The sequence below is a fragment of the Methylobacterium sp. ME121 genome, from assembly GCF_000974725.1.
Taxonomy (GTDB): Bacteria; Pseudomonadota; Alphaproteobacteria; order Rhizobiales; family Beijerinckiaceae; genus Methylobacterium; species Methylobacterium radiotolerans.
In genome coordinates this window covers 1-49238 of record NZ_BBUX01000041.1, presented here as the reverse complement: position 1 = coordinate 49238, position 49238 = coordinate 1, and the positions used below count along the sequence as shown (strand labels likewise).

The window sequence follows — 49238 nt, the reverse complement described above, 5'->3', positions numbered from 1 at the left end:
GGTCCGCGCCCGGACGCGGCGGAGGCGTGGCGGGCGGTCGCGGCGCCGCTGGCGGCCGCGCTCGGCGACGCCGAGGCCACGCGCCTCGCCGGAGCGCCGCCCGACCGGGACGGCCTCGCCGCTTGGCTCGACGCGGTCGTCGACGCCGCGGAGGCGCGCCGCCAGGGGAATCCGTCCCGGGCCGCCACCGGCGACGCCGTCCTGCGGCGGGCGCTGGAGGCGGTCCTGCGCTACGCCGTGTCCGAGGGCGGGACGGAGGCCGTCGCCCGGCTGGCCGACCGGCGGCGCCCGACCGCGAAGACGCCGCGCGCCTACCAGCGCCTGGCCTGGGCGGAGCCGCTCCACCTCGCCCTGCGGGCCGCGCTCGTGCACGCGCCGGAGTCCGATTACGACGCCGCGGTGGCGTTCCTGAACGCGCGGATCGCCGAGGACCACGACTGGCCGGCGGCCTGCGCCTTCGCGTTCATCCTGGCCGACGACCGGGCCGCCCCGCACCCGCTCCAGCCCGTCGCGGTGATCGAGGCCGCCGCGTCGGCGGGGATCGACGTGACGGCCGACACGGTCTACCTGCCGCTCCTGGCCGACGCCCCGCCGGAAGCGGTCGCGGCCTGGCGCGCCAAGCGCAGCTACCACCTCTACTTCGTCTACTGCGCCCTCGACGCGGCCGAGGCGGCCGCGACCCTCCTGGCGGTGGCCCGCGCCGCCGGGCAGCCGGCCCTGCCGGCCCTCGACTGGCTGCTGCACTACGCCCTCGACGAGGAGCGCCGCACGGTCGCCCTGGCGATCCTGTCGACGGGCGAGGCCGGGGCGCTCCCGGCCCTCTTGCCCCATCTCCACGAGAAGCCCGTCGCGGCGGCCCTCGACGCGGCGCTGGCGGCCGACCCCGCCGCGATCCTGCCCCGCTGCCTCGCGGCCCTCGCGGGCGGCCGGTCCGAGCCCGCCCTGCGCGCCCGTGTGAACCGGGCGCTCGAGGCCCACGGGATCGACCGGGTCCGCGGCTGGCTGGCGGCGTCGGGCGGGCGCGGAGCCGGCATCCTCGATGCCCTGGCCGAGGCCCGCGCGGTGCCCCTCGCGGAGCCCGCCGCCTGGCCGCGGGTGCTGCGCGCGCCGCCCTGGCGGGCCAAGGCCCGGACCCGGGACGACCTCGTCCTCGCCCTCGCGCCGCTGTCGACGCCGTTCGCGCACGCGGTGCCGGAGGTCGCGCCGAGCTACTGGCGCGCGCGGAACGCCGTCACCCTCGACGGCCCGGAGGCTCTGCGGGCCTTCGTGGCGGCCGCGGAACTCGCCCACCCGACGCAGGGCTGGAGCCGGATCCCGCCCCCGCTCTCCGAGCCGCCGCGCGACGACCCGCCGGCCCTGATCGCCTGGGTCGCCGCCCGCGTCGCCCAGATCGACGGGACCTGCCATTACTGGTCGAACTCGCCCTATCACCAGCTCGTCGGCAGCCTGGAGCGTCAGCCCGAGCCCCTGGCGCTCGCCCTGTGGGCGCAGCCCCGCGTCGTGACCGGATGCTTCCACGTCTCGCAATGGCCGGAGATCGTGGGGGCGATGCTGGCGCGGTTCGGCGCGGGGGCGGTGCCGGGCCTCGTCGGGCTGGTCGAGGCCGATCCGGTCGGGCTGCTGCCGGCGGTCGCGGCGGTGGACGATGCCCGCCTCGCCGCGCCCGCCGCCCGCGCCCTCACCAAGCTCAAGAAGGCCCGCGAGCCGGCCCTGGCGTGGCTCCGCCGCCACCGCGAGACCGCCCTCACCCGCCTGCTGCCCGACGCCGTCGGCCGGTCCGGGGCGCTGCGCGACGCCGCCGAGCACGCGCTGCGGGTCCTGTCGCAGGATCGGCCGGACGGCCGCGCCGCCGTCGCGGCCGTGGCGGCGCGCTACGCCGACCAAGCGCCGGAGGTGACCGAGGCGGTCGCGCAGGTGCTCGACCGCGATCCCCTCGCCCGCGTCCCCGCCAAGGTCGGCAGGCCGCCCGCCTGGATCGTGCCGTCCATGCTGACCCGGCCGCGGCTGCGGGACGGGACCGCCCTGCCGGACGCCGCGATCCTGACCCTCTGCGAGATGCTGTCCTTCACCAACCCGGACGCCGTCTACGCCGGCGTGCCGATGGTGCGCGAGGCCTGCACCGAGGCGAGTCTCGCGGCCTTCGCGTGGGACCTGTTCTCCGCCTGGATCGCCGCCGGGACGCCGTCCAAGGACGGCTGGGCCCTGCGCGCGCTGGGCTGGTTCGGCACCGACGCCACGGCCCGCGACCTGACCCGGCTGATCCGCCGCTGGCCCGGCGAGGCCGCCCATGCCCGCGCGGTCACCGGCCTCGACGTGCTGGTCGACATCGGCACCGACGTGGCGCTGATGAACCTCAACGGCATCGCCGAGAAGCTGAAGTTCAAGGGGCTCCAGGAGAAGGCCCGGCAGAAGATCGCCCAGCTCGCGGAGGCCCGCGGCCTCACTCCCGAGGAGCTGGCCGACCGGCTCGCCCCCGACCTCGACCTCGACGCCCGCGGCGGCCTCGACCTCGATTTCGGCCCCCGCGGGTTCCGGGTCGGGTTCGACGAGACCCTGAAGCCCTGGGTGCGCGACGCCGCCGGCCAGAGGCTCAAGGACCTGCCCAAGCCCGCCAAGGCCGACGAGCCCGCCAAGGCCGCGGCGGCGGTGGCCCGCTGGAGCGCCCTGAAGAAGGACGCGCGGGCCGTGGCGAGCCTGCAGGTGGCCCGCCTGGAGGCGATGCTCGCCGGCGCCCGCCGGGTCCAGCCGACGGTGTTCGGCCCCTGCTTCGCCGCCCACCCGCTCGTGCGCCACCTCGCCCAGCGCCTCGTCTGGGCCACCTTCGCGGATGCCGACCCGCGGACCGGCCCGGGCCTGACCTTCCGGGTGGCCGAGGACCTGACCTTCACGGATGCCGACGACGCGCCGCTCGACCTCGACCTGACCGGAGCGGCCCCCGGCCTGATCGGCCTCGCCCATCCCCTGCAGCTCGAAGCCGGGGCGCTGGCCGCCTGGGGGGCGCTGTTCGGCGATTACGAGATCGTCCAGCCCTTCCCGCAGCTCGCCCGCGAGACCTACGCCTTCACGGAGGCCGAGGCGGCCGCCGCCACGACCGACCGTTTCGCCGGGACCGTGGTGGAGGCCAACCGCCTGCGCGGGATGGCCGCAAGGGGCTGGCCCCTCGGGGCGCCCCAGGATGCCGGGGTGGTGTGGTGGATCGAGCGCGCCGTCACCTTCCCCGGGGACGCCGCCGGCCAGGCGTCGCTGACCTTCTCGGAGGGCCTGTTCACCGGCGCAATGGAGTTCGAGGACCGGGAGCAGACCCTCGGCGAACTGACCCTCGGCTCGCCCTGGAGCAGCCGGACGGATCCGGGCCAGCGGACCTTCGGGGAGCTCGCGCCCGTGACGGCGAGCGAGCTCCTGCGCGGGCCGAGCCTCCTCGCCGGGACGCGGCTGCGGTGAGCCTCGACCCGGTCACGCGCTGGCGGCTCATCCTCGGCGAGGCGGCGGACTCGGCCTGTGCGGGGGCCGGCTGCGCCCTCTCGGGGGAGGCGGCCGCCATGGATCAGGCGCTCGACTGGCTCTACGGCCGCGACGCCGAGGGCGCGGCGCGGGGAGAGCGGCGCCAGGGCGGCCGCGAGGGCTCGAGGCTGACGGTGCCGGGCTGGATCAACGCGGTCCACACGCTCTTCCCCCGCGAGACGATCGAGCGGCTGGAGCGCGACGCGATCGAGCTCTACGCCATCGACGACGTGGTCACGAATCCCGAGGTGCTGGCCCGGGTCGAGCCGAACGAGACGCTGCTGAAGGCGGTCCTGCGCACCAAGCACCTGATGGCGCCCGACGTGCTGGTGATGGCCCGCAAGCTCGTCCAGGCGGTGGTGCGGCAGCTGATGGAGCGGCTGGCCCGGGACCTCGCGGTGGCGTTCTCGGGAGTGCTCGACCGGCGGCGGCACACGCGCCTGCCCGGCGCCCGCGACCTCGACCTGAACCGGACGATCCGCGACAACCTGCGCCACTACGATCCCGAGAGCCGGCGGATCACCGTCGAGCGGCTGCACTTCTTCGCCCGGAACCGGCGGCAGATGCGGCCGTGGCAGGTGATCCTGCTCGTCGACCAGAGCGGGTCGATGCTCGATTCGGTGATCCACGCCTCGGTGATGGCCGCCTGCCTGTGGAAGCTTCCCGGCATCCGCACACACCTCGTCGCCTTCGACACCGCGGTGGTGGACCTGACCCGCGACTGCGACGACGCCTGCGAGCTGCTCATGAAGGTGCAGCTCGGCGGCGGCACCGACATCGGCGGCGCCCTGCGCTACGCGGCCGGCCTGATCGCGGCGCCGGAGCGGGCGATCGTGGTGCTGGTCTCCGACTTCTACGAGGGCGCGAGCGAGGCCACGCTGGTCGAGCAGGTGCGGGCGCTCTCCGGCCAGCGGACCCGCGTGCTCGGGCTCGCGGCCCTCGATTCGGAGGCGCGGCCGGCCTACGACCGGGCGATGGCGCAGCGGCTCGTGGCGGCCGGCGCCGAGATCGGCGCGATGACGCCCGGCGAGCTCGCCGGCTGGCTCGCCGCCGCGATCCGGGCCTGAGCGGCGCCGATGGCCCGCCCCGACCTCCGCGCCCTCACGGATGACGGCCTGATCCAGCTCGCCAATGCCGGGCTGGTGAAGCGCGCGCTGCGCGAGGTCGCCGCCGGCGCGGGGCCGGCCCTCGCGGAGGCCGGGGACGGCACCGTCGAGGCGCGCTTCGCCGACGGCACGGTCACGCGGCTCGGCCCCGGCCGGCCCCCCCGACGCGGCCACCTGCACCTGCCCGGCGAGCGGGATGTGCCGGCACCGGGTCGCCCTCGTCGTCGCCTACCGGGCGGCCGTCGCGGACGGGCCGGTCGAGGGGGCCGCCGCGGGGCTCACAGAGGAGACTGCCGAGCGGACTGCCGTCCCGGCCGCGGCGGTGGTCGCCTGGGATCCCGGCACCCTCGACGGCGCCACCGTCGAGGCGGGGCTCGGCGGCGCGGCGGCGGCGGAGCTGCGGCGCCTCCTGGCGGGTGGGATCACGGTCGGGCTGGAGCGAGGCGCCGTGCCCGCCGCGCGGCTCCCGACCGCGACCGTGCGCTTCCTCGTGCCCGACGCCGTCGGCTACGCCCGCTGCGACTGCGCGGCCGGGGGCGGCTGCGCCCACGTCGCCCTGGCGATCCGCGCCTTCCGGGAGGCCGCGGGCGCCCCCGAGATCCGCCTGGGCGGCGCGGTGCCGGCCAGGACCGCCACGGCCGCGACGCCCGCGGAGGACGGACTCGCGGAGGCCGTCGACCGGGTGGTCGCCGGCCTGCTGGAGGCCGGGGTGGTCTCCGGGCCGGAGGCCCACGACGCCGCCCTCGTCCGGCTGCGGCGGGCGGCCGAGAGGCGGGGCGCCACGCAGGTTCTGCTGGCGGAGGCGGAACTCACCGATCAGCTCGCGGCCTATGCCGGGCGCCACGCCGCCTACGACGCGGCCGTCGTCCTGGCGCTCGCCGCGGAACTCCTCGGCCGCGTCCGGGGCGGGGCGGTCGCCCTCGGCCTCGGCCAGCCCTACGAGACCGCCATGGGCAAGACCCGCCTCGTCTCGCTGGGCGCGAGGTTCCTCGCCCGCGGGCGCGGCGCCGCCGCCCGCGTGGCCCTGGCCGACACCGACACCGGCGCGCTCCTGGCGCTGGAGCGCGCGTTCGCGCCGGGCGAGGCCGAGGCGGATATCGCGGCCGGCCTGCCCGGGCGCCTCCTGAGCCCGGGCCTGTCCGTCTCGGGCACCGGCCAGGGCCAGATCCTGACCAGCGTCGCGCGGCGCCGGGCCGACGGGCTCCTCGCCCTCGGCCAGGGCGCGCGGGGCCGCACGGCGCTGCTGCCGCGGGACGCCCTGGTGACCCTGCCGGCCCCCCTGGCGGCGCGGGACGTCCCGTCGATCCTGCGCCGCCTCGCCGACCGGCCGCCCGTCTTCCTGCGCCCGCGCGACCGGCTGGAGGCCTTCCACGTCTTCCCCGTCGAGGCGGTCCTGGGACAGGCCTGGGCGCCGGGCGCCCAGACGTGGCAGGCCGCCGTCGAGCTGCCGGGGGCGGGCGGCACGCTGCATCTCGCCCGCGCCTACGACCCCGCCGCGCCGCACGCGCTGGACGCCCTCGCGGGCGCCTGCTCGGGGCGCTGGGGACCGGTGCGGCAGGTCGCCGGCCCGGTGCGGATCGAGGACGGCGCCCTGGTCTGCGATCCCTGGTCGGTGTCGGCCGACCGGCTCGTCGTGCCCGACCTCGCCGCCCCGGACGGCGCCGGCCACCCGATCCCGCCGGCGCCGGAACTGGGGCCGGCCACGCTCCTCGACGAGGCGGCCGCGCTCCTGGCGAACGCCCTCCATGCCGGGCGGCGGGCCTTCGCGGCCAGCGCCCGCGCCGGCGGCGCCGACTTGGTCGCACGCCTCGCCGCGGCGGGGCATCCGGCCACCGCCGCGCGGCTCTCGGCCTTCCTCGCCGCCCCGGCCGCGGAGCCCGGCCCCTTCGCCCGGGCCGCCCTCTGGGTCGCCGCCATGCGCGACGATCCCGGGCCGGCGGAGGGCTGATCACGGAACCGTGTGGATGCGGTTGCCCCTGCGGCCCCGCTGGGGCAGGTTGCCGCGCCATCGGGCGCCGCGATTCGCCGGTCGGCCCGTCCCGGTCGTTTCGCGAGGAGCCCGGATGCGTGGACCCGTCGACCGTCGCGCGCGCGCGACGCAGCCCTGCCCGACCGCGCGGGCCGGCACGGTGGCATGAGGGTCGTCCGCGCGGCGCGCCTCCATCTGCGGGACGCCACCTCCGACAAGGTCTACGACGTCGATCTGATCGAGAACGAGGCCCTCGGGACGCCCGAGCGCTACTTCGTCAACACGCGCTACGGCCGGCGCGGCGCGACCCTGCGCGAGGGCTCCAAGACGCCCCAGCCCGTGACCGCCGAGGCGGCGGCCCGGGTGTTCGACAGCGTGGTCGTCTCCAAGATCAACGGCGGCTACCGCCGGGTCGACGGCCCGGAGTCCGCCGCACCTGCGGCGACGGCCGACGGGCGCGCGGGCGTGCTGCTGGCGCGGCTCTCCGCCTGCCTGCGCGGGAGCTGGACCGAGCGCGACCGCGACCGCCTGCTCTGGCGGATCGGCGAGTTGCGGCTGGCCGCGGCCGCCCCGGACCTGATCGCCCTGGCGCGGGCGCTCGGCCCGGCGCGGGCGAGCTACGCCCTGGTCTGGGCGCTCGCCCGGGCGGCGGGCGCCGAGGCCGGTCCGGTGCTCGCGGCGATCGCCGCCGACGCGCCCGGAAGCGTGGTCCGCGACCTCGCCCTTTTCGCCCTGGCCGCCCCGCTCACCGGGGCCTGCCGGCCGCCGGAGGCCGAGCCGGACCTGCCCGGCATGGTCGCCCGGCCGGCCGAGGCGGGCGACGTCGACGGCCTGTGCGGGGCGCTGGACGGCCTCGCCCGGCACGATCCGGGCCGGGTCGGGCCGGCCCTCGTGGCGCTCGGCCGGCGGGCGCAGGCGGCGCCCGGCCTGCACGCGACGCTCTGCGCGGCCCTCCTCCGCCTGCCGGCGCGGCCGCCCTACCTGATCGGCCTGCGGCGCCTGTTCAAGCACGCCGAGATGGCCGACGACGCCGCCCTGTTCGGCGCCGCCGCCCAGCGCTTCGAGACCGCGCAGGCGATGTACCGGGCCGGCCGGAGCCACGCCTACGTCCCCGACCTCCGGCGCTACGTCGCGGTGGACGCGGCGCGCCAGGGCCCGGAGGCGCGGCTCGGCCTGTCCACCGCCACCCGCGCCTACATGAAGCGGCGGATCTGGCGCGCCCTGCGCAAGCGCGGCGCCGTCGGGGACCCGGCCTTCGCCCCGTTGGCGGCGGGCTTCCTGCTGGCCCTCGGGCCGGAGGATCTCGACCCCCCGGCGCGCTGGACCGCCTGGGGGCGGCAGCCGGACGGGACCTGGGGCCGGCAGGCGCGGGCGCGGGGGCCGCTCGCCCGCAACTGGACCGCGAGCCAGCTCCTGTACCGCCACGCCCCGGAGGCCCGGCCGCGGGCGGGATCGCTGACCTTCCTGGAGACTGGCGACGTCGATCCCGACCGGCGCGACGAGGCCTTCCCGGACCTCTGGAGCGCCCGCCCGGACCTGGCGCTCCGCCTCGCCGCGGAGGGACGGATCGAGCCGGTGGCGCGGCTGGGCCTGCGGGTGCTGCGCGCGGATCCGGCAGCCTGCGCGGCCCTGACGGCCGCCGCGATCGGGCGCCTCCTGGCGGCGGCGCACGACGCCGTGCGGACCTTCGCCTTCCAGACCGCCCAGGCGCGCCTCGCCGCCGGGATCGCCGACCCCGCCGACCTCGCCGCCCTGGTGGCGGCGCTGCTCACGAGCCCGGATCCGGAGGCGCGGGCGCTGGCCCTGCGGCGCCTCGAGGCGGTGGCGCCGGCCGTCTGGTCGGATCCCGACCTCGCCGCCGCGCTGCTCACGAGCCCCGAGCCGGATGTCCAGGCGGCCCTCCCCGGCCTCGCCCGGGCGCGGGCGCTGTCCCCCGGGCTCGCGGCGCCGCTGGTCGCCCGGCTGGTGGCGTGGCTGCGGGCCATGCCGCCGGAGCCCGGCGCGGCCGCGACGTCCGCGATCCGGGGCCTGCGCGCCGCCCTGCCCCTCCTGTGGCCGGACCGCGACCTGCCGGTCGCGTCCGAGGACGCCGCGGCCCTGATCGCCCACCCGGCTGCCGCGGTGAGATCCGCCGGCCTCGCGCTCCTGGCGCAGTCCGAGGCCGGGGCCGCCGGCCTGCCGCCGGAGAGCTGGGACGCGCTGATCGGCGCGGAATCCGAGGACATCCGGGTCGCCGCCCTGGTCCTGCTGGCGCGCCTCGACGACGCGCGGCTCGGGTCCTGCGCGGACCGGATCGTCGCCTCCGCCAGCGGGCCCGGCAGCGCCGTCCGGCAGGCCGCCCGGCCCCTGGTGGCGCGCCTCGCGACGGCGGATCCGGGTCTCGCCCCACGTCTCGCCCGGGAGCTGATCGGCAGCCTGTTCCGCGCGGCGCCCGACGACGCCTACGCGGCCGACGTCGTGGCGCTGCTGCGCGAGGCTCTGCCGGGGGAGTGCGCCGCCCTCGACGACGGCACCCTGTGGCGCCTGCTGCAGGCGCGGGCCGACGGCGCCCGCCGCCTCGGCGCCGCCCTCCTGCCCGACCGGCGCGCCGAGGCCCTCAGCGTCCGCCAGATCGCCCGGCTCGGCGGCCACCCCTACCGGGCGGTGCGGGACTGGGCGATGGCGGCCTTCGCGGCCGATCCGGCCCGGTTCCAGGCCGCGGCGGCCGAGGCCGTGCTCCTCGTCGAGAGCGACTGGCCCGACACCCTCGCCTTCGCCCGCGGCCTGTTCGCGTCCTGGCCGGAGGCCGCCTGGACGCCGGAGGCGCTCGCCGTCGTCACCGACAGCGTCAAGCCCGAGGTCCTGGCCTTCGCCCGCCATCTCCTGCGCAGCCGGCTCCGGCCCGAGGACGCGGAGGCGCAGGTCCTGCGCCTCCTGGAGCACCCCGCCCCGTCGATGCACCTCCTGCTCACCGAACTCCTGACCGAGCAGGCCGTGGCGAGCGAGGCGGCCTTCGCCCGGCTGATCCCCCTCGCCCGGATCGTGATGCTGCAGGTGCTGCGGGGCCGAGTCGCCAAGGACCGGATGGCCGCCTTTCTCCGGGCCGAGGCCCTGCGCAGCCGCGCCCGCGCCGAGGCGCTGCTGCCGCTCTTCGCCGACCTCACCCTGAGCGGCACGGCCCGGGACCGCAGCGCCGCGATCCTGACCCTGTGCGACGTCGCCGACGCGCATCCCGATCTCGCCGTGCCCCTCGTCCGGTGCCCGCCGGAGCCGCGGGGACCCGTCTCCGTCACGGAAGGGGCTCGATGAACTTCGTCCATCGCTACCTCGGCGAGAGCCGGGCCGTCTCGGACGCGGACGCGACCCGGCTCGGCTTCGTCCCCGACACCTTGCGCGAGCCGACCTACTTCGCCGGGACCGTGGCGCGGCACCTGCCGTTCCGGGAGGCGATCTCGGCCCTGCACCACGTTGTCGTGTCGGACCTGCGCTTCGAGCCGAAGGACCGCACCGCCTACTTCGCGTGGCTCCAGGCCCACGAGCAGGAGCTCCTGGCCGAGGCCCTCGCCGAGAAGGACAGCCTGCGCGCCGAGATCGAGGCGCTGCGCGCCGAGAGCCGGGACATCGCGGCCCGCTCCGACGCCGTGATGCGGCCGTTCTACGACGCGCGGAAGCGGTACTTCGACCACCTCTACCGGGAGAACCTCGACGCCTGGATCGTGCTCGACCCGGTCATCACGGTCCATCCGGACGAGATCTTCTTCGAGGCGTTCAGCCTCGACGAATCGAGCTACGGGCGCCTGTCCTGCGACCACGACACGTTCGCGCGGATCGGCGACATGGCCTGCGGCACGACCAACATCGACTACAGCCACGCCCTCTACGACGAGTTCCAGAAGATCCGCAGCTACCGCGACACGGAGCTGGCGATCGACCCGACCGGCTTCGCGGTCCAGACCTCCGGCGAGGCCGCCTACCGCGAGGACAAGATCGAGCTGCCGGATTCCTGGATGCGGGGCTTCCTGCAGGTGTCGAGCGCCATGGCGCAGCCCGCCCACGTGGTGGATCTGCACCCGGTCGACATGCACGCGATCCTGACCCGCCTCGCCGCGCGCCGGGAGCGCCACGGCCCGCGCTCCCTCCGGTTCCTGCTCGATCCCGACCGGCCGGTCAGCGTGCTGATCGAGCCCTGGAACGAGCGGCTGACTTTCCGGCGCTCGATCTACCGCGGGGGCGAGGCCGCGGAGATCCGCCTGTGGGGGCGGCGGCGCCTCGCGATCCTGGCCCGGACCCTGCCGCTCGCCCGGTCGGTGCGGCTGCACCTCCTCGGCACCGGGCTTCCGAGCTTCGCGGTCGTGGATTTCGGGGGCCTGCGCTTCACCCTCGGCCTGTCGGGCTGGACCGCCAACGACTGGTCCCGGGCCGGGCAGTTCGATCTGCTCGCGCCCCGGGCGGAGGTCGACGCCGGCACCGCCGCCCGGGTCTTCGCGGCGCTCCGGCGCCACCACGCCGCCGGGACCGGGCCGCTCGCCGCCGAGACCGGCCTCGACCGGGCGACCGTGGAGGCGGCCCTCGGCGGCTACGTGCAGGCCGGCCGCGCCATGTTCGACCTCGACAAGCGCGTCTACCGCCTGCGGGAGCTGACCCGGGAGCCGCTGGCGCCGGGCGCCCTGCGCTTCGCCTCCGAGCAGGAGGCCAAGGCCGACCGGTTCCTGGCGGCCGGGCTGGTCACCCTCGGGCCCGTCGAGCCGGCAGGCGGCAGGCGGCGCCTGAGCGGGACCGTGCTGGACGACGGCCGGAGCCTGACGCCCGCGGTGGAGCTCGATCCCGACGACCGCATGGTCGGCGGCACCTGCCAGTGCGGCTTCTACACCCACAACCGGCTGACCCGCGGCCCCTGCGAGCACATGCTGGCCGTGCGGCGCTTCTTCCACGCCCAGGTCGAGGGCAGGCCCGCGCGGTGGCAGGCGTGAGGCGGGCCCGATTGATGCGGCCGCGCGCCTGGCCTATCCTGACCGCGACGAGGGGCGTCGGCCGGGGCGGACCTTGCATTTCGGGCGGCGATTCGCCGTCCCTGCACCCTGCCCGGCAAAGCGTCACTGGCCCGCTCTTCACTGGGCCGGCACTGACCACCGGTGCGCGTTCGCGGTTTGGGTTCGCTGAACCCAAACGCGCACCGGTGGTCGTGCCGGCGTCGAGTGGACCGGGCCAGTCCCGAGACTTGACGAAGGCATCCCGGCCGACGTCCCCCGTCACGCCTCCTGCCTGCGCCGGAGGTTGCCGATGAGCCAGCAGCCCGGCAGCCTGACCCGCCAGCAGCTCTACGACCGGATCCGCGAGAGCTCGAAGGACGAGGTCATCCTCGAGGAGATGATCCGGCTCGGCTTCTGGCCGGACGGGGAAGCGCAGCCCAACCCGCCGGACGACCTGATCCGCCGCCGCGGCGAGATCGCCCGCGCCCTCGCCGACCTCCACCGGCGGGAGGCGGCGTGGCGCGACCCCGAGGCCGCCCTCAAGGAGATGCATCGCCGCCGCAAGACGGCGGCGCTGGAGCGGCGGCGCGAGACGAGGCTGCGCAACGCCCGCGACCGCCACGCCCGGGCGCAGGCGTGGCACGCGCGCCGGGAGGCCGAGATCCTCCATCTCGGGGACGGCGTCTCGGCCGGACTCTCGGCCGGGCTCGCGCACGCGGCTCCGGACGCGGGCACGCCCGCGCGCGGGCCCGCCCCCGGGCTCCCGCCCCTGGCGAGCCCGAAGGCGCTGGCCGAGGCCATGGGGATCGGCCTCGGCGAGCTGCGCTTCCTCGCCTACGACCGGGCGCTCAGCACGGTGAGCCATTACCGGCGCTTCACCATCCCCAAGAAGGCGGGCGGGCTGCGCCGCATCTCGGCGCCGATGCCGCGCCTGAAGCGGGCGCAGTACTGGATCCTCGACGCGCTCCTCGCCCACGCCCCCGTGCACCCGGCGGCCCACGGCTTCGTGCCGGGCCGCTCGATCGTCACCAACGCCGCCGCCCATGTCGGGCGGGACGTCGTGGTCAATCTCGACCTCAAGGACTTCTTCCCGAGCCTCGATTACCGGCGGATCAAGGGGAAGTTCCGGGGCCTGGGCTACGCCGAGCCGGTGGCGACCGTGCTGGCGCTGCTCTGCACCGAGCCGGACGTGGACGCGGTCGAGATCGACGGCGCCCGCCTCTACGCCGCCCGGGGGCCCCGCCGGCTGCCGCAGGGCGCGCCGACGAGCCCCGCGCTCACCAACCTCGTCTGCACCCGGCTCGACGCCCGGCTCTCCGGGCTCGCCGGCAGCCTCGGCTTCACCTACACGCGCTACGCCGACGACCTGACCTTCTCGGCCTCGGGCGAGGCCGCCGGGAAGGTCGGCGCGCTGCTCAAGTACGTCCACGCCATCGTCGCCGGGGAGGGCTTCACCGTCCATCCGGACAAGACCCGGGTGATGCGCCGCGGCCGGCACCAGGAGGTGACCGGGCTGACCGTCAACGAGCGGGTCGGCGTGCCCCGCGAGACCCTGCGCCGCTTCCGCGCCCTCCTGCACGGGCTTGAGCGGCACGGACCGGTCGGGCGCCGCTGGGGCGCGGCCGGCGAGGCGGGCGTGCTCCGCGCCGCCGTCGGCTTCGCGCAGTTCGTCCGGATGGTCACGCCGGAGACCGGCGCGCCGCTGCTGGCGCGGGCCCGCGCCCTCGCGGACCGCCACGCGGACCGCCCCTCGGCCCGTCCGGGGGCCCGGCCGCTGCCGGATTTCCGCGCCCGGTCCGCCCGGGGCGAGGTGCCGCTCGCCCGCTGGTGGGCGCCCGCCCCCCGCCCCGCGCCCGAGCCGGACCCGATCCTGGCCGAGGCCGAGGCGGCCGCCGCGCGGGAGGCGGAGGAGGCCGCGGCCAGGGCTGCGGCCCGCGCGGCCGCGCCGGTGCCGGGCCGCAGCGGCGTCCCGGTCTCCGGGCGCCCGCGTCTCGGCGCGCCGGAACCGACCGCCCGCGCGGAGGTCGCCCCGGACACGGGCGCGGAGCCCGACGACGCCCCGATGAAGCCCTGGAAGGTCGTCCTGGGGATCTTCGTCCTGTTCCAGGCCGCCGCCCTGCTGCACCCGGCGCTCGGGCTGCTCGTCCTCGCGGTCGCCCTGCTGCTCGGCCTCCGACGCCTGCTGCGCCGCTGGCGACGGCGCCGATGAGCCCGGCCCGGAGCCTCCCGGCCGGGCACCTCCGGACCAGCCTCGCCGCGCTCTTCGCCCTGGCCCCGGTCCTCTCGCTCGGACCGGGGGCGTCCCGGGCCGACGAGGCGCCCGCCGCACCCGTCTTCAACAAGGCCGAGGCCGCGGAGATCTCGGCGCCGTTGCGGCAGGACCCGGCACTGCTGCGCAGCTTCGGCACCTGCCCGGCCGACACCTTCGCGCGGGAGCGCCCGTTCTGGCGGTGGGCGTTCGCGCCCCGCCGGCCCACCGAGCGCCGCTGCGCGCGCGAGCCCGCTTCCTGCTACGCGCTCTGCACCTGGTGGTCGAACGCGCCAGCCTGCTTCGACCTCGCCCTCGCCCTGGAGCACCACTCCCTCGACGTCGCCGACATCCTCGACAAGGAGCGGCTCTACGCCCTCGCCTGCGCGGGCGGGTTCCCGGCGGGCTGCACCAACCGGGCGGCCGGGATCCGGAACGGCGGCTACGCGGAGGATCCCTTCCGCGACGCGCCGCGCGCCGACACGGATGCCTGCCTCGCCCGGAGCTTCCGCCTCGATTGCGACCGGCGCGGCGCCTGGGGCTGCGCCATGCTCGGCCAGGCCTATCGCCTCGGCGAGGGCGTCGCCGCCGAGGCGTCCCGGGCCCGGGCGGCGTTCGACATGGTCTGCGCGATCAACCCGGACTTCGCGGCCTGTACCTTCGCCAAGCGGCAGCTGGCTGAGATGGGCGCTCTGTGAGCGCTGGCGACGCCGGACCGGATTCCGACGCCCTGCGGGCCCTCTACGGGCGGGTCGACCCGGTGCCCGAGGGGTCGCCGGCCCCGGGCCACGCGCGCGCCTCCCTGTGCGTGGACGTGGGCGACGGGGACGACGTCGCCGCCGCCGAGCGCTGGATGCTGGCCCATGCCGGCCGGCTCACCCGCGTGCGCAGCACCGGCTGCGGCTGCTGCGTGATCGGCTGGGACATCGAGGGGCCGGCGGCGCTCATCGCCACCCTGCCGGCGGCGCTCGGGGCAACCTCCGACTGGGCCGGCCCGGCCGCGGCCCCGCGGCGCGCGGCGATAGCGCGGGGCCGGCGCCTCTGGGCGCGCTGGTGGGTACGCTGGGTCCGCCGCGGCTGAGACGCGACCGACTTGCGGTCGAGACGGGGAGCCTAGCGCGGTCCCGCGACGGCCTCGGCGCGGTCCAGCACCGGCGGCGCCGGCCTCTGCTCCGGGATCAGCCGGTCCGGCGCCGCCCCGCGCTCGAGGGTGGCGACCGCCAGGGGCGCGCCGCGGCCGCGCAGGGCGTGCGTTCCCAGCGCGCGGGCGCGGACGCCGTCGGGCAGCCGGTCCAGCCGGTCGAGGAGATCCTGCGAGATCAGGATGCCGACGCCCAGCGGGCGGCACAGGGCCTCGATCCGCGCCGTCACGTTCACGGCGTCGCCGAAATACGCGATCTTGTGGCGGTCGACCCCGACCTCGGCCGTGACCACGGGGCCGCCGTGCAGGGCCGCCCGCAGCCGCGGCACCGTGCCGAACCGGGCTTGCCAAACCGCGGCGTCCGCCTCGATCCGGTCGAGCACCTCGAACACGCAGGTCACGCAGCGCGCGTCCTTCAGGCCGCGCTTCATCGGCCACGTGATCATCGCGAGGTCGCCGATGAAGTCGTCCGTGGAACCGGCGTTGCGCCGAACCGGCTCGGCCAAGGTCGCGAACACCGCGCTGAGATAGTCCTGAGCGCGCAGGTCGCCGTGGGTCTCGGCGAAGGCGGTGGAGCCGACGACGTCGAGGAACAGGAAGATCCGCTCCTCCTGCACCGGCTTGTGGTAGCGGCCGATCATGAAGTTCACGAACACCTCGCCGCCGATCAGGTCGCGCATGCGCATGACGAAGACCAGCAGGGCCGACACGGCCAGCGAGTAGGCGAGGAAGCGCGGCGTGATCCGCACCGCCGTGGACAGGCTGTCGCCGGTGAGGTCGAAGGCCCAGACGACCAGCCCGCCGAGGGCGCAGCCGAGCGTGATCAGCACCACGTACAGCAGCTCGGCCGCGAGCATGTAGACCAGCGCCGGCAGGCGGCGCAGCCGCGTCTGCAGCCCCGACAGGGCCAGGCCCGGCACGAAGGCCAGCACCGTCCCGCCCACCGCCAGGGCGTAGACGAGGCCGGCGAGCATCGAGGCCCCGCCGACGAAGAGCAGGTTGTAGAGGAGACCCGCCCCGCCGGAGGCGAGGAGGAGGGTCAGGGCCCAGAGCCAGCGGTACTGTGGGAGCATGGGCTGTCGGCGAGGTCGAGCGTGGCGGCGGGCACGGTTGGACCTACGCGATGGCGGTGGGCGAAGGCGAGAGGGCGGACGCGTGCCGCGACGGGTGGGTCGGGGCCGCAGACTGGCCGGTCAACCGTGACCGATCCGGAACGATTCGCGCCGTCCACAGGACGTCGTCGGCCTGTGTCGCCGCGCGGCCACAGGCGGCGCGCCGCGCGTCCGCTCCGGGGCCTGCCACCCGGCGGATCCCGCGCGACCGCGGGAGGCTGGTGGGCCCGGCAGGACTCGAACCTGCAACCAGACCGTTATGAGCGGCCGGCTCTAACCATTGAGCTACAGGCCCGACAGAGCGGAGACGCCTAGAGAAGCGATACCCGAACCGTCCCGTCTCGTCACCCCGGTTTCCCCCTCATTCCGGTCCATTCCGGTGCGCTGGAACAGGCGCGGGCCATCCCGGCTCCGGCAGCACTCGGGTCGGTAACCGAGTCCCGTCCTCGTGACCGGTCGAGCGTCGCGTGGCGGGCGATGGGACAGCACGGCATCGCCGGTCCGCGGAACGGCTGCCCACCGAGCACGGCGGTGGCGATCCTCCTACGGGCGTTTTCCCTCCTCCAGGTGAGCCCGCCCACAGGAGGATCGGGAGGAGCCGTTCGTGAGAACCGACGGCCGCGGCGACGGCCGCTTCCCGGCGCTCGTCGGCTTCGAGAAGGCGAAAACCGTTACCGGCCTTTCCGAAGCCATCCGAGAGGCGGCGGGGGGAGCCGACCGAGATCTCCAGCCTCGGCGGGTGCTACAACGTCGAAGCCTCGCGGCGTGGGACAAAACCGGTCTGGTCGAGTTGAGAGGTCATGGACGCTCCCGTGCCTGGCGACCTGTGGGCCGTCGTGGAGCCGCTTCTGCCGCCGGAGCCTGAGAAGCTGATGCATGGTCGGCCGCGCGTGGCGAATCGAGCCGGGTCGGCCGGTATCGTCCTGGTCCTGCGCGCGGGACCGCCGTGGAGGCACCTGCCGCGCGCGGGGGTTGGCCGCGGCGGCAAGACGCGCGGGCGGCGACCGGGCGTATGGCAGGCGCCCAGGGTCTGGGCCGCGCTGCACCCGGCGATGCTCGCCTGCGCCCTCGTCTGCCACGCTCAGGCCGAACGGTTTTGTCCCTGTCTCCAGATCTCATGACCAGCGGGTTCGACGTCATCATCGTAGGGGGCGGCGCCGCCGGCATCGGCGCCGCGCGGAGGCTCGCGGACCACGGCGCATCGGCCTTGCTGGTCGAGGCATCCGCGCGTCTCGGGGGCCGCGCGTACACGCAGGATCTCGGGGGCTACCCGCTCGACCTCGGCTGCGAGTGGCTCCACTCGGGCGACCGCAACGCGTGGGTCGGCATCGCCGAGGCATCGGGCTTCCCGGTCGATCGCGGCGACCCGCCATGGGCGAAGGCACACCCGAGCATCGCCGAGGACGAGGACGACCAGGCGGCGGCGCGGAAGGCGTACGGCGAGTGGGAGGAGCGGCTCCGCACGGTTGCGGCGGGCAGCGACCGGGCCAGCGATGCCCTCGCGCCCGGCGGCGCCTGGAACGCCTACGTCCGGGCCATCGCCGGGTTCATGAGCGGCGTGGGGCCCGAGCAGATCTCGGCCACTGATTACCTCGCCTACGACGATGCCTCGACCGGCCGGAACTGGCACCTGCCGCTCGGCTACGGCACGCTCGTCGCCGCCAGTCTGCCGTCCTCGACGACGCTGCGGCTGGGCACCCCCGCCGAGCGGATCGACGTGACGGCGGACGGCGTCGCCGTCGCCACCCGCGCCGGCACCGTCCGCGCCGGGGCGGCCATCCTCACGGTCTCGACCGCAATCCTGGCCGGCGACGCGATCCGCCTTCCCGCCGAGGTCGACCCCTGGCGCGAGGCGGCCGCCGCCCTGCCGCTGGGTCGCAACGAGAAGATCTTTCTGGAGATCGGACGCGACACCGCGTTCGGACCGGGCACCCACGCCTACGGAAACCTGCGTGACCCGAGGTCTGCCGCCTATTCCATCCGACCCAACGGCTGGCCGGTGATCGAGGCGTTCCTCGGGGGCGACGGTGCCCGCCTCGTGGAGGAGGAGGGCCCCTCCGCCGGCTTCGCCCACGTCGCGGCGGAACTGGCCGCCCTGTTCGGCAACGACGTGGCGTCGGCCATCCGGCCGCTGGCGGCGACGTCGTGGAGCCGGATGGCGTCCATCGGCGGCGCGTATAGCTGCGCCGTGCCGGGCCGATCCGAGGCGCGGGCACGGCTGGCCCGGCCCTTCGAGGACCGGCTGTTCTTCGCCGGCGAGGCGACCCACCCCTTCGACTTCACGACCGCCCACGGGGCCCACGACAGCGGGCAGAGGGCCGCCGACGAGGCCCTGGTTGCGCTTCGGGAACGGGCCCGTTCCGGGCGGCGCGTCGCCCCCGCCGCGGGGCCGCGGGCGGCCGGATAGCGAGCTCGGTCGCGGTCGCGCAGCGCCTCGACCAGCACGGCCAGCGCCGGCTCCGGCCCGCGCCGGCTCGGGAAGTGGAGGTGACGGCCGGGGAACGGGCCGCACCAGTCCTCCCGCACCCGGACGAGGGGCCCGGCCTCCCGGTGCGCCCGCTCGCCGTCCTGCAGGTAGGCGATCCCGGACCCGTCCAGGGCGGCCTGGAGGAGCGCAGCGCCTCGGTGTTGAACACCAACGGCCCCTCGACCCGCACCCTCGGTTCGCGCCCGTCCTTCCCGAACTCCCGGGCGTGGAATCTGCCTTGTGTCGGCAGGCGCGGGTTGATGCAGGCGCGGGCGGTGAGGTCCTCCGGGCGCCGCGGCTTGGCTCGCCCGGCGAGACACGAGGGGGCGGCGGCCATGCGCATGTCCGGCCCGATCCGGACCGCGGTCATGTCCTCGGCCACGATGCCGTCCGAGCGCGGATCGGCCGAGAGTGGAACGGTGTTCCGGGTCACCCGCCGCCGGACGGTCCCCTCGGGATGCTCGGCCCCTGGCGGTTCTTCCTCGGGCAGTTCGCGGTGCTCCCCTGCCTGTCACCTGCCTGCGGCCGCTCCTGGAGACGGTCACGCAGGTCGGCGTCACCGCCCTGTGCCTCATCCTGCTCCCCGGGTCGCGCCTCTACGGCCTCCTCATCGCGACACCGGTCGCGACGGCGGTCATCGGCATCGCCACTATGGTCCTCGGCGGGTCGCCGGTCGCCGTGACGGTCCTGGCTTGGCGGCAGGGCAGCCGGCGGCGGCCAGACGGTGGGATGATCCCAGGCCGCGGACTCGAACGGCAGCGCTGGGCGGTGACCGAACGCACCCCTGGCGTCCCGTAGGGAAGGTTCCGCTTCCGACCGAGGCCGGCCGGTGGAGGGGTCGGATCGGGGATGGAGGCGGATGGCGCGGTGAGATCAACTACCGTGTCCGCCAGAGCGCGCCGACCAGCCCGAGATTGGCGAGCGCGAGAGCGAGCAGCAACCACCACAGCGCATCCGGGCCGGCATGGGTGAGCACCACCGCGCCGGCTGGGGGAGCCAGAGCCTGCGCGATCAGGCCCGGCCGGGCCAAGCGGCCGACCACCAGCGGGTAGCGCACGGAGCCGAACAGCGCCAAGGGCACCGTGCCCCGCGCGATCGAGTAGATCCCGTTGCCGCCGCCGTACAGCACCAGCCAGAGCCCCACGCCGGGCAGGCCGAACGCGAGCAGGGCCACGCCGAGGGCGACCAGAGCGAACGCGGCGGTCAGCGTCCACAGCGGATGGTGCCGCCCCTTGAAGGACATCTCCACGATGCGGGCACCGACCTGCGCCGGGCCGATCAGCGCCCCGTAGGTGACCGCCGAAGCGAGCGCTACGCCGCGCGCCTGCAAGAGGGTAATCAGGTGGACCGACACCAGCGCCATGATCGCGCCGCCGAGCACCAGGACCCCGGCGAACAGCAGGAACGCCCGCCGCTCCGGAGTCGTCAGCGGGCCGGCGCCGGCTTGGTGATGTGCCGCCGCTGGCAGCGCCGGGGCCTTCGGGATCAGCCGTAGCACCAGCGGCAGCGTCACCGCGAGGTGCAGGCCGGCGTAGGCGAGGCACGCCCCCCGCCAGCCGGCATGCGCGACCAGGAACGCCGACAGCGGCCAGCACACGGTGCTGGCGAACCCGCCCCACAGCGTCAGGCTCGTGATCGCCGGCCGCGCCGCCGCGCCGTAGAGCCGGCCGAGTGTCGCGAACGCTGGGTCGTACAACCCGCAGCCCATGCCGAGGCCCAGGAGCAGCCAGCCGGCCAGGTAGACCGGCAGCGCCGGCGCGAGCGCCAGCGTGGTCAGCCCGGCCGCAAGCAGCAGGGCTGCCAGCGCCAGCACCGGGCGACCGCCGTGGCGGTGGATCGCGGCGCCGACATGCGGCGAGGCGAACGCGGCGACCAACAGGCCGAGGGACAGGCCACCGACCACCCAGGCGAGCGGCCAGCCGGTGCTGTCCGCGACCGGGCCGGCGAGCACCGCCGGCAGGTAGAACGACGACCCCCAGGTGAGGATCTGCACCACGCCGAGGGCGGAGATCACCGGCCAGCGGCGAGCCTCGGACACGGGCCGCCTACCAGGTGCCGAGCAGCGGTAGCCAGGCCGCCAGCGCCAGCAGCGTGATCAGCAGCACGGGCGGGGTGATGACCAGGCCGACCTTCATGTACTGGCCCCAGGTGATCCTCTGACCCTTGCTGGCGAGGACGTGCAGCCAGAGCAAGGTGGCGAGGCTGCCGATCGGCGTGAATTTCGGGCCGAGGTCGCAGCCGATCACGTTGGCGTAGACCATCAGCTCGCGGGTCAGCGGAGACAGGTCCGGGGCCTGCTGGATCGAGAGCGCTCCGATCAGCACACTCGGCATGTTGTTCATCACCGACGACAGAACGGCCGCCGCAAAGCCGGTGCCGATGGTGGCGACCCACGGGCCGTACCCGGCGAGCCAGACCAGGCCCTTCGCCAGCTCGTCGGTCAGGCCGGCGTTCCGCAGGCCGTAGACCACGAGGTACATGCCGAGGCTGAACAGGACGATCTGCCAGGGGGCGCCGGTGAGCACCTTGCGGATCGGGATGATCCGGCCCCGGCCGGCGAGCAGCAGGAGCAGGGCCGCGCCGGCGCAGGTGACGGCCGAGACCGGCACGCCGAACGGCGCGGTGACGAAGTAGGCGAGCAGGAGCGCGCCGAGCAGCGGGAACGCCGCCCGGAACACCAGCGGGTCGCGGATCGCGCCGGCCGGACGCTCCAGCGCATCCACCGGGTAGGCCGCCGGCACGTCGCGCCGGAAGTAGGCCCGGAGCACCACCAGCGTCGCGGTCAGGGAGACCAGGTTCACCGGCACCATCACGGCCGCGTACCGGCCGAAGGTCACGTCGAAGAAGTTGGCGGAGACGATGTTGACGAGGTTGGAGATCACCAGCGGTAGGGAGGTGCTGTCCGCCACGAACCCGCAGGCGACGATGAACGCCAGGGCCGCCGCCGGCGTGAAGTCGAGCCGGAGCAGGATCGCCAGCACGATCGGGGTGAGCAGCAGCGCGGCGCCGTCGTTGGCGAACACCGCCGCGATGGCCGCGCCGAGGATCACGACCAGCGGAAACAGCCGCCGGCCCCGGCCACCGCCCCAACGGGCGACGTGCAGGGCCGCCCAGTGGAAGAACCCGGCCTCATCGAGCAGCAGCGAGATGATGATCAGCGCCACGAAGGTGAACGTCGCGTCCCAAACGATGTGCCAGACCGCCGGAACATCGCCCGGATGGATCACCCCCGTGGCGAGGGCGACGCCCGCGCCGGCCAAGGCGCTCCACCCGATCCCGAGGCCCCTGGGCTGCCAGATGACGAAGACGAGGGTGGCGAGGAAGATGGCGAGCGCGAGCATCCGGGCGGTTTCTTCTTATGGCTCGGCGTGAGGCTCAGGCGGTGGCGACGCGGCGGCCGTGCTCGTCCACCACCCGCTCGCCGTCCTCTTTGACGAATTCGCCCCGCTGCACCGGCAGGAGATCCAGCACGGCTTCGGAGGGCCGGCAGAGGCGCACGCCCTTGGGCGTCACCACCAGCGGGCGGTTGATGAGGATCGGGTGCGCCTCGATGGCATCGAGCAGCTGCTCCTCGGTCAGCGTCGGATCACCGAGCTTCAGTTCGGCGAACGGCGTGCCCTTCTCCCGGAGCACGTCGCGGACGCTCAGGCCGGCGCGGGCGAGGAGCTGCACCAGCAGCGCCCGCGCGGGCGGGGTTTTGACGTACTCGACCACATGCGGCTCGATGCCGGCGTTGCGGATCATCGCCAGGGTGTTGCGGGACGTGCCGCACGCGGGGTTGTGGTAGATCACGACATCGAACGGCTCAGCCATGGGCGGTTTCTCCGGGGGGGGGCAGCAGGTTGCCAGCGCGGCCATCGCCGGAGCGCAGACTTCCGGGCGGCCCTGGCAGCAGTCTTTCATCAGGAAGGCGATCAGGTCGGACAGCGCCGGGTAGGCGGCGCTGTAGATGATCGAGCGGCCCTCGCGCCGCGAGGCGACCAGCCCGGCGTGGCTCAGCTCCTTGAGGTGATGGGAGACGGTGGCGGCGGAGACGCCGACCGCCTCGGCCAGAGCGCCGGAGGCCAGGCCGCCCGGACCGGCGGTCACGAGCGCCCGCACCAGGCGCAGGCGATGTTCCTGGGCGAGGGCCGCGAACGCGGCGAGGGCTTGCGGCTCGTCCATTTTCGTTACAATCTTCAAATTACCGTTTGAAAGTACAAGAAAGCCGATCCTTGGACAAGCCTGCACAGCCCTTCACCGATGGCCTGCCGAACTTGAGCCAGACGCACTTCGTGGTGCCGACCCGCGCCAGCGCGGTTTCGGCCGCGCCGTTCACCCATGCGCCCCGGTTCCTGATCCTCTATGGCTCCCTGCGCGAGCGCTCGTTCAGTCGGTTCCTCGCCTACGAGGCCGCTCGGCTGCTCGAAGCCATGGGTGGCGAGGTGCGGATCTACGACGCCCGCGGCCTGCCCCTGCCCGACGACACGACCGCCGACCACCCGAAGGTGCAGGAGCTGCGCGCCCTGTCGATCTGGTCCGAGGGACAGGTGTGGGTGTCGCCCGAGCGGCACGGCAACCTGACCGGCGTGATGAAGAGCCAGATCGACTGGCTGCCCCTCTCCGAGGGCAGCGTGCGACCAACCCAGGGGCGCACCCTCGCCGTCATGCAGGTGTCCGGCGGGTCGCAGAGCTTCAACGCCGTGAACAGCCTGCGCCTGCTCGGCCGCTGGATGCGTATGATCACCATCCCGAACCAGTCGTCCGTGCCGATGGCCTACAAGGAGTTCGACGACGCCGGCCGGATGAAGCCGGGGCCGCTCTACGAGCGCGTCGTGGACGTGTGCGAGGAGTTGATGAAGTTCACGCTCCTGACCCGCGAGCGGGCCGACTACCTGGTGGACCGCTACAGCGAGCGGAAGGAGCGCGAGCCGGAGCGGCTGAGCGCGGTGGCCGCCGATATCGGCTTTGTGAAGCGCTGAGACCTTTCCCGAGAAACGACCCGTGGAGCGCGCCGATGCCGACCCTTGACCGCCCGGACCGGATGGCGCCGGCCGCCACGGACATTCCGCTGGGTGCCCTGCTCGCCGCTTGCGACGCGCAGCCGGCCGCGCCCCTGGTGTTCAGCTACGCCGGCCGGACGATCGAGCGCGGCTATCATGTCACCGAGGTGAAGGCCGGGCAGTTCGCCGCCCTCGACTGCGGGGCCAACCCGGAAGCCTGGTCGGAGATCTTCGTCCAGCTCTGGGACGTGGTCGACGGCGACCGCACCCACATGACCGCCGGCAAGGTCGCGGAGATCATCCGCACGGTGTCGGAGCACGTCGGCCTCGACCCGGGCGCCCGGCTCACCTTCGAGGTCAGCGACGGAGTCGCGCCGATGCAGCTCCATCGCGCTGACGCCCCCGTCCGGTCAGGAGATGTGCTGAGCGTGGCCCTGGCGCCGCGCGTGGCGAGCTGCAAGCCTCGTGATCGATGGCTTGAGGCGAAGCGGCGAGACGACGCGCGCTGCTGCTGAGGTGCTGTCCCTTCGACGACCGTCGGCACAAGGGCGCGGCGCACGCGTCCGGTGGCCGGGCTGGGTCGGGCTTGCCAAGCCGGGTTCGGGTTGGATCGGTCGACCTTCGGCCTGCCGCTCCCGTCGAACGGGTCTCTACCCCAGACGATGAAGCCACACAGGCGGGACGCGTCGGATCCGCACCGCTCGGTCCGGATTCGGGCGCGACCGTCTCCCGTGAGCCAAGTCCCGAACGGCTCGGCCGGACTCGGCGGCGGTCACCGAGGCGAACGGGGCCGCTAGACGGGAGCGGTCATCGGATTCCGTTGTAACGTGGGGCGGAAGGGGTGGCTCACGGCGTCGCCGCCGCGTGGCCGGACGCCTCGTCCCGCGGGCCGACGAAGCGGCCGAGCAGTCGGCCGAGGAGTCTGCCCAGGCTGTCCATCAGCAGGAACACGGCCGGGACGAAGACGAGGGAGAGCAGAGTCGAGACGATGAGGCCGGCGATGACCGCCACCGCCATCGGCGCCCGGAACTCGCCGCCGACCCCGAGCGCCATTGCGGACGGGACCATGCCCGCCGCCATCGCGATGGTCGTCATCACGATGGGCCGCGCCCGCTTGCGGCCGGCCTCGACGATGGCGGTGCCCCGGTCGACGCCGCGGCCCATCTCCTCGACCGCAAAGTCGACCAGCATGATCGCGTTCTTCGTGACCAGTCCCATCAGCATCAGGATGCCGATGACGACCGGCATCGAGATCGGCATCTGGAAGAGGAGCAGGCCGAGGATGGCGCCGCCGACGGACAGAGGCAGCGAGAACAGGATGGTCAGCGGCTGCAGGAACGAGCCGAACAGCAGGACGAGCACCGCGTAGACCATCATGATGCCGGCGCCCATCGCCATCAGGAAGCCCGAGAACACCTCGCCCATGATCTCGGCGTCGCCGGTCTGCTTGATGGTCACCCCCGGCGGCAGATTCCTGGCCGTCGGCGTCCGCAGCGCCTCGGCGATGAGCGTCCCGAGGGCCTCCGAGTTCTCCATGTTGGCCTCGACGGCCACGCGCACCGCCCGGTCGTAGCGGTCGATGGCGCCGGGTCCCTGGTCGAGCTCGATGTCGGCCACGACCGCCAGCGGCACGGCGGCCCCGTTCTTGGCCGGCACTTTCAGGTTCTCCAGCCGTGAGACGGCGCCGCGGGCGCTCTCGGGCAGTTGCACCCGGATCGGCACCTGGCGGTCCGCGGCGTTGAACTTCGCGAGGTTCAGGCCGATGTCGCCGATGGTCCCGACCCGGACGGTCTCCGCGATGGCGTCGGTCGAGACGCCGAGATCGGCCGCCACGCCCTCCTTCGGCCGGATGCGGACCTCCGTCCGGTTCAGCGGCGCCGTCGACATCACCGCCACGAGGTGCGGGATGGCGGCCATGTCGCGCTGCAGCCGCGCGGCGACCTCCGTGACGACGTCGGCGTCGGGACCGCTCACCACCAGGGCGAGGTCGCGCTGGCCGCTGTCGCGCAGGGTCCAGGACCGGATGTCGGGCTCCTCGGCGAGCAGGGCCGCGATCTCGGCCTCGACCGTCCACTGGCGCTTGGCGCGCGCGGCCTTCGGCGTGAGGTTGACGGTCAGGGTCGCGAGCCGGGTCTCCTTCTTGCCGCCGACCTGCCGTCCGCCGTCGACGAAGACCGAGGTCACCTCGGGCAGCGCCCGGATGCGCGAGACCACCCGGTCGGACACCGCCACCGTGTCGGCGAGCTTCGCGCCCGGCGCCAGCTCGACCATGAACAGCGTGCGGGCATTGTCCTGCTTCGGGATGAAGCCCGAGGGCAGCAGGCCCGTCGACGCGATGGAGGCGGCGAACAGCGCGAGGCCGGCGAACAGCGTGACGACCCGGTGGCGTACCGACCAGCCGACGAGGCGCGTGTAGGCCCGCATGACCGGTCCCTCGCGCTCGTCGTGGTGGCCGCGGTCGCGCAGGAAGTAGGCGGCGAGCATCGGGGTGATGAGGCGCGCCACGAGCAGCGACATGAACACCGAGACCGCGATGGTGAGGCCGAACTGGATGAAGTAGCGGCCGGCGATGCCCGGCATGAACGAGACCGGGGCGAAAACGGCGATCAGGGTCGCCGTGATGGCGATGACCGCGAGGCCGATCTCGTCGGCGCCCTCGATGGCCGCTCGGTAGGGCGACTTGCCCAGCCGCATGTGCCGGACGACGTTCTCGATCTCGACGATGGCGTCGTCCACGAGGATGCCGGTCACCAGCGTGATCGCGAGCAGGCTGATGCCGTTCAGCGTGAAGCCCAGCGCGTCCATCGCCCAGAAGGTCGGGAAGACCGAGAGGGGCAGCGCCACCGCCGCGATGAGCGTGGCGCGCCAGTCGCGCAGGAACAGCAGCACCACGATGACCGCGAGGAGCGCCCCCTCGATCAGGGTGTGCATGGCGGAATCGTAGGAGCCGATGGTCGACGAGACCGACGAATCGATCAGCTCGAACTGCAGATCGGGATAGCTCGCCTGGAACTCGGCGATCTTCCTCTGCACCCCAGCCGCGACCTCGGCGTCGCTGGCGCCCGCACCGCGCGAGACCGCGAAGGCGACCACCGGCTCGCCGTTGAAGCGCGCGAAGGTGCGCGGCTCCTCGATACCGTCCTCGACGCGTGCGAGGTCGTCGAGCCGGACCTTGCGGCCGCCCGGCAGGACGATGGCGGTGGCCTTGAGGTCGCGCAGGGTGCGCGACGCGGCGAGCGTCCGGATCGACTGCTCGCGCCCGCCGACCTCGCCGCGCCCGCCCGCCATGTCGGCGGAGGTGAGGCGCAGCTGCCGGTTCACGTCCGCGGCGGTGATCCCGAGCGACAGCAGCCGGTCCGGCTGGAGCACGACCCGGACCTCGCGCGCGACGCCGCCGACCCGCTCGACGCCGCCCACGCCCTTCACGCCCTGGAGCGCGCGGGCGATCTTGTCCTCGACCAGCCAGGAGAGGTCGGCGGGCGTCATCGCGGGCGCCTTCACGCCGTAGACGAGGATCGGCAGGCCGGCGATCTCGACGCGGCTGATCACCGGCTCGTCGATGGTGCGGGGCAGGTTGATGCGGATCTTCGAGACCGCGTCCTTCACGTCGTTGACGGCGCGGTCGGTGTTCACCTCCAGCCGGAACTCGACCGTGGTCACCGAGGAGCCCTCGGTGATGGCCGAGGTAATGTGCTTGACGCCCCGCACGCCGGCAATCGAGTCCTCGACCCACTTGGTGACCTGGGTCTGCAACTCGGACGGTGCCGCACCCGACTGGGTGATCGCCACCGAGACGATGGGCACGTCGACGTTGGGCATCTTCGTCACCGCGAGCCCGCGGAAGCTGACGAGGCCGAGCACGACCAGCACCAGGAACAGGACGAGGGGCGCGATGGGATTGCGGATCGCCCAGGCGGAGACGTTCAGGCGCATCGGGCGGCCCTGGCTCTCGTGACGTCGGGATGGGTGTGGGGACGCCGGCTTAAGGCCCGCCGGCTTCGGCGGTGTCCCGCGGCGCGGGCACCGCGGCGACCGCGGGCGCGGGGGGCGGGGCCTCGAGGACCGGCCGGACCCGGTCGCCGTCACGCAGGAACGAGCCGGCCCGGGCCACGACGCGCTCGCCCTCGTTGAGGCCTGCGCGGATCTCGATGGTGTCCTCGTCGGCGATGCCGGTGCGCACGGTGCGGTCCTCGACCCGGTCGCCGGCGACAACGAGCACGCTGCGGCGTCCGCCGCCGTAGAGCACGGAGGCCTGGGGGACGCTCACGCCGCGGCTGCGGCCGAGCTCGACCCCGCCGCGGGCGAAGGTCCCGATGCGCAGGCGCCGGTCGGGATCGAGGCGCACGCGCACCTTGCCGAGGCGGGTGGCCTTGTCGACCTCGGGGTAGACGGCCCGCACGCGGCCCGCGACGCGGCCGCTCTCGCCGAGATCGATCCAGGCCGGGGCGCCCTCGCGCAGCAGGGGCAGCTTGGTCTCGACGATCTCGCCCTCGAGCTCGATCTCGCCGCGGGCGATCAGGCGGAACAGGGGCTCGGACGCGGCCGAGGCGGCGAGGCCGACCCGGGCGGTGCGGCGGCTGACGATGCCGTCCACGGGAGCGCGGATCTCCGTGCGGGCCAGCCGCAGGGACAGCTCGTCGCGCACGGCGCGGGCCTGGGCGAGGTCGGCCCTGGCCATGGCCAGCCCGTTGCGGGCGAAGGCGAGCCGGCCCTCGGCCTGGCGCAGGGCGGAAGTCCGGGTCTCCATCACCACGGCGGTGGTGTTGCCCGTGGATATGAGCGTCTTGGCCCGATCCAGGCTGAGCCGGGCCTCGGTCTCGGCGGCCTCGGCCTGCTCGATGCTGCTCTGGGACTGGGGCACGGCGGCCTCGGCCTTGGCCACCACCGCGTCCTGCTGGGCGATCTGGCGGTCGATGAGGTCGCGGGCGAGGCGCGCGAGCACCTGACCCTTGGTGACGCGCGCGCCCTCCTCGACCAGCACCTCGGTGACCCGGTAGCCGTCGATCTCGGGCGTCACCAGGATCTCGTCGCGGGGCACCAGGGTCCCGGTCACCGTCACGGTCTCCACGGTCTCGCGCCGCGTCGCCTCGACGACGCTGACCGCGGGCGCGGGCAACGGCTTGAGCGCGGCGGCGGCCTCGTCGCGGGCGGAGGCGGCCGACAGGCCGAGCGCCAGCAGCGCGGGGGCGACGAGGAAGGCGGCGCGGGTCATCGGCCGGTCTCCGGAACGGCGGTGGTGACCCGCGGCAGCGCGCCGTTCAGGCCCGCCTCGATCAGGGCCTGGAGGTGGGCGACGGCGGGGGCCGGGTCGTAGCCCGGCAGGATGGCGCGGCCGACGACGATGCCCTTCATCAGCGGGTTGATCGCCTCGAACATCGACGCGGGGTCGCAATCCGGCGAGGCGGCGAGCGCCGCGAACATCCCGCACAGCCACGCGCGGGCCTCGGCCTCGCTGCGGTCGACCAGCGCGGCGATGGCGGGGTTCCGCGTGGTTTCCGCCCAGAGGTCGAGGCGCAGCACCGCGGCCTCGCGGGTGATGCCGGTGAAGAACCGTTCGAGGATGCCGTTCAGGGACGCGCGGCGGTCGCCGTCCCGCTCCATCTCGGCGACCAGGGCGGCGCCGCGGGCGCGGTCGCGCTCCGCCATCGCCAGGACGATGTCCTCCTTCGAGGCGAAGTAGCGGTAGAAGTTGCCCTGGCTCATCGCGGCCTCGCGGGCGAGGTCCGACATCGTGGTGCGGTGGAAGCCGTTCCGGACGAAGCAGGCCTCGGCCGCGTCGAGGATCTGTTCGCGCCGCGCCGCCTGGACGTCGCGGACCTCGACGACGGCGCCGGTCACCGCGCCCACGACGCCAGCTCCGCCGCATGGGGCACGACCCGGCCGGCGTCCTGGATCGGGCGGATCTCGGCGCAGGCGCGCGAGACCACGTCGAGACCGGCGCAGGTCCGGGCCTGCCAGCCCCCGGCGCCGTTGCCGGTCCAGGAGATCAGTGCGGCCCAGCCCAGAAGCGCCACGAGGACGGCGAGCAGGTTGGCCGGGCGCGACGCCGCAAACGCGACGGAGCGCAGGCAGGCCCATGCCTCGGGGGCCGGTCCGTGGACGGGCCGCGCCTCTGAAAAACCGTGCATCATTCGCGTCTCCCGCGCCACGCCGGGAGCATTAGTGAACGTTCATTCTCATGTCAATGAACGTTCATTCACTGGTGCCGGGGCCCGCAGCCGCGGCGTGCCGGGGGCCTGCTCTCCAGTCCGTCGCCGGGGGCGGTGTTCGTCCCCCGACGGATCGAGCAGCCGGGATGCGCGCCGGGGCTGTCGGGCGACGCCGGCGCTGAGCGCGCTGAGGGACCGCGACCTCCGCGGGCCGTCCAGACCGGACGGACTCCCGATGCACGCGGTCGGGCCCGACGTTCCATCGCGCGTTGGCCATCGCGCGTGGGCGCGGTCACAGGGCGTCGTAGTACCCGATGGCCTCTTCGAGCTCTCGCTCCTCGTACCCGAAGTGCGAGATCACCACGCGTTCGAAGACCCCGTAGACCTCCCTGAGGTCGAGGACCTGTTCCCGCGTGGGGGCCGATGCGACGGACCGCACGATGGCGCGGATGCGTTCGAGGAGGGCGTGCACGGTGCGGTGCTCCGCACCGAGGCGGTCGAGGACCCGGCGCAGGCCGTCGGATCGCCGCAGCCTGGGGTACATGTCGCCCTCCTCGATGTCGTGGTGCATCTGGAGGAGGTGGCACTGGCGCCCGCAGAGGGTGCCGAAGGCACGGTAGTTCTCGGTCAGCGTCATCGACGCCACGCCGTCCGTCACCGCCTCGACGGTGCCGGTGCCCGCCAGGAAGCGGTCCAGCGCGCCGCGAACGGCGGCGAGCTCCGCGAGGTGGTGGCGATGATATAGGGCCAGGCGCCGCCCCCGCGCCCGCTGGGCCCGGGTCACGCCGGGGATGGGCGGCGCCTTCGGGCGCGTGGCATCGTCCAGGAAGGGAATGCCATCGAGGGCGCGGCCAAGCCTTGCCTCGACAGGCGGCGCGGCGGCTTCTGGCGTGTCGGGGGCCATCGGATGTGCCGTTCTCCGTCAGGCCGGCGGGAGGCGCTTCTTGAGGTCCATGTTCTCCCGGTAGAGCGCCCCGAGGTTCTTGAACACGCCGTTCAGGTAGGACTGGTAGGTGGGCAAGGCGGCCGGCTCGACACCCGCACGTGCCGCGAAGTGCGCGACGATGGCGTCGGACTCCGTCGTGAAGCTGCCGGGCGTGAATTCGGCCGCCGGGAAGGTGACCTTCTCGACCACCGGGCCGAGCAGGCCGCGGATCTCGGTTTCCTCCTCGGTGCCGGGCGCGAACTCGCGCAGGACGACGCCGTCGAGTTGTCCAGCCTCGAGGAGGAACAGGCGCACCTTCATGCAGAAGGGGCAGCCCGCCTTGAGGAAGAGGACGGGCGCGAACGGTGTCTCGGTCATCGTAGGACTTCCTGTGCGATGGGGTCGGGTGTCGTGGGCAGCCGGCGCGCGACGGCCCGGCCCTGCGGCCTACCGCGGGCGTGGGACGAGACGGGCTGACGGGTCGCGGCGCAGCGACGCGAGCACGACGTCGAGGCTGAGCAGCAGGAAGGCGGGAGCCGCCGGGGTCGGGAGCACCAGGAGGTGCGCGAGGAGCGCGCCCACCATGGTCGCGGCGAGCCAGACGGCGCCGAGGAAGGCGTAGCCGGGTGTCAGGAGCGCGAGGGCGCCGACGACCTCGACGAGGCCCGTCGCGATGCGGAACCACTGCCCGAGGCCGATCTGGTCGAAGGTCTGGACCATCATCGGCACGCCGGCCAGCTTGGCGCCGCCGGCCGCCAGATAGGCGGCGGACAGAGCCACCGACAGGACCCACGCGGCGATGTTGCGACCGCGCGAAGGTCGGGCGGCGCGGGCGAGACTCTGCGACATGCCGGGACCCTGGATGTGACCGGAGCGCCCGGAGCCGCGCGTGGGTTCCTTAGCAGGCCTCGGTTTCGTTTAGTGACCGCGTTATGATACGAGCCCCGTCTCCTCCTGCAAGACGGCACAGGAAGGGTACCGAGGTTACATGGATGTGACTGTCCATCGCCCCGAGCATTCGGCGGGATGCATGCGGGTCTCGAAGATCCTTTCCCGCATCGGCGACAAGTGGACCGTCCTCGTCATCATGCTCCTGCGCGACCGGTCGCGTCGGTTCAGCGAGTTGAAGCGCGGTGTCGAGGGGATTTCCCAGCGGATGCTGACCCTCACTCTGCGGAATCTGGAGCGGGATGGGCTCGTGACGCGAACGGTGACGCCCTCCATCCCGCCGCGGGTCGATTATGAACTGACGGAACTCGGGCACTCCCTGGCGGGGCCGATCCAGGCCCTCGGGGCGTGGGCGTTCGACAACATGGCGCAGATCGATGCGGCTCAGACTGCCTACGACGCGAAGGAGAAGGCTGTCTGAGACGGAACGGTCGCCGTCTGCCTCGACGCGCGTACCGCGCGGAAGCGGACCGGCGGAGACCGGCCCGCGACGCCTGTTCGGTCCGCCGAGTTCGTGGTTGCCCGTCTTCGACAGGGGTACGGCCCGCGGACGCCGCCTCGCGCGTCGGATCGATGACGGGGCTCCGGAACGTCAATCAGCCCCGGTGGTGCGAAGCCTCGACCGCGAAGGCCGGCGCGGCCTGGCGACGGCGCGGGCAGGTCCGGCGATCTCGGCCAGCACGAGATCCTCCGGGCGGTAGGCGAGACAGAGCCCGGCCAGCGCCGCGCTCCGGTTGAGGTCGATGCGGTTGAACGCCCGCGGTCCGTCCACATCCCAGCCGCTCCACCGTCCCGGCGTGGACGGGGTCCGGTCCCGGCAAGATCACGACGCGATCTCATCCACGTTCGGGGCGCCGGGCCGGAGGCTCGGGCGCGTGACTGTGGAGGCGATGTCGACGGGCGAGCCGCGACATGTGGCGGTCCCCGGCATCGCCCCGCGTGAGCCGTTCGTGGGCAACCGCGGGGTCCGCGCCCTCGCGGTCGCCACCGACCCGCACGGGAAGGTCCAGTACGGGAAGGTCCAGTACGGGCAGGACAGCCGCCCCGGTGACCATGCCGTCGCCGTGCTGCCGGACGGGGTTCCCGACACGTACTTGGCCGCGTCGCGCGAGGATGGGGGACCTGCCTGTGCGCCGGCCCTGACGGTCGCGACCTCGCCTCTTCCGTGGATGCGCACGGCGCGGCGTTCGGTGCGGCGTTCGGCGTCGAGATCCTCCTGCCGGAGGGCGGCGTGGTCCGGCTCCGCTACCGGGTGGAGAAAGCGCCGACCTGATCCGCATGGACGGCGCAGCCCGCGCTCTGGGGGGGAGACTGGCGGCGCGAAACGGGGTCTGATCGGGACGTCGCCCATGCCGCTTCTCGTGCCCCAGCGAGAAAACGTGCCCTCGCGAGAAAAGCTGCGTCCAGCCCAGGGGATCGATGGTCCGGGCGGACCGTCAGGAGCGGCCGGCTCCGACCATCGAGCTACGGGCCCGGGCGGCGCCGACGGATAGCCGAGCCCGGCCGTCACCCGGATCTCGCCGCGCCGCGGGGGCGCCGGGTCCGGGGCGCGGGATCCTGTGCGACCGGTTCGTCCGCCGGCGCGCCCACGGGGTCGGCCGCCGGCGCGGGCGCCGTGTCCTTGATGCGCCACAGGTAGCGGGCCAGGATCGAGCGGTACGGCGCGAAGGCGGCCGCCACCGCGGCGGTATCGGCCCGCCCGGTGAGGCGGCGGAGGCACCCCACCGCCGCCACGTCGCCCGCGGGCCAGATGTCGGGGTCGTGGAAGTGGAAGATGCCGACCATGTCGGCCGTCCAGGGGCCGACGCCGCGGATGCCGCACAGGATCGCCGCCCGCTCGGGATGCGGCAGGTCGGCGAGGCCGGGCCCGAGCAGGCCCGCCGTCTCGGCCGCCACGATCGCCTGGAGCGCCCGCACCTTGTTGCCCGAGATGCCGCAGGCCCGCAGCAGCGCCGCGTCCCCGGCCTCGAACAGGTCCCGCGGGCGCGCGCCCGCCGCCGCGGCCGCGGCCTCGATCCGGGCCCAGATTGCCGCCGCGGCCCGGACGGAGAGCTGCTGGTTGACCACCTCGACGAACAGGCGGTCGGCGACGCAGGGATGCGCCGGCGGCTCGATCCGGATCGGACCGGCCCGCACCAGGGCGGCCCGCAGCGGCGGATGGGCGCGCGCCGCGTCCAGGAGGTGGTCGTAGATGGCGGGATCCAGCATCGCCGCAGCCTAACCGGCCCGCGGGGTTTCGCGGAAGCGGCCCTGGAGCCGTCCGGAGCGGTCCGGAAATGCGGCGATGCGGCCGCGCGCCTCGCGCCGGCCGGTCTGGACGGGACGCGCCCGCGGCCCAGGTCTCGACACCATGGCGATCTTCTTCACCGCGGACACGCATTTCGGCGACCCGCACATCCTCCGCCACCGGGGGGCGCGGTTCGGCGGCGTCGAGGCCCACGACGAGGCCCTGGTCGCCGGCTGGAACGCCGTGGTCGGCCCGGAGGACGCCGTCTGGCACCTCGGCGACTTCGCCGCCCATGCCAGCCGGGCGCACTGCGCGGCGATCTTCGCGCGGCTGAACGGCACCAAGCGCCTCGTCCGGGGCAACCACGATTCGAACCGCGTCCTGGACCTGCCCTGGGCCGAGCCGCCGGTGGAGAGCGCCCGCCTCTCCGTCGCGGACGCGCGCGGGCGGCCGCACCGCCTGTTCCTGTCGCACTACGCGCACCGGGCCTGGCCGGGCCTGTGGCGGGAGACGCGCCACCTCTACGGGCACAGCCACGGCTGGCTCGCCGACACCACGCGCTCCTGCGATGTCGGCGTGGATGCCTGGGACGACCGCCCGGTCACCCTCGACGCGATCCTGCTGCGCCAGGACGCGGCCGCGGGCGCGCCGGAGGAACTCGCGGCCCACGGCCTGCGCTGATGGGTGGGGACCGGCGCGCTACATCGTCCGCCGGAGCATCGACAGCCCGGCAGGAGGCCGCATCGCCATGACCGACATCCCCGCCCCGCCGCCGGGCTCGACCGAGGCGGCGACCCGGGCCGCCGATCAGGCCGCGACCGAACTCGGCCTCGGGACCGACTGGGCCGCCCTCGGCGCGCCGGACTGGGCCCGGGTCTGCCGCCGGGCCGGCGCGATCCTCGCCGGGCAGGGCCAGGCGCCGGCGCCCGGCTGGGACGGAGCCCTGGCGCGGGCGCTCGGCCGCCCCGCTCCCGCGGCCGACCGGGACGAGCTGGCCCGCGACGCGGCCGACACCGTCCTGGCCGAGAAGGGCGAGGTCTTCGCCCCCGAGGACGATGCCTGAGGCGGACGACGACACGCTGTCGGACTTGCCACCGGATTTGCCACCGGATCTGCCACCGGACGTGACATCGGGCGGGCCGGTGGTTGCCGCGGCGGGGGTGCGGGCCGATGTAGGAGGCATGCCTCATCCCGAACACCGGGCCGAACACCGGCCTGATCACCGCCGTGCCGTCCCCGGACCGACCGAGCGCTACGCCGCCGGCGCGGCACCGTCCGCCCTGCGGGTGGTGCCCGTCGCGGGTGGCCCGATCCTCGACGCGCAGACGCGCGTGCGGCTCGGCCACCAGATGCGGGCGATGTACGATCCGGTGATCGACGAGGCGCTGGATCCCCGGCTGGCGGAGCTGCTGCAGCAGCTCGACGCGGACCGGAGCGGCTCGACCTGAGATCCGGGCGGGGGGCGTCCGGCCCGCGCATCCGCTGCGGCTGCCGGCGAAGAGGCTCCCATCGGTGGATCGGGGGGATGTCACACCGATGGGAGCCCGGCCGAGTCGACGGATCGACCCAACCCGCTCCATATCGCCCAGGCGACGGCCCGGGCGCTTTCACCTAAGTCAATTTGCTGGCGAATACGGCCGTCGAAGTGTCGAATTGGCGTATTCGATCGTGACAATCGTCGCGATCAGGCCGAAGTGCCGGTCACCGACAGCATGACCCCGTCACTGCCGATCTCGTCGCCGCCGTAGCCGAGCATGCGCGCGAGCTGCTCGCGGGCGCGCCAGACCCGGCTCTTCACGGTGCCGATCCGGCAATTCATGACGACGGCGGCTTCCTCGTAGCTCAGGTTCTCGATCGCCACGAGGACCAGCGCCTCGCGCATCACCGGCGCGAGGCGGTCGAGGGCCGCGCGCACGTCCTGCAGGTCGAGGTGGCTCCCCTGCTCGGGAATGCTGGTCAGCCGCTCGGCGTAGTTGCCGTCGGTGTCGGCGACCTCGCGGCCCTGCTTGCGGTGCTGGCTGTAGAAGACGTTGCGGAGGATCGTGAACAGCCACGCCTCCAGGTTGGTCCCGGGGGTGAAGCCGCCGCGGCCGCGCCAGCCGCGCAGCAGGGTGTCCTGCACGAGATCGTCCGCCGCGGCCGGGTCGCGCGTCAGCGAGACCGCGAACCGGTGCAGCGCCGGCACCACCTCCAGCAGGCCCGCGCGGAAGGTCTTGTCCCGCTCGCCCTCGGCCTGCGCGAGGGCGATCTCCAGGCGCGCGAGCAGGTCGGCGAAGGGGTTCGTGGCACCGTCCGCGTCCTGGCCGATCCGGTCGTAGGTGCGGCCGAGCAGGGTGCCGAGATGGGCCCGCACGGCCTCCGGCAGGCCGAAGCGAGTCTCGTCCCCGGCCTCCTCTGCGACATCCGCGATGGGATCGAGGAGCGATGAGCCTTCGGTGTCGGGCATTCGGTCCGGTCGTCGGCGGGCGGGCCGGTCAAGCCCAGAGGACCGGTTGTGGCGTGCCCGGGCCGCCCATGCCGCAACATGGGTTAGCGCTTTGCCCGAACGGAGCTCAGCCGCGGGCGCCGAACCGCCGCGCCGCCGCGAGGCCGGCGAGGAGCGCCGCGCAGGCCCCCGCGGCGGCGAGCCCGGTGCCGAGGGCGGTGCTCAGCGTGCCGGCATCGGGGACGTGCTTGCGGGCACGCCAGCCGCCGTCGGCGCGCGTGCCCTCCGGCGTCGGCGCGCGCAGGGCGCCGTGCGTGCGCGGCCCGGGCTCGGCCCGGTCGAGGGCCCACCGGAACCCGGCGCCCATCAGGTGCTCGGTCGGGTACGGGGCGAGCGCGTAGCCCACCTGCGCGAGGCGGGCCGGCCAGCCGACCGCGACCTCGTCGCGCGGGTGGCGCACGAGGCGGAGATAGGTCTCGGCCACGGCCTCGGGCGCGTAGTACAGGTGCCCGGGATTGAGCCGCCGGCCGCTGACATTGGCGCCGTGATCCAGGCCCGGCGTGTCGACGATGGCGGGGAACACGGCGCAGACGCGGATGTGCCGGTGCCGGGCGAGTTCCTGGCGCAGGCTCGCCGAGAAGCCGCGCAGGCCGAACTTGCTGGCCGTGTAGGCGGCGGCGAAGGGCGTCGGTGCCCAGCCGCCCATCGAGACCGTGTTGATCAGCGTCCCCCGGCCGCGGTCGAGGAAGTGGGGCAGCACCGCGTAGGCCCCGTGCACGGCGCCCAGCAGGTTCACCGCGATCGTCTGCCGGTGCAGGTCCAGGGGGGCGTCCAGCAGGGGGCCGAACACCCCTACCCCGGCGTTGTTGATCCAGACGTCGATGCCGCCGAAGGCCCGGAGCGCCGCCCGGGCCAGGGCGTCCACCGCCTCGGGCTCGGTGACGTCGGTGGGCACCGCGACGGCCTCGGCGCCCGACGCGCGCAGGTCGCGGACGATCCCGTCGAGCACGTCGGCCCGCCGCGCCGCCAGGACCACCCGCGCGCCCCGCGCCGCGAAGGCCCCGGCCGCCGCCCGGCCGATGCCGCTCGAGGCCCCGGTGATGACCACCGTCCCGCCGTCCAGGCGCGCCATGCCGGTTCTCCGCGTCGTTCGCCGTCGAGTTGCAACTGCACGGCGAACCGTTCCCCGCGCCGCGGCGTTCCCCCTCGCAGCTGCGGCCATTCGGACGCGCCGTCCCGGACGCGCCGATCCGGACGCCGCGACGCGCGGCCCCGAAGGCCCCGCCCCTGTCTGCCCGAACCCTGCCGAGGTCGCCGATGCCTGCCCCCGATCCAGCCCCCGCCAGGGCCGCCGCTCCCGAGGGAGGCGCCTCGACGGTCTGGACGCTCGCCCTCGCCACCGCGCTGATCGGCCTCGTCGCCCTCCCCCGCCGGCCGGCCCGGGGCGCGGTCGGTACCGCGGCGGATTCCCCAGTCGATTCCTCGGCCGGTTCCTCAGCCGACCGTGCGCCCGGCCGGTCCGCCGACCGGGACGACGCGCGCCGGACGTCGCCCGCGCACGCGGGACGGGAGGCCCACGCCGTCGCCCGGGCCGAGGCCGATCGCGGGCGGCGGGCCTCGACGCCGACCGAGATCCCCGCCAAGGGCTGGAAGGACATCGCGCTGCGCGCGTATCACGACATCGGCGAGAACCGCCTGTCGCTGATCGCGGCCGGCGTCACCTTCTTCACGCTCCTGGCGATCTTCCCGGCGGTGGCGGCCCTGGTCTCCTGCTACGGCCTCGTGGCCGATGCCTCGACCATCAACGACCAGCTCGCCAGCCTCCAGGGCATCCTGCCCCAGGGCGCCCTGGAGATCGTCGGCGATCAGGTGAAGCGGCTGAACGAGCAGGGCAACACCACCCTCGGGTTCAGCCTGCTCATCAGCATCGCCCTGTCGGTCTGGAGCGCCAATGGCGGCGTGAAGCACGTCTTCGACGCCCTCAACCTCGTCTACAACGAGCGCGAGAAGCGCAACTTCCTCGTGCTCAATCTCGTCTCCCTCGCCTTCACGGCGGGGGCGCTCCTGTTCCTCCTCCTGGCGCTGGCCGCGGTGGTGGTGGTGCCGGTGGTGCTGGAATTCGTCGGGCTCGGCGCGGACGCGTGGTGGCTGGCGCTGCTGCGGTGGCCGGTCCTGCTCGTGGCAGTGCTGCTCGGCCTCGCCTTGCTCTACCGCTACGGGCCGAGCCGGGACGCGCCGCGCTGGCGCTGGGTCACGCCCGGGGGCGCCCTCGCGGCCCTGCTGTGGATCGTCGCGTCGCTGCTGTTCTCCTGGTACGTCGCCCATTTCGGCAGCTACAACAAGACCTACGGCTCGCTGGGCGCGGCGATCGGCTTCATGACCTGGATCTGGCTCTCGACCATGATCGTCCTGACCGGCGCCCAGGTGAACGCCGAGATGGAGCATCAGACCGCCGAGGACACGACCGTCGGCGCGCCGCAGCCGCTCGGCACGCGCCGGGCGCGCATGGCCGACACGGTGGGCGCCGCCGCGGAGTAGCGGGGCGTCCGGCCATCCGCGCGGGCAGGGACTTCTGGGCGCAGGGCCGCAGGGGGAGCGCGGCGCGGGGGAGAACGCCGACTTAACACAGGTTGGCGCACGTTTTTCCGCCGCAGGCACAAGCCGACCAAGAAGATCCGGACTTCAATGTACGGACGACGGTTTGGCCCCCTGCCGATAGAAATATCCGTGCCTCATTATTTCACCGATACCCTTGGCAGCGCCGTCGTGCGGGGCGCTTCGGACGCGCGCGACGTCGCCCGATCCCCCGCGGTCGCCCGCCCCGGTGCCTGCCCCGGCGCCTGCCCCGGCGCCTGCCCGGCCGGGCTCCGCCGTCCGGCCGCCGGCACGCCGGCGCCGCGGTGATCTGACCGGAGGCGGACGTGGAGAACCCGTTCGTACGGAAGATGGAGCGGCATGTCCGGCTCGCGCCGGAGGACCGCGCGGTGCTCGACGGGTTGGGGCGCCTGCATGTCCGCCACGTCGCGGCCCGGCAGGATATCGAGGGGCAGCAGAGCGACCCGTACCACACGCACCTGATCCTCGACGGCTGGGCCTGCCGGTACAAGCAGTTCCCGGACGGGCGGCGCGCGATCGTCGCGCTGCTCCTGCCGGGCGACCTGTGCGACCCGTTCGTGTTCCGCCGGGCGCGGATGAACCACGCCATCGGCGCGCTGACCCCCGTCACCGTCGCGCGGATCGCCCCGGAGCAGATCGGCGACGCGGTCCGCGGCCGGCCCGCGGTCGAGGAATGCCTGTGGCGGGAGTTGCTCGCCGCCACGGCGATCCACCGCGAGTGGATCGCCAGCGTCGGCCGTCGCTCGGCGATCGAGCGGCTGGCGCACCTGTTCTGCGAGCTCCACCTCCGTCTGACGCGCGTCGGCCTCGCGGACGGGACGACGCTGCCGATGCCGGTGACCCAGCCCGACCTCGCGGACGCCCTCGGCCAGACGAGCGTGCACATCAACCGCACCCTGAAGGAGCTGCGCACCGGCGGCCTCATCGCCCTGCGCAGCCGGCGCCTGACGATCCGCGACCTCGACGGGCTGCGGGAGCGCGGGCTGTTCGATCCCGCCTACCTGCAGCTCTCCTGAGCGGCGCGGGCGATACGCCGCGGCATCGGAGGCCGCGCGCGCCTTGCCGCGGGGCGGCCGCGGCCGATCTGAGGCGGACCTGTCATCCGCCACGGGCGCCCGCGCGACACACGATGCACATCCACCTCGACGCGCTCGGCGGCGTCGCCGGCGACATGTTCGCCGCCGCCCTGCTGGACGCCTTCCCCGAGCATCAGGCCGGCGTGTCCGCCAGCGTCCGGGCGGTCGACGCGCGCATCGCCTGCGCGGTCCGGGCCCACAATGACGGGATCCTCAGCGGTGCGCGCTTCGCCGTGTCGGCGCCCGGTGAGGTGTCCGGTGCGGTGTCCGGGCCCGCGCCGCACCGGCACGAACACCCCGCGCCCCACGAACACCCGCATCCTCACCCGCATCCCCACGATCACGGCCACGATCACGGCCAAGAGCACGGCCACGAGCACGGCCACGATCGGGCCCGCGCGCACGACCACGGCCACCGGCCCTGGTCGGAGATCCGCGCCGCGCTGGAGGCGGCGGACCTCGCGCCGGCGGTGCGGGCGCACGCGCTCGGCATTTTCGGGCATCTGGCCGACGCCGAGGCGCGGGTCCACGGCATCGCCGTGGAGGCGGTGGCGTTCCACGAGGTCGGCGCCGCCGACTCGATCGCCGACATCGTGGCCGCCGCCCACCTGATCGCCGCCCTGGGGACGCGCAGCTGGAGCGTCTCGGCCCTGCCGCTGGGCTCGGGCCGGGTGCGGACCCAGCACGGTCCCCTCCCCATCCCGGCCCCCGCCACGACGCTGCTGCTGGCGGGTTTCGCGACCCTCGACGACGGGATCCCCGGCGAGCGCGTCACCCCCACCGGGGCGGCGATCCTGCGCCATCTCTGCGGCGACGATCCCGGGCGGGGCCGCCCCCGGGGCATCCTCGGGCGCACCGGCATCGGCTTCGGCACCAAGGTCCTGCCGGGTCTGAGCAACTGCCTGCGTGCCCTCGTGCTGGAGGAGAACGCCGCCCCCGGCCCGGGCCGGCGGGATCTGGCGGTGATCGCCTTCGAGGTCGACGACCAGTCCGGCGAGGACCTCGCCACGGGCCTCGACCGGCTGCGCGCGGAGCCCGGCATCGTGGACGTCGTGCAGATGCCGGTGATCGGCAAGAAGGGCCGGATGATGGCCCGGATCCAAGTCCTGGTCCGCCCGGAGAGCCTGGAGGCGGCGATCGCGGCCTGCTTCCGGGAGACCACGACCATCGGCCTGCGTTACCACCCCGTGGAGGGCGCGGTGCTCGCGCGCGCTGCCCGCACGGTCGAGCACGACGGTCTTTCCGTCCGCGTGAAGATCGTGGCCCGGCCGGGCGGGCGCACCGCCAAGGCCGAGGCCGACGACGCCCGCGGCCGTGCGGGCCACGCCGCGCGGGCCGCCCTGCGCCGCGAGGCCGAGCGGCGCGCGCTGGAACAGGAGCAGGAGGAGCGGTGACGCGCCAGCATCTCGAATCGGTCCTCGCCGGGCTCGGGCCCGTGGCGGTGGCGGTGAGCGGCGGGGTCGACAGCCTGACGCTCGCCACCCTGGCCCACCGGCTGGCGCCGGGGGCGACGCTCGTGGTCCACGCGGTCTCGCCGGCCGTGCCCGGGGAGGCGACCGCGCGCGTCCGGGCCGAGGCCGCCCGCGAGGGCTGGGATCTGCGGGTGATCGAGGCCGGCGAGTTCGCCGACCCGGCCTACCGGGCGAACCCGGTCAACCGCTGCTTCTTCTGCAAGACCAATCTCTACGGCGCGGTCCGGCAGGTCACGGACCGGCAGATCCTGTCGGGGGCCAATCGCGACGACCTCGGCGAGTACCGCCCCGGCCTCGACGCGGCCCGGGAGCACGGGGTGCGCCATCCCTACGTGGAGGCGGGGTTCGACAAGGCGTCCGTCCGGGCGCTCGCCCGCGACCTCGGCCTCGGCGCGGTGGCGGAATTGCCGGCGGCGCCCTGCCTGTCGAGCCGGGTCGAGACCGGCATCGCGATCGAGCCGGAGACCTTGCGCTTCATCCACGCGGTCGAGCGGCTGGTCGGCGGGGCGCTCGACGCGGAGAGCGGCGCCAAGCGCGCGGTCCGCTGCCGGGTGCGCGCCGAGGGCGTGGTGGTGGAACTCGATCCCGGGAGCTTGGCGGCCCTCGGCACCCGGGATCGTGAGAAGCTCGGGGCGGGCATCCGGGACATCGCGCCGGCGCGTCTCGCCGGCCCGGTCCGGTTCGCGCCCTACCGGGTCGGCAGCGCCTTCCTGGTGCAGCAGGGGGAGGGCCGGGCGTGAGCGTCGCCGAAGAATTCACCCTCGATTTCGCCCGGTCCGAGCGGATCGGCCTGGAGGAGGCGATCTTCTGCGCCGGCAAGAGCCCGGAGCAGATCGACGCGATCCTGGAGGCCGCCCGGGCGCGGGGTGCCTCGCTCCTGCTCACCCGCCTCGACCCGGAGAAGCGCGACCGGCTCGATGCGGCGGCCCGGCTCGACTACTGCCCGGTCTCGCGCACGGCGGTGTTCGGCGAGCCGCCGCGGATCACCGGTCCCGCCCGGGTCGCCGTGGTAGCGGCCGGCACCTCGGACGTGCCCGTCGCCCGCGAGGCCCTGCGGGTGCTGGCCTATGCCGGCCGGGCGGCCTCGCTCTTCGCCGATGTCGGCGTCGCCGGCCTGTGGCGGCTGACCTCGCGGATCGAGGAGATCCGGGCGCATCCGGTGGTGATCGTCGCCGCCGGCATGGACGCGGCGTTGCCCAGCGTCGTCGGCGGCCTCGTGGCGGGCGCGGTGATCGCGGTGCCGACCTCCGTGGGCTACGGCGTCGCGGCGGGCGGGCGCGCCGCCCTCGACGCCGTGCTGGCGAGCTGCGCGCCGGGCATCACGGTGGTCAACATCGACAACGGCTACGGCGCCGCCTGCGCCGCCCTGCGCCTGCTCCACGCGGCAGGACGCCTCGCCGAGGAGACCGAACGATGAGCCGGTCCGACGCATTACCTCCCCTCACCCGGACATTCGCGAACGGAGACAGCCGATGGAACGCCGCAGCTTCCTACAGGGCGCCGTGCTCGGCGCGGGCCTTGCGGGCGCCGGCAGCGCAGGAGCGGCCGTGAACGCCCCCGCGCTCCCTGGCAACCGCCCGCAGGACCCGGCCGACCTGCCCTTCGTCACCGATCCCGGCGAGCGCCGGGGCGAGATGCTCTACCGGTCGTTCGGGAAGACGTCGGAGAAGATCTCGGCGATCGGCATGGGCGGGTTCCATCTCGGCAAGAGCGCCGTGACGGACGATGAGGCGACGCGGCTGATCCATGCCGGGATCGACCGCGGCATCACCTTCATGGACAATTGCTGGGACTACAACGACGGGCGCTCCGAGCTCCGCATGGGCGCGGCGCTGGCCCAGGGCGGCTACCGCGACAAGGTCTTCCTGATGTCCAAGATGGACGGGCGGACCAAGGAGGAGGCGATCAAGCAGATCGACCAGTCGCTCCTGCGCCTGCGCACCGACCGGATCGACCTCGTCCAGCACCACGAGATCCTGCGCTACGACGATCCCGACCGGGTCTTCGCCGAGGGGGGCGCCATGGAGGGCTTCCTGGAGGCGAAGAAGCAGGGCAAGCTGCGCTACATCGGCTTCACCGGCCACAAGGACCCGCGCATCCACCTGCAGATGCTGGAGGTGGCGGCCGAGCGCGGCTTCCACTTCGATTCCGTGCAGATGCCCGTCAACGTGATGGACGCGCATTTCCGCTCGTTCAGCCACCTCGTCCTGCCCTATCTCGTGCAGAACGGCATCGCGCCGCTCGCCATGAAGACCTTCGGCGACGGCGTGATCCTGAAGGCGGACGCGCCGATCAAGCCGCTCGAGTACCTGCACTTCTCGCTGAACCTGCCGGTCTCGGTGGTGATCACCGGCATCCAGAACCAGCGCGACCTCGACCAAGCCTTCGAGGCGGTGAAGACCTTCAAGCCGATGGACAGGGCGGCGGTGGCCGAGCTGCTGTCGCGCTCGAAGCCCTACGCGCTAGAGGGCAAGTACGAGCTGTTCAAGACGAGCGCCACCTTCGACGGCACGGCCAAGAACGCGGCGTGGCTCGGCGAGGATGTCGCGAGCGTGAAGAAGCTCGCGCCGACGATGGAGTAGGGGGCGGACGTCCGGGCCCTCGGGCGACGTCCGACCCTCCACCTCAGGACGAGGGCGCGCCGGAAGTCCGCACCCGGCCTCCCCCTCACGCCACGTCTTCCAGCCGGATCGGCAGGCTGCGGATCCGGCGGCCGGTGGCGTGGTGGACGGCGTTGGCGATGGCCGCGTTCACCCCGATGATGCCGAGCTCGCCCAGGCCCTTCAGCCCCAGCGCGTCCACCCGGTCGTCGGGATCGGGCACCAGCAGCGCCTCGACCTCCGGCGCGTCCGCCGCGGTGGGGACGAGGTACTCGGCCAGATCCGGATTGCGGTAGGCGGCGCCGTCCACCACCGTCTCCTCCAGAAGCGCCGAGCCGAGGCCCCAGATCATCCCGCCCGTGAGCTGGCTCTTCGCGGTCAGCGGGTTGAGGATCCGCCCCGCCGCGAAGGCGCCGGTGAGCCGGGCGACCCGGATCTCCCCGGTCTCGGCGTGGACGTGGACCTCCGCGAACTGCGCCCCGAAGCCCCAGGACACCGCCTTCCCCGCGCCGCCCAGGCTGAGCCCGATATGGCCGCCGCGCAGGCCCTTGAGCGCCGTCTCCCGGTCGCTGCCCTCCGGCACGAAGGCCGCGACGGTCTCGACGCCCTCTGAACCGACGGCCTCCGCGAGCGGGATCCCGGTCCCCTCCGGAGCGACGAGCCGGCCACCCACGAGGCGCAAGGTGCCCGGATCCCGGCCGGCGAGGCGGCCCCCCTGCCCGGTCGCGGCCTGCGCCAGAACCTGTCGGATCTGCCCGCAGCCGAGCGCCAGCGCGCTCATGAGGCTGGTGGTCGTGCTCGACCCGCCCGAGATGCCGGCCGCCGGCAGGTCCGTGTCGCCGAGCCGGACCGTCACCCGCTCCGCCGGCACGCCGAGCCCGTCCGCCGCGCCCAGGGCGAGCAGCGTGGTGATGCCGTTGCCGATCTCGTGGTGCGCGCAGGCGACCTCCGCGGAGCCGTCCGGGCCCAGCCGGACCCGCATGGTCGCGGCGGCGATCTTCACCGGCCGCACCGAGGCGGCGCAGCCGAGCCCCACCCGCCAGGGTCCGTCGCGCATCGAGCCCGGGCGCGGCACCCGGCGCGACCAGCCGAAGGCCCGCGCGCCCGCCGCGAAGCAGGCCATCAGCGGCCGGGTCGAGAACGGCTTTCCCGAGACCGGATCGACCGCCGTGTCGTTGATCCGGCGCAGCGCGATCGGATCCATGCCGAGCGCGACCGCCATCTCGTCGACGGCGCTCTCCAGGGCGAACAGGAACGGCACTTCGGGGGGGCGCCCGCATCGGCCCGGGCGTGTTGCGGTCGACCCGCACGGCCCGCTCCGCGGTGCGGATGTTCGGGCAGGCGTAGAGGCTCGCCGTCACCTCCGCACCCTCCATGACGAAGGGATCGAAGCGCGACGTCACGGTCTCGGCCTCGTGCACCAGGGCGGTGAAGCGGCCCGTCCGGTCGGCGCCGAGGCGGATGGTGTGGCGCGATTCCGGCCGGTAATTGGCGATGGTGAAGCACTGTCGCCGGCTCGGCACCAGGGAGACCGGCCGGCCGAGGCGCTTGGCCGCGAGCGCGACCAGCGCGGTGTGCTGCGACAGGGCGAATTTCGAGCCGAAATGGCCGCCGATCAGGCCCGCCACCACCCGCACCTGCGCGGGATCGAGCCCGAGCTGCGCCGCGAGCCCGTGCTGGACGGCGCCGACGTAGCGGGTCGGCTCGTGCACGGTGAGCCGGTCGCCGTCCCAGGCGGCCCGGGTGGTGAACAGCTCGATCGGGTTGTGGTGCTGGACCGGCGTCGCGTAGCGCGCCTCGACCCGGATGGCCGCGCCGGCCAAGCCGGCCTCGGCGTCGCCCCGGGCGATGTCCTCGTGGTGGGGTTTCAGGTCGGCGAGGCGCACGGTCTCGGCGCCGGGGGCGTCGAAGCCGCCGGCGGCGGGCTCGGCCGCGTAGGCGACCGTGACCGCGCCGGCCGCCGCCTCGGCGGCCTCCAGGGTCTCGGCGACGACCAGCGCCACGATCTGGCCGGCATAGGCGACGGCGTCGGAATCCAGCGGCCGGTGCGAGCTGTTGGCGTAGCCGCCGGCCATCAGGTGCTTCACCGGCGCCACCGCGCCCGCGAAATCCCGGTGGGTGAAGATGCGCAGGACGCCCGGCACCCGCTCGGCCGCCGCGAGGTCGAACCCGGTGATGCGGCCCCGGGCGACCGTGCTGGTCACCAGGGCCGCGTGGGCCGTGCCGGATTCCGGCCCCGTGAGGTCGGAGCTGTAGCGGGCCCGGCCGGTGACCTTGTCGGGGCCCTCGACCCGGACGTGGGACTGGCCGAGACGGCCGTCGGTTTCCCCTGCGCGCGCGTCCATGCCGCCCTCCCCGTTCGCGGCCGCTCGGGCCCATCGCAAAGGAAGGAAGCGCCGCGAGGGCGTTCCGGCTCCCTGGGTGGCGGGGCGACAGGATGCAGCGGCCGGACCGAACCGGCCGTCCTCGCGAGCGGAGCGAAGCGACCGAGGGCAGCGCGCCCTGGATCGGCGGGGCGCCACCTGGACGGCTTCGCGCCGCCCGCGAGGACGGGGCTGCGACGGGCTTCCGCCGCAGCCCGGGATCTCAGTTCAGGACCTTGCCGTCCGGTCCGACCTTGACCTCCTGCTCCTTGTCGGCGCCGGCGACCTTGATCTCGTACTGGACCGTGGAGCCGTCCTTCTCGACCTCGGCCTCGTAGGCCTTGCCGCCGCCGGCCTTCTGCTCGGCGATGGCGAGCGCGTCCTTCAGGGAGGTCTTCGCGTTCTGGAAGTCGGAGGCCTTCAGCCGGGTGAAGTAGCGCTCGATCGGCTGGTTCTCGGTCTTGTAGAGGGCGCCGGTGTCGGCGTTGATGCCGTACTCGACGAGCTTGCCGCTCGGGTACACGACCTTGATCGCGTAGTGGGCCGGATCCTTGCTGTCGGCCTTCTCAAAATCGGCGTCGATGGCGCGGCCGCCCTTCTCGTCGCCCTGCGACTCGGCGGTGGCGAGGGCCTGGGCGAGGCCGACCTTGGCGACCTTGGCGACCTGCCACTCTTTCATGTTGCTGTCCGCCTTCGTGGCGGGCTCGGCCGGCGTCGCGGTGGGCGTCTGGGCCAGGGCGAGGCCGGTGGAGAGGGCCAGGAGGCCGGCTGCGGCGGTGAGACGGGTGATCATGGCGGGGTGTCCCTTCGCGGGTTCGTTCAAGGATGCGTGAAACGTCGGGTCCGGAAACTCGGTTGCCCGCGATCGGGAAAAAATTCGGCTCCCGCCTCCCCGGCGAGACGGAGGGCCGGCGCCCCTGTATGACACGCGGACGTTCCGGCGCGCCGCTCGGCGACGGCGGACATTTCTCCGATGGAGCCGGTCATGACCGCGCACGAGCCCGAGCCGCTGGACGAGTTCACCCGCCTGCACGCCAAGCTGTCCGCCCTGGAGATCGTGCTCGGCGTCCTGATCGGGCGGCTCTCCGAGGAGAACCCGGAGATCCGCGAGGACGTGAAGCGCGACGTGGCGGCGATCCTGTCGGACATGCCGATCGACGGCTCGAGCGAGGAGATGATCGCCGCCGAGGTCCGCCGCGCCGCCGAGGTGCTGACCAGCGTGTCGATCGGCTGAGCCGTCAGCGCGGCGGCATCCGCAGCGCCCCGTCGAGCCGGATGGTCTCGCCGTTCAGCATCGGGTTCTCGCAGATGTGGCGGACGAGGTCGGCGTATTCCGACGGGCGGCCGAGGCGCGGCGGGAACGGCACGCTCTGGCCGAGCGTGTCCTGCACGTCCTGGGGCAGGCCCGCCATCATCGGCGTCTCGAAGATGCCGGGCGCGATGGTGACCACCCGGATGCCGTGCCGGGCGAGTTCCCGGGCGATCGGCAGGGTCATGGACACCACCCCGCCCTTCGAGGCCGCGTAGGCGGCCTGCCCGATCTGGCCGTCGAAGGCCGCGATCGAGGCGGTGTTCACGATCACGCCCCGGGCGCCCGCCCCGTCCGGCGCTTCCCGGGCGATGGCGTCGGCGGCCAGCCGGATCATGTTGAACGTGCCGACGAGGTTGACCGAGACCGCCCGCGCGAAGGTCTCGAGCCGGTGCGGCGCGTCGCGGCCGACCACCTTCTCCCCCGGCGCGATGCCGGCGCAGTTCACGAGCCCGTGGAGGTGCCCGAACGCGTCCAGCGCCGTCCGCACCGCCGCCGCGCCGTCCGCCTCGCGGGTGACGTCCGTCTCGACGAAGCGGGCCCGCGCCCCGAGATCCGCCGCCACCCGGGCGCCGGCCTCCCGGGCGATGTCGGCCACGACCACCCGGGCCCCCGCCGCCGCGAGGCCCCGCGCCGCCGCCTCCCCGAGGCCCGAGCCCGCGCCCGTGACGACGAAGACCCGGTCCCTGATCATCTCGCTGGCCATCGTGGCTCCCCGACGCTCCCGGGCGGCCGACGGCGCCCCGCGATCCCCGAGGTAGCGCGGCGGCGCGGCCGCCGGAAGGCGTCCGGCCCGGCACCCGGGCCGACCGGACCCGCGCGGCGATTGACGTGTGATTTTTTCCCACATATAGATTGCGGCGGCGGCCCAAGATATCGGGCCGTCTCTTCAAGTGTTTCCGGCGCTCCATCGCGCAGTGGCAAGTCGTGTGGCCGCGCGCGATCAGTCGACGCCCGTCGCCCTCCGCTCCCGTCCGTCCGGGAGCGGCCGATTCCCCACGCCTGATCAGGACCGCCATGGGCGCCCACTGGATCGAGACCGCGGCCCGGCACTGGCGGCACGGGCGGATCGTCGGGCGTCGCTTCGCCGAGCGGCGTCCCGGCATCCGCGCGGCGCTTCGGGCGGCCGCGCCCGACAGCGTGCTGCTCGCCGGCAATTCCCACGCGGAGTTCGTCGGCGCGCCGGATCTCGGCGGCCGGCCCTGCATCAACATCGCGGTCGGCGGCAGCACCGCGGCCGATTGCGGCCGTCATCTCGCGGCGCTGCGCGTCCCGGTCCGCTGCGCGGCCGCGGTGCTGATCATCGGCACCAACGATATCCAGCGCTGGCGGCATCCCGAGCGGGCCCGGGTGGCCGACCGGTTCGAGGCCGATGTCGGGGGCATCCTGCGCCGCCTGGAGCCCTGGGCCGCGCGGGTCTTCGTCGCCGCGATCCCGCCGATCGGTGCCGGGGCGGCCGGCCGGGATCCCGCCGCCGTCGCGGTCTTCACGGCTCGCCTGGCCGCGCTCTGCGCCGCGGGGGGGTACGCCTTCATCGACCCGTTCGCGCCGTGGCGATCCGGCGCCGGCGGCCTCGCCGGACCGGGCCTCCACCGGGACGGCGTGCACTTGGCCGATTACGCGCCCCTGGCCGCGGCGCTCGCCCGCGCGGTG

Annotated in this window: 41 protein-coding genes, 1 tRNA gene and 3 pseudogenes; 24 read left to right on the top strand and 21 right to left on the bottom strand. The window is 74.5% G+C overall.

All coding sequences use genetic code 11. The features are described 5' to 3' along the window. The 8 genes from ME121_RS21695 to ME121_RS21660 all read left to right on the top strand — a co-directional run. On the top strand, positions 1–3441 hold a 3441-nt coding region (locus tag ME121_RS21695; RefSeq protein WP_059409583.1), incomplete at its 5' end, for a DUF4132 domain-containing protein. After that, entirely contained in the window at positions 3438–4568 is a 1131-nt protein-coding gene (locus ME121_RS21690) for a VWA domain-containing protein (RefSeq protein ID WP_059409582.1), read from the top strand. The genes ME121_RS21695 and ME121_RS21690, both read left to right, overlap by 4 nt. A gap of 235 nt (positions 4569–4803) precedes the next feature. Continuing rightward, positions 4804–6555 (top strand): YehQ family protein, encoded by a 1752-nt coding sequence (locus ME121_RS21685; RefSeq protein ID WP_491892856.1) that lies wholly within the window; start codon positions 4804–4806, stop codon positions 6553–6555. A 186-nt stretch (positions 6556–6741) separates the two neighbouring features. Further along, positions 6742–9864, top strand: coding sequence for a hypothetical protein (locus tag ME121_RS21680; protein ID WP_059409581.1), 3123 nt, complete (start codon positions 6742–6744; stop codon positions 9862–9864). Further along, entirely contained in the window at positions 9861–11525 is a 1665-nt protein-coding gene (locus tag ME121_RS21675; protein ID WP_059409580.1) for an SWIM zinc finger family protein, read from the top strand. Before ME121_RS21680 ends, ME121_RS21675 begins: the two co-directional genes overlap by 4 nt. A 310-nt stretch (positions 11526–11835) precedes the next feature. Then, positions 11836–13734: a reverse transcriptase family protein gene (locus tag ME121_RS21670; RefSeq protein WP_053621401.1), complete on the top strand. Its 1899-nt coding sequence runs from the start codon at positions 11836–11838 to the stop codon at positions 13732–13734. Then, positions 13731–14471 (top strand): hypothetical protein, encoded by a 741-nt coding sequence (locus ME121_RS21665; RefSeq protein ID WP_029360898.1) that lies wholly within the window; start codon positions 13731–13733, stop codon positions 14469–14471. The genes ME121_RS21670 and ME121_RS21665 overlap by 4 nt, the downstream gene beginning before the upstream one ends. Beyond that, entirely contained in the window at positions 14468–14854 is a 387-nt protein-coding gene (locus tag ME121_RS21660) for a hypothetical protein (protein ID WP_059409579.1), read from the top strand. The genes ME121_RS21665 and ME121_RS21660 overlap by 4 nt, the downstream gene beginning before the upstream one ends. 32 nt (positions 14855–14886) lie before the next feature. Here ME121_RS21660 and ME121_RS21655 read toward each other — a convergent pair whose 3' ends face one another. Both ME121_RS21655 and ME121_RS21650 read right to left on the bottom strand, forming a co-directional pair. Further along, positions 14887–15987 (bottom strand): adenylate/guanylate cyclase domain-containing protein, encoded by a 1101-nt coding sequence (locus ME121_RS21655; RefSeq protein WP_059409578.1) that lies wholly within the window; start codon positions 15985–15987, stop codon positions 14887–14889. Positions 15988–16245: 258 nt separating this feature from the next. After that, a tRNA-Ile gene (locus tag ME121_RS21650) sits at positions 16246–16321 on the bottom strand. 505 nt (positions 16322–16826) lie between these two features. On the opposite strand from ME121_RS21650, the pseudogene ME121_RS33990 reads away from it, so the two are divergent. Next, a pseudogene (locus ME121_RS33990) lies at positions 16827–17084 on the top strand (transposase); the annotation flags it as partial. A 59-nt stretch (positions 17085–17143) separates the two neighbouring features. After that, positions 17144–18433 (top strand): flavin monoamine oxidase family protein, encoded by a 1290-nt coding sequence (locus ME121_RS21645; protein WP_059409577.1) that lies wholly within the window; start codon positions 17144–17146, stop codon positions 18431–18433. 937 nt (positions 18434–19370) lie between these two features. On the opposite strand, the gene ME121_RS21635 is transcribed toward ME121_RS21645, so the two are convergent. The 4 genes and pseudogenes from ME121_RS21635 to ME121_RS33985 form a co-directional block, all read right to left on the bottom strand. Beyond that, positions 19371–20531 carry an MFS transporter gene (locus ME121_RS21635; protein ID WP_059409576.1) on the bottom strand — a complete coding sequence of 387 codons (1161 nt, stop codon included), beginning with the start codon at positions 20529–20531 and terminating at the stop codon, positions 19371–19373. Between the two features lie 7 nt (positions 20532–20538). After that, complete coding sequence (locus ME121_RS21630; protein WP_029360904.1) at positions 20539–21834, bottom strand: arsenic transporter; 1296 nt, start codon at positions 21832–21834, stop codon at positions 20539–20541. Between the two features lie 34 nt (positions 21835–21868). Beyond that, positions 21869–22306: an arsenate reductase (glutaredoxin) gene (gene arsC, locus ME121_RS21625; RefSeq protein WP_043073457.1), complete on the bottom strand. Its 438-nt coding sequence runs from the start codon at positions 22304–22306 to the stop codon at positions 21869–21871. A gap of 159 nt (positions 22307–22465) precedes the next feature. After that, positions 22466–22657: pseudogene (locus tag ME121_RS33985) on the bottom strand (ArsR/SmtB family transcription factor); the annotation flags it as partial. Positions 22658–22707: 50 nt separating this feature from the next. Between ME121_RS33985 and arsH the strand changes: the two are divergent. Beyond that, entirely contained in the window at positions 22708–23454 is a 747-nt protein-coding gene (gene arsH, locus ME121_RS21620) for an arsenical resistance protein ArsH (RefSeq protein WP_059409575.1), read from the top strand. 35 nt (positions 23455–23489) lie between these two features. Further along, positions 23490–23990: a DUF6428 family protein gene (locus ME121_RS21615; RefSeq protein WP_059409574.1), complete on the top strand. Its 501-nt coding sequence runs from the start codon at positions 23490–23492 to the stop codon at positions 23988–23990. Between the two features lie 331 nt (positions 23991–24321). Here ME121_RS21615 and ME121_RS21610 read toward each other — a convergent pair whose 3' ends face one another. The 7 genes from ME121_RS21610 to ME121_RS21580 form a co-directional block, all read right to left on the bottom strand. Then, on the bottom strand, positions 24322–27408 hold the full coding sequence (locus tag ME121_RS21610; RefSeq protein ID WP_059409573.1) for an efflux RND transporter permease subunit: 3087 nt from the start codon (positions 27406–27408) through the stop codon (positions 24322–24324). Positions 27409–27457: 49 nt separating this feature from the next. Next, positions 27458–28687: an efflux RND transporter periplasmic adaptor subunit gene (locus ME121_RS21605; RefSeq protein WP_059409572.1), complete on the bottom strand. Its 1230-nt coding sequence runs from the start codon at positions 28685–28687 to the stop codon at positions 27458–27460. Beyond that, entirely contained in the window at positions 28684–29322 is a 639-nt protein-coding gene (locus ME121_RS21600) for a TetR/AcrR family transcriptional regulator (RefSeq protein ID WP_029360907.1), read from the bottom strand. The genes ME121_RS21605 and ME121_RS21600 overlap by 4 nt, the downstream gene beginning before the upstream one ends. Beyond that, positions 29310–29603 carry a hypothetical protein gene (locus ME121_RS21595; RefSeq protein ID WP_206406784.1) on the bottom strand — a complete coding sequence of 98 codons (294 nt, stop codon included), beginning with the start codon at positions 29601–29603 and terminating at the stop codon, positions 29310–29312. The genes ME121_RS21600 and ME121_RS21595 overlap by 13 nt, the downstream gene beginning before the upstream one ends. Before the next feature lie 313 nt (positions 29604–29916). Then, positions 29917–30528 (bottom strand): hemerythrin domain-containing protein, encoded by a 612-nt coding sequence (locus ME121_RS21590; protein ID WP_059409570.1) that lies wholly within the window; start codon positions 30526–30528, stop codon positions 29917–29919. Positions 30529–30546: 18 nt separating this feature from the next. After that, the gene (locus ME121_RS21585; RefSeq protein WP_053621405.1) at positions 30547–30927 is read right to left on the bottom strand and encodes a glutathione S-transferase N-terminal domain-containing protein; all 381 of its coding nucleotides are present in this window, start codon (positions 30925–30927) and stop codon (positions 30547–30549) included. A gap of 69 nt (positions 30928–30996) precedes the next feature. Further along, entirely contained in the window at positions 30997–31398 is a 402-nt protein-coding gene (locus tag ME121_RS21580) for a DoxX family protein (RefSeq protein WP_029360911.1), read from the bottom strand. A gap of 139 nt (positions 31399–31537) precedes the next feature. Between ME121_RS21580 and ME121_RS21575 the strand changes: the two genes are divergently transcribed. Continuing rightward, complete coding sequence (locus tag ME121_RS21575) at positions 31538–31918, top strand: winged helix-turn-helix transcriptional regulator (RefSeq protein WP_012318354.1); 381 nt, start codon at positions 31538–31540, stop codon at positions 31916–31918. A gap of 171 nt (positions 31919–32089) precedes the next feature. Here the strand turns inward: ME121_RS21575 and ME121_RS21570 are convergent, their stop codons facing one another. Further along, positions 32090–32269 carry a hypothetical protein gene (locus ME121_RS21570; RefSeq protein WP_059409569.1) on the bottom strand — a complete coding sequence of 60 codons (180 nt, stop codon included), beginning with the start codon at positions 32267–32269 and terminating at the stop codon, positions 32090–32092. A gap of 734 nt (positions 32270–33003) precedes the next feature. Further along, positions 33004–33705 carry a DNA glycosylase family protein gene (locus ME121_RS21565; RefSeq protein ID WP_059409568.1) on the bottom strand — a complete coding sequence of 234 codons (702 nt, stop codon included), beginning with the start codon at positions 33703–33705 and terminating at the stop codon, positions 33004–33006. A 142-nt stretch (positions 33706–33847) separates the two neighbouring features. On the opposite strand from ME121_RS21565, the gene ME121_RS21560 reads away from it, so the two are divergent. The 3 genes from ME121_RS21560 to ME121_RS21550 all read left to right on the top strand — a co-directional run bounded on the left by ME121_RS21560 (position 33848) and on the right by ME121_RS21550 (position 35172). After that, entirely contained in the window at positions 33848–34405 is a 558-nt protein-coding gene (locus ME121_RS21560) for a metallophosphoesterase (protein ID WP_012318352.1), read from the top strand. A gap of 67 nt (positions 34406–34472) precedes the next feature. Further along, the gene (locus ME121_RS21555) at positions 34473–34787 is read left to right on the top strand and encodes a hypothetical protein (RefSeq protein WP_024830585.1); all 315 of its coding nucleotides are present in this window, start codon (positions 34473–34475) and stop codon (positions 34785–34787) included. Beyond that, on the top strand, positions 34780–35172 hold the full coding sequence (locus ME121_RS21550; RefSeq protein ID WP_246753166.1) for a hypothetical protein: 393 nt from the start codon (positions 34780–34782) through the stop codon (positions 35170–35172). Before ME121_RS21555 ends, ME121_RS21550 begins: the two co-directional genes overlap by 8 nt. Before the next feature lie 236 nt (positions 35173–35408). Here ME121_RS21550 and ME121_RS21545 read toward each other — a convergent pair whose 3' ends face one another. Together ME121_RS21545 and ME121_RS21540 are read right to left on the bottom strand one after the other, a co-directional pair. After that, positions 35409–36170, bottom strand: a complete 762-nt coding sequence (locus ME121_RS21545) for a sigma-70 family RNA polymerase sigma factor (protein ID WP_059409566.1) — start codon at positions 36168–36170, stop codon at positions 35409–35411. A 106-nt stretch (positions 36171–36276) separates the two neighbouring features. After that, a complete protein-coding gene (locus tag ME121_RS21540; protein ID WP_059409565.1) occupies positions 36277–37281 on the bottom strand; it encodes an SDR family oxidoreductase in 1005 nt (334 codons plus the stop codon). A 185-nt stretch (positions 37282–37466) separates the two neighbouring features. Between ME121_RS21540 and ME121_RS21535 the strand changes: the two genes are divergently transcribed. The 6 genes from ME121_RS21535 (at position 37467) to ME121_RS21510 (ending at position 43895) form a co-directional block, all read left to right on the top strand. Further along, on the top strand, positions 37467–38687 hold the full coding sequence (locus ME121_RS21535) for a YihY/virulence factor BrkB family protein (protein ID WP_059409564.1): 1221 nt from the start codon (positions 37467–37469) through the stop codon (positions 38685–38687). Between the two features lie 383 nt (positions 38688–39070). Continuing rightward, positions 39071–39781 carry a Crp/Fnr family transcriptional regulator gene (locus ME121_RS21530; RefSeq protein WP_059409563.1) on the top strand — a complete coding sequence of 237 codons (711 nt, stop codon included), beginning with the start codon at positions 39071–39073 and terminating at the stop codon, positions 39779–39781. Positions 39782–39894: 113 nt separating this feature from the next. Then, a complete protein-coding gene (gene larC, locus ME121_RS21525; protein ID WP_059409562.1) occupies positions 39895–41235 on the top strand; it encodes a nickel pincer cofactor biosynthesis protein LarC in 1341 nt (446 codons plus the stop codon). Then, positions 41232–42053, top strand: a complete 822-nt coding sequence (gene larE, locus ME121_RS21520; protein ID WP_012318344.1) for an ATP-dependent sacrificial sulfur transferase LarE — start codon at positions 41232–41234, stop codon at positions 42051–42053. The genes larC and larE overlap by 4 nt, the downstream gene beginning before the upstream one ends. Beyond that, entirely contained in the window at positions 42050–42730 is a 681-nt protein-coding gene (larB, locus tag ME121_RS21515; protein ID WP_012318343.1) for a nickel pincer cofactor biosynthesis protein LarB, read from the top strand. The genes larE and larB overlap by 4 nt, the downstream gene beginning before the upstream one ends. 55 nt (positions 42731–42785) lie before the next feature. After that, positions 42786–43895: an aldo/keto reductase gene (locus ME121_RS21510; protein WP_024830591.1), complete on the top strand. Its 1110-nt coding sequence runs from the start codon at positions 42786–42788 to the stop codon at positions 43893–43895. A gap of 85 nt (positions 43896–43980) precedes the next feature. Here ME121_RS21510 and ME121_RS33980 read toward each other — a convergent pair whose 3' ends face one another. From ME121_RS33980 to ME121_RS21500, 3 genes and pseudogenes are all read right to left on the bottom strand, one after another. Then, complete coding sequence (locus ME121_RS33980; RefSeq protein ID WP_491892855.1) at positions 43981–45174, bottom strand: xanthine dehydrogenase family protein molybdopterin-binding subunit; 1194 nt, start codon at positions 45172–45174, stop codon at positions 43981–43983. A 64-nt stretch (positions 45175–45238) separates the two neighbouring features. Further along, positions 45239–46258: pseudogene (locus ME121_RS33975) on the bottom strand (xanthine dehydrogenase family protein molybdopterin-binding subunit); the annotation flags it as partial. Positions 46259–46499: 241 nt separating this feature from the next. Then, the gene (locus tag ME121_RS21500; protein WP_012318340.1) at positions 46500–47069 is read right to left on the bottom strand and encodes a PepSY domain-containing protein; all 570 of its coding nucleotides are present in this window, start codon (positions 47067–47069) and stop codon (positions 46500–46502) included. 192 nt (positions 47070–47261) lie between these two features. On the opposite strand from ME121_RS21500, the gene ME121_RS21495 reads away from it, so the two are divergent. Beyond that, the gene (locus tag ME121_RS21495; RefSeq protein WP_012318339.1) at positions 47262–47510 is read left to right on the top strand and encodes a hypothetical protein; all 249 of its coding nucleotides are present in this window, start codon (positions 47262–47264) and stop codon (positions 47508–47510) included. Between the two features lie 4 nt (positions 47511–47514). Here the strand turns inward: ME121_RS21495 and ME121_RS21490 are convergent, their stop codons facing one another. Then, the gene (locus ME121_RS21490; protein ID WP_012318338.1) at positions 47515–48291 is read right to left on the bottom strand and encodes a 3-hydroxyacyl-CoA dehydrogenase; all 777 of its coding nucleotides are present in this window, start codon (positions 48289–48291) and stop codon (positions 47515–47517) included. Between the two features lie 311 nt (positions 48292–48602). Between ME121_RS21490 and ME121_RS21485 the strand changes: the two genes are divergently transcribed. Beyond that, a partial coding sequence (locus ME121_RS21485) for an SGNH/GDSL hydrolase family protein (protein WP_059409584.1) occupies positions 48603–49238 on the top strand: 636 nt, incomplete at its 3' end.

Coding starts and splice junctions, on each gene's coding strand:
- ME121_RS21535 (WP_059409564.1), top strand. CDS start 37,467: ATGCCTGCCCCCGATCCAGCCCCCGCCAGGGCCGCCGCTCCCGAGGGA.
- ME121_RS21550 (WP_246753166.1), top strand. CDS start 34,780: ATGCCTGAGGCGGACGACGACACGCTGTCGGACTTGCCACCGGATTTG.
- ME121_RS21580 (WP_029360911.1), bottom strand. CDS start 31,398: ATGTCGCAGAGTCTCGCCCGCGCCGCCCGACCTTCGCGCGGTCGCAAC.
- larC (WP_059409562.1), top strand. CDS start 39,895: ATGCACATCCACCTCGACGCGCTCGGCGGCGTCGCCGGCGACATGTTC.
- ME121_RS21645 (WP_059409577.1), top strand. CDS start 17,144: ATGACCAGCGGGTTCGACGTCATCATCGTAGGGGGCGGCGCCGCCGGC.
- ME121_RS21680 (WP_059409581.1), top strand. CDS start 6,742: ATGAGGGTCGTCCGCGCGGCGCGCCTCCATCTGCGGGACGCCACCTCC.
- arsC (WP_043073457.1), bottom strand. CDS start 22,306: ATGGCTGAGCCGTTCGATGTCGTGATCTACCACAACCCCGCGTGCGGC.
- ME121_RS21605 (WP_059409572.1), bottom strand. CDS start 28,687: ATGACCCGCGCCGCCTTCCTCGTCGCCCCCGCGCTGCTGGCGCTCGGC.
- ME121_RS21670 (WP_053621401.1), top strand. CDS start 11,836: ATGAGCCAGCAGCCCGGCAGCCTGACCCGCCAGCAGCTCTACGACCGG.
- ME121_RS21590 (WP_059409570.1), bottom strand. CDS start 30,528: ATGGCCCCCGACACGCCAGAAGCCGCCGCGCCGCCTGTCGAGGCAAGG.
- ME121_RS21685 (WP_491892856.1), top strand. CDS start 4,804: ATGTGCCGGCACCGGGTCGCCCTCGTCGTCGCCTACCGGGCGGCCGTC.
- ME121_RS21565 (WP_059409568.1), bottom strand. CDS start 33,705: ATGCTGGATCCCGCCATCTACGACCACCTCCTGGACGCGGCGCGCGCC.
- ME121_RS21510 (WP_024830591.1), top strand. CDS start 42,786: ATGGAACGCCGCAGCTTCCTACAGGGCGCCGTGCTCGGCGCGGGCCTT.
- ME121_RS21585 (WP_053621405.1), bottom strand. CDS start 30,927: ATGACCGAGACACCGTTCGCGCCCGTCCTCTTCCTCAAGGCGGGCTGC.
- ME121_RS21575 (WP_012318354.1), top strand. CDS start 31,538: ATGGATGTGACTGTCCATCGCCCCGAGCATTCGGCGGGATGCATGCGG.
- ME121_RS21610 (WP_059409573.1), bottom strand. CDS start 27,408: ATGCGCCTGAACGTCTCCGCCTGGGCGATCCGCAATCCCATCGCGCCC.
- ME121_RS21615 (WP_059409574.1), top strand. CDS start 23,490: ATGCCGACCCTTGACCGCCCGGACCGGATGGCGCCGGCCGCCACGGAC.
- ME121_RS21675 (WP_059409580.1), top strand. CDS start 9,861: ATGAACTTCGTCCATCGCTACCTCGGCGAGAGCCGGGCCGTCTCGGAC.
- ME121_RS21595 (WP_206406784.1), bottom strand. CDS start 29,603: ATGCACGGTTTTTCAGAGGCGCGGCCCGTCCACGGACCGGCCCCCGAG.
- ME121_RS21500 (WP_012318340.1), bottom strand. CDS start 47,069: ATGATCACCCGTCTCACCGCCGCAGCCGGCCTCCTGGCCCTCTCCACC.
- ME121_RS21490 (WP_012318338.1), bottom strand. CDS start 48,291: ATGGCCAGCGAGATGATCAGGGACCGGGTCTTCGTCGTCACGGGCGCG.
- ME121_RS21555 (WP_024830585.1), top strand. CDS start 34,473: ATGACCGACATCCCCGCCCCGCCGCCGGGCTCGACCGAGGCGGCGACC.
- ME121_RS21495 (WP_012318339.1), top strand. CDS start 47,262: ATGACCGCGCACGAGCCCGAGCCGCTGGACGAGTTCACCCGCCTGCAC.
- ME121_RS21655 (WP_059409578.1), bottom strand. CDS start 15,987: ATGCTCCCACAGTACCGCTGGCTCTGGGCCCTGACCCTCCTCCTCGCC.
- ME121_RS21665 (WP_029360898.1), top strand. CDS start 13,731: ATGAGCCCGGCCCGGAGCCTCCCGGCCGGGCACCTCCGGACCAGCCTC.
- ME121_RS21560 (WP_012318352.1), top strand. CDS start 33,848: ATGGCGATCTTCTTCACCGCGGACACGCATTTCGGCGACCCGCACATC.
- ME121_RS21545 (WP_059409566.1), bottom strand. CDS start 36,170: ATGCCCGACACCGAAGGCTCATCGCTCCTCGATCCCATCGCGGATGTC.
- ME121_RS21540 (WP_059409565.1), bottom strand. CDS start 37,281: ATGGCGCGCCTGGACGGCGGGACGGTGGTCATCACCGGGGCCTCGAGC.
- ME121_RS21630 (WP_029360904.1), bottom strand. CDS start 21,834: ATGCTCGCGCTCGCCATCTTCCTCGCCACCCTCGTCTTCGTCATCTGG.